The 57,671-nt window shown below is 44.6% G+C and carries 51 protein-coding genes, 1 tRNA gene and 2 pseudogenes (1 of these 54 running past the window's edge); 18 read left to right on the top strand and 36 right to left on the bottom strand.

All coding sequences use genetic code 11. The features are described from left to right. Nucleotides 1-1,539: the 5' portion of a ligand-binding sensor domain-containing protein gene (locus BLQ81_RS17340; RefSeq protein ID WP_092732752.1), read on the bottom strand. 1,458 nt of this gene lie to the left of the window's left edge; the window shows 1,539 of its 2,997 coding nt (coding positions 1-1,539); it begins with the start codon at nt 1,537-1,539; the stop codon falls past the left edge of the window. A 159-nt stretch (nt 1,540-1,698) separates the two neighbouring features. On the opposite strand from BLQ81_RS17340, the gene BLQ81_RS17335 reads away from it, so the two are divergent. From BLQ81_RS17335 to BLQ81_RS17310, 6 genes are read left to right on the top strand one after another with little or no spacing between them, the layout of a single operon-like run. Then, a complete protein-coding gene (locus tag BLQ81_RS17335) occupies nt 1,699-2,211 on the top strand; it encodes a hypothetical protein (protein ID WP_092732749.1) in 513 nt (170 codons plus the stop codon). 42 nt (nt 2,212-2,253) lie between these two features. Continuing rightward, complete coding sequence (locus BLQ81_RS17330; protein WP_092732746.1) at nt 2,254-2,847, top strand: S41 family peptidase; 594 nt, start codon at nt 2,254-2,256, stop codon at nt 2,845-2,847. Beyond that, nucleotides 2,841-3,098 (top strand): hypothetical protein, encoded by a 258-nt coding sequence (locus BLQ81_RS17325; protein ID WP_092732743.1) that lies wholly within the window; start codon nt 2,841-2,843, stop codon nt 3,096-3,098. The genes BLQ81_RS17330 and BLQ81_RS17325 overlap by 7 nt, the downstream gene beginning before the upstream one ends. A gap of 10 nt (nt 3,099-3,108) precedes the next feature. Continuing rightward, on the top strand, nt 3,109-3,942 hold the full coding sequence (locus BLQ81_RS17320) for a hypothetical protein (protein ID WP_092732740.1): 834 nt from the start codon (nt 3,109-3,111) through the stop codon (nt 3,940-3,942). Nucleotides 3,943-3,948: 6 nt separating this feature from the next. Then, a complete protein-coding gene (locus tag BLQ81_RS17315) occupies nt 3,949-4,995 on the top strand; it encodes a S41 family peptidase (RefSeq protein WP_092732737.1) in 1,047 nt (348 codons plus the stop codon). A gap of 15 nt (nt 4,996-5,010) precedes the next feature. Further along, nucleotides 5,011-5,808, top strand: coding sequence for a glucose 1-dehydrogenase (locus BLQ81_RS17310; protein WP_092732733.1), 798 nt, complete (start codon nt 5,011-5,013; stop codon nt 5,806-5,808). A gap of 203 nt (nt 5,809-6,011) precedes the next feature. On the opposite strand, the gene BLQ81_RS17305 is transcribed toward BLQ81_RS17310, so the two are convergent. The 5 genes from BLQ81_RS17305 to BLQ81_RS17285 all read right to left on the bottom strand — a co-directional run bounded on the left by BLQ81_RS17305 (nt 6,012) and on the right by BLQ81_RS17285 (nt 9,916). Beyond that, entirely contained in the window at nt 6,012-6,542 is a 531-nt protein-coding gene (locus BLQ81_RS17305) for a dihydrofolate reductase family protein (protein ID WP_092732730.1), read from the bottom strand. A 153-nt stretch (nt 6,543-6,695) separates the two neighbouring features. Then, a complete protein-coding gene (locus tag BLQ81_RS17300) occupies nt 6,696-7,130 on the bottom strand; it encodes a DUF4345 domain-containing protein (protein ID WP_092732727.1) in 435 nt (144 codons plus the stop codon). Between the two features lie 8 nt (nt 7,131-7,138). After that, nucleotides 7,139-7,831, bottom strand: coding sequence for a hypothetical protein (locus BLQ81_RS17295; protein ID WP_092732724.1), 693 nt, complete (start codon nt 7,829-7,831; stop codon nt 7,139-7,141). A gap of 22 nt (nt 7,832-7,853) precedes the next feature. Beyond that, the gene (locus BLQ81_RS17290; protein ID WP_092732721.1) at nt 7,854-8,465 is read right to left on the bottom strand and encodes a c-type cytochrome; all 612 of its coding nucleotides are present in this window, start codon (nt 8,463-8,465) and stop codon (nt 7,854-7,856) included. Between the two features lie 176 nt (nt 8,466-8,641). Next, the gene (locus tag BLQ81_RS17285) at nt 8,642-9,916 is read right to left on the bottom strand and encodes an alkaline phosphatase family protein (RefSeq protein WP_245693295.1); all 1,275 of its coding nucleotides are present in this window, start codon (nt 9,914-9,916) and stop codon (nt 8,642-8,644) included. Between the two features lie 192 nt (nt 9,917-10,108). Here BLQ81_RS17285 and BLQ81_RS17275 point away from each other — a divergent pair, with 192 nt between their 5' ends. Then, nucleotides 10,109-10,987, top strand: coding sequence for an SMP-30/gluconolactonase/LRE family protein (locus BLQ81_RS17275; RefSeq protein ID WP_092732715.1), 879 nt, complete (start codon nt 10,109-10,111; stop codon nt 10,985-10,987). A gap of 119 nt (nt 10,988-11,106) precedes the next feature. On the opposite strand, the pseudogene BLQ81_RS22800 reads toward BLQ81_RS17275, so the two are convergent. The 3 genes and pseudogenes from BLQ81_RS22800 to pheS all read right to left on the bottom strand — a co-directional run. Then, a pseudogene (locus BLQ81_RS22800) lies at nt 11,107-11,283 on the bottom strand (type II toxin-antitoxin system RelE/ParE family toxin); the annotation flags it as partial. A 136-nt stretch (nt 11,284-11,419) separates the two neighbouring features. Further along, complete coding sequence (locus BLQ81_RS17265; protein ID WP_092732712.1) at nt 11,420-11,638, bottom strand: hypothetical protein; 219 nt, start codon at nt 11,636-11,638, stop codon at nt 11,420-11,422. A 212-nt stretch (nt 11,639-11,850) separates the two neighbouring features. Then, a complete protein-coding gene (gene pheS, locus BLQ81_RS17260; RefSeq protein ID WP_092732709.1) occupies nt 11,851-12,879 on the bottom strand; it encodes a phenylalanine--tRNA ligase subunit alpha in 1,029 nt (342 codons plus the stop codon). Between the two features lie 177 nt (nt 12,880-13,056). Here pheS and BLQ81_RS17255 point away from each other — a divergent pair, with 177 nt between their 5' ends. Further along, entirely contained in the window at nt 13,057-13,617 is a 561-nt protein-coding gene (locus tag BLQ81_RS17255) for a fasciclin domain-containing protein (RefSeq protein ID WP_175454265.1), read from the top strand. Between the two features lie 69 nt (nt 13,618-13,686). On the opposite strand, the gene BLQ81_RS17250 is transcribed toward BLQ81_RS17255, so the two are convergent. From BLQ81_RS17250 to ytxJ, 3 genes are all read right to left on the bottom strand, one after another. After that, entirely contained in the window at nt 13,687-14,253 is a 567-nt protein-coding gene (locus BLQ81_RS17250) for a BF3164 family lipoprotein (RefSeq protein ID WP_092732706.1), read from the bottom strand. A gap of 420 nt (nt 14,254-14,673) precedes the next feature. Then, nucleotides 14,674-17,562 carry a TonB-dependent receptor gene (locus BLQ81_RS17245; protein WP_092732701.1) on the bottom strand — a complete coding sequence of 963 codons (2,889 nt, stop codon included), beginning with the start codon at nt 17,560-17,562 and terminating at the stop codon, nt 14,674-14,676. 127 nt (nt 17,563-17,689) lie between these two features. Further along, a complete protein-coding gene (gene ytxJ / locus BLQ81_RS17240; protein WP_092732698.1) occupies nt 17,690-18,025 on the bottom strand; it encodes a bacillithiol system redox-active protein YtxJ in 336 nt (111 codons plus the stop codon). Nucleotides 18,026-18,105: 80 nt separating this feature from the next. Here ytxJ and BLQ81_RS17235 point away from each other — a divergent pair, with 80 nt between their 5' ends. Further along, a complete protein-coding gene (locus tag BLQ81_RS17235; RefSeq protein WP_175454264.1) occupies nt 18,106-19,500 on the top strand; it encodes a DUF4403 family protein in 1,395 nt (464 codons plus the stop codon). Nucleotides 19,501-19,550: 50 nt separating this feature from the next. Here BLQ81_RS17235 and BLQ81_RS17230 read toward each other — a convergent pair whose 3' ends face one another. From BLQ81_RS17230 to BLQ81_RS17215, 4 genes are all read right to left on the bottom strand, one after another. Next, entirely contained in the window at nt 19,551-20,042 is a 492-nt protein-coding gene (locus BLQ81_RS17230; protein ID WP_092732692.1) for a HEAT repeat domain-containing protein, read from the bottom strand. Nucleotides 20,043-20,054: 12 nt separating this feature from the next. Next, nucleotides 20,055-21,314: a hypothetical protein gene (locus tag BLQ81_RS17225; protein ID WP_092732689.1), complete on the bottom strand. Its 1,260-nt coding sequence runs from the start codon at nt 21,312-21,314 to the stop codon at nt 20,055-20,057. Nucleotides 21,315-21,421: 107 nt separating this feature from the next. Further along, nucleotides 21,422-22,099, bottom strand: coding sequence for a 3'-5' exonuclease (locus BLQ81_RS17220; RefSeq protein ID WP_092732686.1), 678 nt, complete (start codon nt 22,097-22,099; stop codon nt 21,422-21,424). Continuing rightward, nucleotides 22,096-24,042: a DUF294 nucleotidyltransferase-like domain-containing protein gene (locus BLQ81_RS17215; RefSeq protein ID WP_092732683.1), complete on the bottom strand. Its 1,947-nt coding sequence runs from the start codon at nt 24,040-24,042 to the stop codon at nt 22,096-22,098. The genes BLQ81_RS17220 and BLQ81_RS17215 overlap by 4 nt, the downstream gene beginning before the upstream one ends. 93 nt (nt 24,043-24,135) lie before the next feature. Between BLQ81_RS17215 and BLQ81_RS22360 the strand changes: the two genes are divergently transcribed. Beyond that, the gene (locus BLQ81_RS22360; RefSeq protein WP_175454263.1) at nt 24,136-24,309 is read left to right on the top strand and encodes a hypothetical protein; all 174 of its coding nucleotides are present in this window, start codon (nt 24,136-24,138) and stop codon (nt 24,307-24,309) included. A 68-nt stretch (nt 24,310-24,377) separates the two neighbouring features. On the opposite strand, the gene acs is transcribed toward BLQ81_RS22360, so the two are convergent. The 5 genes from acs to BLQ81_RS17185 all read right to left on the bottom strand — a co-directional run bounded on the left by acs (nt 24,378) and on the right by BLQ81_RS17185 (nt 30,400). Continuing rightward, nucleotides 24,378-26,270 carry an acetate--CoA ligase gene (gene acs, locus BLQ81_RS17205; protein WP_092732677.1) on the bottom strand — a complete coding sequence of 631 codons (1,893 nt, stop codon included), beginning with the start codon at nt 26,268-26,270 and terminating at the stop codon, nt 24,378-24,380. A 29-nt stretch (nt 26,271-26,299) separates the two neighbouring features. After that, entirely contained in the window at nt 26,300-27,985 is a 1,686-nt protein-coding gene (locus BLQ81_RS17200; protein ID WP_092732674.1) for a sodium:solute symporter family protein, read from the bottom strand. 8 nt (nt 27,986-27,993) lie between these two features. After that, a complete protein-coding gene (locus BLQ81_RS17195; protein ID WP_092732671.1) occupies nt 27,994-28,257 on the bottom strand; it encodes a DUF4212 domain-containing protein in 264 nt (87 codons plus the stop codon). A 231-nt stretch (nt 28,258-28,488) separates the two neighbouring features. Then, the gene (locus BLQ81_RS17190) at nt 28,489-29,241 is read right to left on the bottom strand and encodes a ZIP family metal transporter (RefSeq protein ID WP_092732668.1); all 753 of its coding nucleotides are present in this window, start codon (nt 29,239-29,241) and stop codon (nt 28,489-28,491) included. A gap of 97 nt (nt 29,242-29,338) precedes the next feature. Beyond that, nucleotides 29,339-30,400: an FAD:protein FMN transferase gene (locus BLQ81_RS17185; protein WP_092732665.1), complete on the bottom strand. Its 1,062-nt coding sequence runs from the start codon at nt 30,398-30,400 to the stop codon at nt 29,339-29,341. A gap of 107 nt (nt 30,401-30,507) precedes the next feature. Between BLQ81_RS17185 and ruvB the strand changes: the two genes are divergently transcribed. Together ruvB and BLQ81_RS17175 are read left to right on the top strand one after the other, a co-directional pair. Further along, entirely contained in the window at nt 30,508-31,539 is a 1,032-nt protein-coding gene (gene ruvB, locus BLQ81_RS17180) for a Holliday junction branch migration DNA helicase RuvB (RefSeq protein WP_092732662.1), read from the top strand. 201 nt (nt 31,540-31,740) lie between these two features. Continuing rightward, on the top strand, nt 31,741-32,886 hold the full coding sequence (locus BLQ81_RS17175) for an ATP-binding protein (RefSeq protein WP_092732658.1): 1,146 nt from the start codon (nt 31,741-31,743) through the stop codon (nt 32,884-32,886). Between the two features lie 84 nt (nt 32,887-32,970). Here the strand turns inward: BLQ81_RS17175 and BLQ81_RS17170 are convergent. Together BLQ81_RS17170 and uvrA are read right to left on the bottom strand one after the other, a co-directional pair. Next, nucleotides 32,971-33,045 (bottom strand) — tRNA-Val (locus tag BLQ81_RS17170). Nucleotides 33,046-33,105: 60 nt separating this feature from the next. Further along, nucleotides 33,106-35,922 (bottom strand): excinuclease ABC subunit UvrA, encoded by a 2,817-nt coding sequence (uvrA, locus tag BLQ81_RS17165; RefSeq protein ID WP_092732654.1) that lies wholly within the window; start codon nt 35,920-35,922, stop codon nt 33,106-33,108. Nucleotides 35,923-36,143: 221 nt separating this feature from the next. Between uvrA and pnuC the strand changes: the two genes are divergently transcribed. Together pnuC and BLQ81_RS17155 are read left to right on the top strand one after the other, a co-directional pair. Further along, nucleotides 36,144-36,761 carry a nicotinamide riboside transporter PnuC gene (gene pnuC, locus BLQ81_RS17160; protein WP_092732651.1) on the top strand — a complete coding sequence of 206 codons (618 nt, stop codon included), beginning with the start codon at nt 36,144-36,146 and terminating at the stop codon, nt 36,759-36,761. Continuing rightward, nucleotides 36,748-37,269, top strand: a complete 522-nt coding sequence (locus tag BLQ81_RS17155; protein WP_092732648.1) for an AAA family ATPase — start codon at nt 36,748-36,750, stop codon at nt 37,267-37,269. Before pnuC ends, BLQ81_RS17155 begins: the two co-directional genes overlap by 14 nt. A 67-nt stretch (nt 37,270-37,336) precedes the next feature. Here BLQ81_RS17155 and BLQ81_RS17150 read toward each other — a convergent pair whose 3' ends face one another. From BLQ81_RS17150 to BLQ81_RS17125, 6 genes are all read right to left on the bottom strand, one after another. Further along, nucleotides 37,337-38,419 (bottom strand): serine hydrolase domain-containing protein, encoded by a 1,083-nt coding sequence (locus BLQ81_RS17150; protein WP_092732645.1) that lies wholly within the window; start codon nt 38,417-38,419, stop codon nt 37,337-37,339. Then, nucleotides 38,416-40,485, bottom strand: coding sequence for a S9 family peptidase (locus BLQ81_RS17145; RefSeq protein WP_092732767.1), 2,070 nt, complete (start codon nt 40,483-40,485; stop codon nt 38,416-38,418). Before BLQ81_RS17145 ends, BLQ81_RS17150 begins: the two co-directional genes overlap by 4 nt. 310 nt (nt 40,486-40,795) lie before the next feature. Beyond that, complete coding sequence (locus BLQ81_RS17140; protein WP_092732642.1) at nt 40,796-41,683, bottom strand: sugar phosphate isomerase/epimerase family protein; 888 nt, start codon at nt 41,681-41,683, stop codon at nt 40,796-40,798. A 165-nt stretch (nt 41,684-41,848) separates the two neighbouring features. After that, nucleotides 41,849-42,640, bottom strand: a complete 792-nt coding sequence (locus BLQ81_RS17135) for an SDR family NAD(P)-dependent oxidoreductase (protein WP_092732639.1) — start codon at nt 42,638-42,640, stop codon at nt 41,849-41,851. A gap of 1 nt (nt 42,641) precedes the next feature. Continuing rightward, on the bottom strand, nt 42,642-43,685 hold the full coding sequence (locus tag BLQ81_RS17130) for a zinc-binding dehydrogenase (RefSeq protein WP_092732635.1): 1,044 nt from the start codon (nt 43,683-43,685) through the stop codon (nt 42,642-42,644). A 3-nt stretch (nt 43,686-43,688) separates the two neighbouring features. After that, entirely contained in the window at nt 43,689-44,396 is a 708-nt protein-coding gene (locus BLQ81_RS17125) for an orotidine 5'-phosphate decarboxylase / HUMPS family protein (protein WP_092732632.1), read from the bottom strand. Nucleotides 44,397-44,762: 366 nt separating this feature from the next. Here BLQ81_RS17125 and BLQ81_RS17120 point away from each other — a divergent pair, with 366 nt between their 5' ends. Further along, nucleotides 44,763-45,788: a LacI family DNA-binding transcriptional regulator gene (locus tag BLQ81_RS17120; RefSeq protein WP_092732628.1), complete on the top strand. Its 1,026-nt coding sequence runs from the start codon at nt 44,763-44,765 to the stop codon at nt 45,786-45,788. Between the two features lie 30 nt (nt 45,789-45,818). On the opposite strand, the gene BLQ81_RS17115 is transcribed toward BLQ81_RS17120, so the two are convergent. From BLQ81_RS17115 to BLQ81_RS17100, 4 genes are all read right to left on the bottom strand, one after another. Next, a complete protein-coding gene (locus BLQ81_RS17115; RefSeq protein WP_092732625.1) occupies nt 45,819-47,774 on the bottom strand; it encodes an alpha-amylase family glycosyl hydrolase in 1,956 nt (651 codons plus the stop codon). Between the two features lie 75 nt (nt 47,775-47,849). After that, nucleotides 47,850-49,331, bottom strand: coding sequence for an MFS transporter (locus BLQ81_RS17110; RefSeq protein WP_092732622.1), 1,482 nt, complete (start codon nt 49,329-49,331; stop codon nt 47,850-47,852). Between the two features lie 316 nt (nt 49,332-49,647). Further along, the gene (locus tag BLQ81_RS17105; protein WP_092732619.1) at nt 49,648-50,718 is read right to left on the bottom strand and encodes a dipeptidase; all 1,071 of its coding nucleotides are present in this window, start codon (nt 50,716-50,718) and stop codon (nt 49,648-49,650) included. Between the two features lie 3 nt (nt 50,719-50,721). Beyond that, a complete protein-coding gene (locus BLQ81_RS17100; protein WP_092732616.1) occupies nt 50,722-51,432 on the bottom strand; it encodes an SAM-dependent methyltransferase in 711 nt (236 codons plus the stop codon). A 176-nt stretch (nt 51,433-51,608) separates the two neighbouring features. On the opposite strand from BLQ81_RS17100, the gene BLQ81_RS17095 reads away from it, so the two are divergent. Next, a complete protein-coding gene (locus tag BLQ81_RS17095; RefSeq protein ID WP_092732613.1) occupies nt 51,609-52,607 on the top strand; it encodes a hypothetical protein in 999 nt (332 codons plus the stop codon). Between the two features lie 3 nt (nt 52,608-52,610). Then, nucleotides 52,611-53,324 (top strand): hypothetical protein, encoded by a 714-nt coding sequence (locus BLQ81_RS17090; RefSeq protein ID WP_092732610.1) that lies wholly within the window; start codon nt 52,611-52,613, stop codon nt 53,322-53,324. A 475-nt stretch (nt 53,325-53,799) separates the two neighbouring features. Here the strand turns inward: BLQ81_RS17090 and BLQ81_RS17080 are convergent, their stop codons facing one another. The 3 genes and pseudogenes from BLQ81_RS17080 to BLQ81_RS17065 form a co-directional block, all read right to left on the bottom strand. Then, nucleotides 53,800-54,741, bottom strand: a complete 942-nt coding sequence (locus BLQ81_RS17080; RefSeq protein WP_139183661.1) for a T9SS type A sorting domain-containing protein — start codon at nt 54,739-54,741, stop codon at nt 53,800-53,802. Between the two features lie 21 nt (nt 54,742-54,762). Continuing rightward, nucleotides 54,763-55,728 (bottom strand): annotated as a pseudogene (locus BLQ81_RS22795) (S8 family serine peptidase). Between the two features lie 436 nt (nt 55,729-56,164). Then, nucleotides 56,165-56,641: a hypothetical protein gene (locus tag BLQ81_RS17065; protein WP_092732595.1), complete on the bottom strand. Its 477-nt coding sequence runs from the start codon at nt 56,639-56,641 to the stop codon at nt 56,165-56,167. Between the two features lie 619 nt (nt 56,642-57,260). Between BLQ81_RS17065 and BLQ81_RS17055 the strand changes: the two genes are divergently transcribed. Continuing rightward, nucleotides 57,261-57,449: a hypothetical protein gene (locus BLQ81_RS17055; protein WP_092732589.1), complete on the top strand. Its 189-nt coding sequence runs from the start codon at nt 57,261-57,263 to the stop codon at nt 57,447-57,449. The last annotated feature ends 222 nt before the right edge of the window (nt 57,450-57,671 follow it).

The following is a 57,671-nucleotide window of genomic DNA, read 5'->3' as shown; positions in this document are numbered from 1 at the left end:
GCCATCGTGTACGGTGGTCACCCACAACTTCTGGTCTTTACTTACGATCAGCTTGGGGATAATTCCGCCCAAATTTCTGATTCGTTGAAACCCTGTCAAATCCAGCCCTCCTCCGGAGTAACGAACGATCCCCCCTCGTTGGGTGCCAAACCAAAGGTGACCCTGAGCATCCTCGGTAATGGTACGGATGGTGGACCCATCAAAAGCATCAGGACGAATCCAGGTAGACTTTTTTGTTTTCAAATCGACTATCTGAAGATTTCCAAACTGGAGGCCTACCCAGATCAATCCTCTTTTTTCATCATAGTGTAAATCCCATACCTGTCGGAATTCGACAGATTTGGGTTGATTATGTTGAAGCCAACTTGAGTTTAGTTCACCTGTTTGAGGTTTGAAAAGCCGAAGACCTTTCCCCCAGCTTCCCACCCAAATGGTAGTATCCCCTTGGTAAATAATCTCTCGGATTGCCTGTAATTCATTATTGCCATCACCTGTGTCCAACTTCTGGAAATAGATGTCAGGTGTCTCAAAATGCAAAAAATACAAGCCCTGATCTGTCCCCAACCATATCCCTCCGGAAACATCCCACACCGCCTGAGTAATTTTGTCAAAGTTCAGATCAGACTGGACCAATTTATTAAACTTACCTGAGGATCGGTCAAAATCTGCCAAAGTCTGAATTCCATAGCGCCATACACGATCCCCCGGAAGTACGATCATCCCATATGCCTCTTGGTAGTTGTCATTTCCCGGGTCAATCTCCGATTTGTGATTTTTCCAGATTTTGGTTTTTGGGTTGTAAGACAAGAGAAACTCATCGGGAGCCCAATAGTTGACCCAGATCAAACCCTGTCCATCCACATAGGTATTGACCACATATCCAAAATCAGGACGGTTCAGGATTTCCAACTTTAAAGGGTTATAGGCAGAAGTGAAAATCTCCATTAGCTCAGGATCATAGACCGCAATCCCCTCAATGCAACTCACCCAATATCGCCCGTCAACATCCTCAAAAACAGAGTTAGGACGCCATCCGTCGGGAATCTTGATCAAAGAATTTTGATCACTGATCAGACCTGTTTTGGGATTTAACCAAAGGATTTTATGCCCTTTTAACACCACAAATACATTTCCCTTTCTATCCATCCAGAGAACTTCATCTAGGGTCGAGCCCCGATTTTTTTCAAAAGAAAAGGGCGTAAACTGCTCCGTTTCGGGAACATAGATCCCATATTCCTGGCCCACTCGGAGCCACATTTTGCCGGATTCATCCTCTTGAATTTCATAGACAGGAAGGCTGGGCTGAGTGACGCCGTCAATTTTGATCTGGTAAGTCATAAACTTACGACCATCGAATCGCTGCAGGCCATTCGGAGTCCCGATCCAAAGAAAACGGTTGTGATCCTGGTGAATGGTCAGTACCTGATTGGCAGAAAGCCCTTCTGCCAAGCCAAATCGATTGACAAAAAAGCGCTTGGTCTCCGCCACAAGCGACATTGCAACGAATAGTAGAAGTCCGAGGAAAAGTAGCTTTTTCATGTTTGACTACCTAAAAATAGGGGATTCGCTGACATCTTGACTCTTCCATTCCCTCTAAATCACATGAATATGTGGCTGACCATGAGGCAACCTGATCTCCTGCTTCTTCATCTAGGGGATAGAAAGCAAGAAAGTAATTTGCACTTAATCCAAAAGTCAATGAATAAATTATTTACCCTAATATTGGCATTAGAGACACTTTTGCCTTTTTCCCATGCACAAACATTGCAGCCCGAACACCTGAAGGGGGACATGGAAGTCTTCCGTGATGCCTTGGAGCGTTTCCATCCGGAAATGTACCGATATACAGATGCGGCGTCTTTTGAAGATATCTTTTCAGAAATAAAAAGCCAACTTCATCAACCGAGGAATCAGTTGGAGTTTTATAAAACCATGCTGCCTGCAGTGGCAGCCTTGAAGGATGGCCACCTCAAATGGATCATTCAAGGAGAAGATCAGCATTATGGAGTTTTTGAATCGGATCTGTTTCCGTTGAGGCTCTATTTCGAGGCCGAAAAAGTGAGCGTGTTGGGGCATTTTTCAAACGAATCAATCCCAGTACTTGCCGAGGTGGTCAGCATCAATGGTCGGTCAATCGCATCAATCCGAGCCTCGATCTGGAAAAACCTGACCTTCGGAGATGGGAATAGTGAGGGAGGTAAAAGATATTAGCTCAATCGGTTCTTTTCAGCCCAATTTGCCTTGGAGTATGGGGTGTCAAACCTCTATGAAGTAGCGCTTGTCCACCAAGGCAAAAGCCTGATCTGGACTGGAAAAGGTGTCGAAAAAAGCCAAATTGAGGCAAATTACCCCTCAGAAGACCAGCCATTTTCTTTTCGGATGACCAACGGGTGGACGGGAATTATGAAAATCAACCGTTTTTTTTCCTACAAGCATGAGCCGAATTTCAAGCAGTTTTTGAAAAACTCTTTTGAATCACTTAAGGATGCCAACATCAGCAACCTCATTCTCGATTTGCGTGGAAATGAAGGAGGGTTTGAAAAGCTGGGAATCGAACTTTACAGCTATCTCGCGCAGGACAAGTTTGAGTACTACGACTTTGTCAAGACCAGTAAAAATCAAAAAACACCCTATCCAACCCAAACCTCAAAAGTCTTCCGGCTATTGAATTCTTTTTCAAAAGAAAAAAACGGAAAAGTCCACTTCACTAAGGCTCCCGGTCTGAAAACTTACACCCCGCACAAAAATCGATTCGACGGAAATCTCATCGTCTTGCTGGATGGACAAAGTTTCTCCGTGACCACGGAGTTTGCTGCACGCGTGCAGGCAGACGGGCCCACTTGGTAGGGGAAGAGACTGCCGGAGGAGCTGAGGTAAACAGCAGCGGATTTTTCACCATTGTTACCTTGCCTCATTCCAAGATTGATCTGGGCATTCCCAGACTGGGATTCCATGTGGCAAATCTTAATCCAGCCATGCCTAAAGACCGGGGGATCATCCCGGAGCATTTGGTGAGTCCTACGGCAGAGGACATAGAATCAGGCAAGGATCCGATTTTTGAAAAAGCGCTTGAATTGGTCGTCAGACCTAATCACTAAATCCACAACTATGAACAAATTATTCAAAAGCCTACTGGCAGCGGGATGCTTGCTTGGAGGAACCATCCTTGGATTTTCACAAACTCAAAAAGAAAATCCGGGGGCAGAATTAACCGTCACTTACCTCAGAGGAACGCAAAAATTGCACGACCTGCAGGCCTCACCGATGATATATTTCACCGACTACAATGGATTGAATCTGGACTATAAACGGATGAAAGGACATAATCGCTGGGAGTTTGGTCTGGAAGCCAAAACCGGATCCATGCGTGCTCCAGCCTTGGGAGAGCGGGAATTTCAGTTTGAAGAGGGCGGAGGAGGCTTTCTTCTCATTCCTTCCCAATATTTTGGTGAGATCAGAGCCGGCTACCAACGTAGTCTGAGCCAAAGAGAAAACCTCGAGTCCTACTTGGGCATCAGTCTTAGGGACCAAGTTCATTATGCAGATGGCTTAGCAATGAATACCTGGGCGATGAACCAGTTGGGCTTGGCCATTCGCTATACACACTTGGTGAAACTTGGCACTAGACATCAGATAATAGGAGATGTCCAACTTCCTATTATTTCCATCATCGCCAGAATGCCCTACAGCAATGTGGTCTCACAACCTGAAAAATCACAATTCAAGACCTTTTTGAAGGAAAGCACGGTGACCACTGCCCATGAGCTGCAGCAACCCGAAATCCGGGTAGCCTATCGGTATCGCTTGGCCCATCGAAGCAGTCTTGAGCTAAATTATGCCTATGACTGGATGCATTATTCCAAACCCCAGCCCATCAAAAAGACCAATCATGAACTTGGACTTTCATGGGTGTATCATTTTCAATTTTCCCACATCAACTAATACGCAATGAACCGATTTATCAAAACTTCTTTTTTCACCAGCCTGCTTGTCTATGGACTCGGGCTAGTATCATGTAACGAACTGATGCTGGGAAAAGAACCCAGCCGAATCCCGATTTCGACCTTCGAATACCTATGGTCAACGTTTAATGACCACTATGGGCTTTTTGAAGTCAAGCAGTTGGATTGGGAAGAAATCCATGCGGAGTTTTCTGGACAAGTAAGCAATCAAATGAGCGATGATGAGCTCTTTGACGTATGTTCCGAAATGCTTTCCAGACTAAATGACGGACATGTGTGGCTTGTCAAGCCCAATCCGGGGTTTCGTCGCTTTGACAGTGGGCCGAGTTATCCCGAGGGTACTTTTGATCTGGATCTGATCCGGGAACATCTTTCAGAGGAAACTTTTTTTGGTCCCACAGAAAATCCCTTGGTACTCTTTGGAAGATTTAAAAATACCAATATTGGATACCTGTATCTGGATCATTTGGGAGAAGCTCCCGGTTTTTATGAGAAACATGTGAAAACTGCTTTGGCGGAATTGGCTAATACGGATGAATTGATCCTGGATGCCCGGGGAATCGAGGGAGGAGACGATCGATCCGCTCAGGTTGTTGCTAGCTTTTTTGCCAAAGAAACAAAGCTCTATATGAAAACCCGCTTCAAACAAAGTGCAAAACCCGCTGATTTTTCCAACTGGATTCTTTGGGAAGTAAATCCCAAATCAGGGGCCTATACCAAGCCGGTGGTTTTGCTAACGGATCGGGGGACAGGCAGTGCAGGGGAGACATTTACCCTGGCTATGCGGCAAAACGAAACCGTTGAAATCATCGGTAACTTTACGTATGGGGCATTTTCGGATAATCCAAAGTGGGAGCTTCCAAACGGCTGGATTGTCGCCATGAGCACGGGTGATTTCAGAGACCAAAATGGCAATAGCTATGAGGGAATCGGACTGGAGCCGGACGAATTGATAGCGAATACTCCCGGAGAAGTGTCAGAAGGCACAGACCGTGCATTGACCAGGGCTTTGAGTATCTTGTTGGGAAATTAAATTAGCTGACTTTTTATGGGAAGACTGGAAAATAAAATTGCCCTGATAACAGGCGCTGCCCGAGGAATAGGTGAAAGTATTGCCCGGGTTTTTCATCGGGAAGGGGCGAGGGTAATCCTCTCTGATATTCGGGATGAGCAAGGAAAAGTCCTCGCCAAAGAACTCGGAGAGATGGCCTGCTACACGCACTTGGATGTAAAAAATGAAGGAGAATGGCAGTTGGTTTATGAAAAGCTCCTACTGGAATTTGGAGGGCTGGATATTCTGGTAAATAACGCCGGAATCACAGGTTTTCTGGAAACTACAGGTCCCTTTGATGCTGAAAATCCCGATATGGAATCCTTCGATGAAGTGATGCGGGTCAATCTCAACGGAACTGTCTTGGGCTGCAAATATGCCATTCCGCTGATGAAACGAAAGGGAAAAGGAAGCATCATTAATATCTCCTCACGTAGCGGAATTGTGGGTATTCCCGGTGCAGCTGCCTATGCGGCAAGCAAGGCAGGTGTGAGAAACCACACCAAATCGGTAGCACTTCGTTGCGCTGAAAAGCGCTACAATATCCGCTGTAATTCCATTCATCCTGCCGCCATCATGACTCCGATGTGGGATGCCATGTTAGGAGAAGGAGAAATCCGGGAAAAAATCATCAAAGATGTTGAAGCAGGAATTCCTCTTGGTCACTTTGGTGATTCGGAAGATGTGGCATTCGCGGCTTTGTATTTGGCCTCGGATGAATCCAAGTATGTGACCGGAATAGAGCTCAATGTAGATGGAGGAATATTGGCGGGCTCGGAAGCGAGGCCGGAGTGATCTTATACTGATCCTAGATTATGCGTTTATTTGGCTAAAGCCCTGCAATGAACCGATCAAATATCCCATTGGATCTGATCAGGAAAGGCGGTTTTTGATCGGGGCTTTGGCCAAACTTTTTTACAGCCAGGAAAACAAATAACTCCCAGCTAAATGAATGAATTTTTATCCTTTTGGTTTTTCAACTTTAGATCAATCGATTTTCAACAAACGACCCGATAGTGTAACTGTACCAGTCCGGAAGTATAGTTTTTTGAACTGACCAACTCGAGCTTTTGCTCAGCAACTCTTCCCTGAAATAAACGGATGCCTTCTCCGAGCAACACCGGGATGTATGAAATAATCACCTCATCTAATAGTCCATCTTCTAAAAATCGATGGACAGTCTGAGCTCCTCCATCTACAAAAATATGCTTCCCGGTCCTAGTTTTTAGCCTGGAAACCAATTCCGAAAGGTTTCCCGAATAAAACTGAATCGTACCAATCGGGTCTAATTTTTCCCGGGTCAAGACATAGGTTTCTTTTCCCTGATGTGGAAATTCACTCACCTGCTCCATCACCCAATCATAGGTCCGCTTACCCATAATGACCGTGTCGATTTGATCATAAAACGCTCCATATCCATAATCTTCTCCTTCTTGGGCTACTGCATTGAGAAAATCTAAATTGTCTCCGGGTTTGGCAATGTAGCCGTCCGCACTGGCAGCGATGTAAAGAATCGTTTTTCTGTTCATATACTCTTTGATTTAGGGCCAATTTTCCATTTAGTTATACGCGAGATCAGGGAATATTTTGGCCTTGCCACCATGCCCTTTTTCTGATTAAACTAATGACAAAAAGCCGCCCGGAAATTTATTCCAGGCGGCTGATTGATTTTCACATAGCAATCAAAATTTATGCTGAAGCACAAACTTTTGCTTTCTCCTGCTTGAGTTGAGCTGAATCCATAGCCCCAATCCAATCAGAGCCATGATCGACTCGATCATCAGCCATTGATTACCAAAATCTCCAAGTGGGCCATCCGAAATCAAGGTGATTAAGCGAGAAAAAGCATAGGCACCCCAAAAAATACTCAAGAATCCTGCTCCTTTTTCGGGATGCTTGATCAGCAGATACAGGATGCTCAGGCAAATCGTCAGACCGACGCCTCCATAGACTCCACGAATCGAGCTCAGGGCGTCCGTATTGTTCAGGCTCACACCTACCAAATCCATGACTGATTGTGGGTCAAACAGGGCCATCACACTCACCGAAAGAAGTGAAAGGATGGAAAAGCCCAGGTATATTCGGGTTACAATCACCCATTTTGTTACATTCTTCATTGCCCTCTTCAGTTAAATGAACAATAATTTTGGTAGTACAGGATATGGTTTTCCAGATCCATTAGTTTTGGCTTGGGAAGCCCTGCCAAATGGGGACAATCTCCGAAGAGGAAAGTGAATGCCTTTTTATAGTTTCCTTTTTTCACCTTAAGCAAAGGCGCTCCATTTTTGGAGATAAAATAAGCTCTGTGCTTATCTCCTGTCCAGGTGATCAATTCTCCTTCAAGGGAGCTTGTTTTTCTTGCAAATGGATCATAATACGCCTCAAAAATGGTATCAAAATCCGGGTTGAGCAGTTGAAGCAAAAGCTCCTTTTCCCCATTGATGCTCGTATTTCGATAGATGATGAAGTCTTTGGGCTTGGCAGTGGGCTGATCCTTGGATAGTAATTTTTTTACCGAGGAGCCACGCTCGGAGAAATACTGAAGTCGCACGGCCCCGTTTATCGCCACGGCAAATTCCTGGATTTCCTCTGCTCTCAGGGTATGTTTGATCCCTTGAGTATCTTCCATTTTGACTTGATTGATACCACGACCGCTGTTGGTAGAGCGGATGGTACCTTCGACCACTTGTCCGGATTTGAGGAGAACATACCCTTTGTTGGAAAATGGAACTTCCACTATGGGTTGTTGCAATTGCTGGGCACATAAATTCCCGTTCATTGCCAGGAATAAGAGAAGTATTGCAAATGTATTTTTCATTGTTGGCTTAGTTTAGAAAGTACTATTGGGCCGAAGCACTGAGAGGTGGCATGGGTTCCGGTACCACATTGTCAATGGGACGGGTGCTTTTGAGGTACGCAAAAACCGCCTTGATCTCCTCATCCGTCATGTGACGAAACATCTCATAGGGCATAGGAGGGAGCATTTGACGGTTACTTTTAATTCCTTTTGATTTGCCGTCACGAAGTGCGGTGAAAAACTGCTCCTCGGTCCAATTGCCAATACCCGTAGCATCTGAAGTTATATTGGAGGCAAAAGAAACACCCCAAGGGCCAATCCACGCGGTAAGGCCTTGCGTAGCTGCCACGCCTTTCGACTCCAAATCTTTCCGATCCAAGTCAGGAATAGGCTGTTGGGAAGGATGACCGGAGAGGGCTCGATCCATATCCAATTCGGGCCCCATCGGCCCCATCTTTCTGGGTGTATGACAGTCGTGGCAACCGGCGATAGTGACCAAATGCTGTCCAAGCGCCGCCTTGGCAGCAAATTCAGAAAGAGTAGCCTCAGCGGATTCCGTCTCGGTAAGTTTGATGTTTTCGGCAGGGGATTGACATGCTGCTACCGTGCCTATCAATCCTGCCACGCTCAAGAAAAGTTTAAATTGATTTTTCATATGTTTATAATTTAATTTTATTGGTCAGATAGAATGCCCTGATCCCCGATAGCTATCGGGGCATCCCCCTGTAGGAGAACCTTTTCTCATGGGCATTTCATATAACTTGGGATTTGAATTTCCCAAGGGATGGAAAAAAACTTGTGCAGGTTGCACGAAAAAGGTTCAGCCCAGAATTATTTTTTACTGAGCTTCCACGCATTCAAAGAATTAAGCTCACCCTCAATCAAAATCTTAAAAAACTTCATTTTGGAAATCCAGTGTGGCAATTCATAGTATCCTGCCCCAGCCTGGACCTCGGCTAAAAGTATATACTCATCCAATCCTCCATGGGCAAAATTATTGGTTGGGCTCCAGTAGATGTTTACTTTTCCTGAGTTATCCACAGGCTTCCAGACCAACCTTTGGCTTTTCTTTTTCCCGATCAGGTCTGCATTTTCGATAGAAATTTTACCAATGAGAGATACTCCGTCCAATTCATTTTCCCTTTCCTCAGGGACCACTAAATTGAAAAACCGCAGAAAGGATGGCAAAATATCCACAATGGCCGCATTGCCGGAATGAAATCGTTCATTGAGACTTTTGGCGTTTGTCACCATCCAGATTTCGCGCTCGGAATTGGATTGTCCGCCATGATCTTTGCCCTCGGGTTCTTTTCGTCCATGATCAGTCGTCACCCAGATCAGCCAATCCTCTCCGAATTCCTTCTGACGATACTGCACCGCTTCCCACACTTTCCCAATCTGTGCATCTGCCAGTCGGATAGCTTCTTCGAGTTGTGGGCTCTTTCCGAATCGATGCCCCATATCATCTGTAAACTGCAAATACACCCAGCTTAAATCCGGGCCATCTGACCTCAAAAAAGCGGAGGCTTCATCGGATACTCTTTCATCAATATCCCGGATGTATAGGTGTTCCTCATCATGTGGATAAGTAAGCGTATCCAGCTCCAAACCATCGAAGGATTTATCCAATTTCAGAAAGCCGGTCTCCGGTAAATTTTCTCCCAGCAATTTGGCCCGGTTGTCTTGCCAAGTTGAAAAAATGGCTGTTTTGGCGTCCAGTCGGACCTCCTTCAAAAACCGAAAAATAGTCCAATAATGGTAATTTGGATCCTCAATTCCATTGCCCCAAACATTGTGCTTATTGGCCCAAGTGCCAGTCAGGAGAGAGTTGTAGCCCACTGCCGAAATGGTCGGTGTCTGAGAGTAACCGTCTTTTTTCCCTCCGGTAAAGGCTCTTGCATAACCGCCTATTTCAGCGATTTGATCGAGATTTGGAGTCTCGACACGCTCTAATTCCGAAGCCGGGATTCCATCCAGAATGATGAAAATCGTCTTTTTATCCTGGGAAAAGCCAAAAAAAGAAATACAACAAAGAAAGAGCGTCATTCCAATTGAAGTCCACCCCCCTTTGTTTTTTATGTTAATTTCCGGAAAGAAATGGAGCATGGGCTGGTATTTTTCAACCAAAATAAGCGGAAGAATGCAGACTAAATTTACCAACATCTCATTTTTTTTGGTAAAGGGATTGGATCAGGTAATAAATAAATCAATTTGTTATTTTATTTCAGAAATTATGTGGGAGATTACTTTTGCTGAGCAAGTAAGCAACCATGATATCAATCTTTAAACCATATTACCTTGGAAAACCCTGTCCTTAAAACGATCTCCTCCCAATGCTTTCTAGGTGAAGGCCCGCTTTGGATAGCTGATTTGGGTTGCTTTTTCTGGGTGGATATCGAAAAGGGGAATCTTCATCGATACCATTTAACTTCCGAAAAACCGGAAATCAGGCATTTCCCGCATTATTTGGCGGTGGTTCTGAAAGGTCAAAATGGAAAATTGATTTTGGGTTTGGATCGGAAACTGGTGTGGTACGATTGGGAGACTGAGGAAATCGAAAAGTTGTGTGAAGTGGAGACTAATCAGCCCTTACACCGCTTCAATGACGGAAAGGTTGATTTTAAAGGTCGGATTTGGATAGGGACACTAAGCACCAAATTCACAGATCGTGCAGGTTCCCTTTACCGGATTGATTCCAAACTCAAACCCGAAGCACAACTGAACAACCTGACCATCCCCAACGGGATGGCCTGGACTACCGATGGGCAGACCTTTTACTTTATTGATACACCTACGCGGAAGATTCAAGAATTTGCTTTTGATGCCGAGTCGGGGAGGATTAAGTTTCGACGGATTGCAGTGGAGATCCCGGAGGACTTGGGCTTTCCGGACGGGATGTGCATCGACAGAGAGGGAATGCTTTGGGTGGCGCATTATGGAGGTTCGGGTGTCTATCGCTGGAATCCCAAAAACGGGGAGCTTCTGGACAACCTCGAATTGCCGGTACCTCATGTGACTTCCTGTTGCTTTGGGGGTGAAAATCTCGATGTGATGCTGATCACCACCGCACAGGAAAATATGACTGAATCGGATTTGAAAAAATATCCACAGAGTGGGGATGTGTTTTTGGTGAAGATGGAAGTGGGGGGATTGGAGACGAATCGGGCTTGTTTTTGATAATTTCTCACAGATCTCCACGGATGAACACAGATTATTAACAATTACATATTCATCTGTGAAAATCTGTGCTATCTGTGAGAATAAAAAAAGACCAACCTTTCGAGTGATTTTTCAGGCTACAAGTCCTTTATCAACTTTTCTAGGTCCTCTACGGAAATCGATTCTCGATCTGATTTTGAATAAATTGTGATCAGGAAGACTTCTTGGTTGATCACCTTTACCATTGTGATCACTCTTGCTCCCCCTGATTTTCCTTTACCCGTAGAAGTAATTGCAACCCTAATTTTAAAAAGATTATTTCCTAGCGGTGTTCATTGGGAGGGGTTACTTTCCAAGGATTCAATAAGGTTAAATAAGTCAGATTTAAGAGAAGAGTGCTTCTTTGCTAATTGCTTGAAGTTTCTCTGAAAAGTATCTGATAAAAGTATTTTAAAGCTCATCCAAAAATGTTCTTGCCTCTTTTAGTTTAATTTTTCCCTCCAAGTGATCTTTCACTTCTTTCAATCCTGCTTCGATGCTTTGTAGGATTTCTTCTTTGGTAGGCTCTTCAAAATCCTCCTGAACTTTGATTTTGATAAAATCAAGACTTCTAATGAAGTTGAGGAAGGCTGAAGCCTTTTCACTATCGATTTCTAATGTAATTTTCATACAGTTAATTTAAATCATTTTTTATGGATTTCGCCTTTTTCTCAACAAACGATGAAATAGGCTTGTTTTTAAATGTTTCCCACGGATTCTCACACAAAAAGAACTCACATTTTTTCCCAAAGAACCTTATCAGTGAAAATCTGTGCCCTTATCCGTGGTGATCTGTGGGAAAACAAAAAAGCCAATCTCTCGATCAGCCTTTTTCAATTTCTCTATAACAACGGCCTGAATTGACTCAGGAAGCGCACATCATTTTCTGTAAACAAGCGTAGGTCTTTGATCTGATACTTTAGCATTGCAATCCGCTCAATACCCATTCCGAATGCAAATCCGGTATACTTTTTGGAGTCAATACCACAGTTTTCCAAGACGTTTGGATCGACCATTCCACTGCCTCCGATCTCTACCCAACCGCTTCCTTTGCAGACATTGCAGCCTTTTCCTCCGCAGATCAGGCAGGAAATATCGATCTCAGCACTGGGTTCGGTGAATGGGAAAAACGATGGTCTGAATCGCACTTTAGTTTCCTTTCCAAACATCTCCTTGGCAAAGTGGTAAAGCGTATTCTTCAAGTCCGCAAATCCTACATTTTCATCCACATAGAGTCCTTCCACCTGGTGGAAAATGCAATGAGCACGGGCAGAAATCGCCTCGTTTCGGTACACACGACCCGGAGATAGCGTCCGAATCGGAGGCTTTTGGTTTTCCATCACCCGCACCTGCACAGATGAAGTGTGCGTACGAAGTGCGATATCGGGATTTTTTTCAATGAAAAAAGTGTCCTGCATCTCACGTGCCGGGTGATTTTCAGGGAAATTCAATGCCGTAAAGTTGTGCCAGTCGTCCTCGATCTCAGGCCCTTCGGAAAGGTTGAACCCGATGCGCTCAAAGATCTCGATGATGCGCTGACGGGTAGCGGTAAGTGGATGGATTCCACCCAAAGGATAATTGGAAGGAGGCAAAGTCAAGTCGATATCGGCAGATTTTGACTTTTTGTTGCTTGAAGAAACTTTCTCAATCAGCTCCTGAAACTTCTCCTCAGCCAATTGCTTCACTGAATTGACTACCTGACCGTAGGTTCGCTTTTCCTCATTCGGGATCTGTCCCATCGCTGCAAAAAGCTCCCCAACGACACTTTTTTTGGAGATAAACTCCATTCGATACGCTTCAAGTTGGTCAGGGGTAGTCGCGTCGGCGGCGGCTATTGCGGCTTTGATCGCTTCGATTTTCTCTTGGTACATGGCTGCAAATTAATCCAGCCACAAAGCTATCAATTTTGAGCTTTTGGGAGCAAAAGTCAACATGTAACTCTTTGCTGCCTTATCATTTTTTCAAAAAAATCTGAATCTCACTCAATCCACCTGCGAAATCTCACACGTAAGTGCATCCATATCAGAAAAACCAAAACAATAAAACTTATGAACAAATTATTCAAAATGGCTTTCGCAGCCTTCGTATTCCTGACAGCAAATGCTGCGTTTGGCCAAATGGAAAAAACAGTAGAAGTGGGCGGCGCGCCGATGTACCCTTCTAAAAACATCGTGGAAAATGCAGTAAACTCCGCAGACCACACTACTTTGGTAGCAGCAGTGAAAGCTGCAGGTTTGGTAGAGACATTACAGACTGCAGGTCCTTTTACAGTTTTTGCCCCTGAGAACTCTGCCTTCGCAAAACTTCCAGCAGGAACAGTTGAGACACTTTTGAAAGAAGAGAACAAAGCACAATTACAGGCAGTATTGACTTACCACGTGGTAGCCGGTAAAATGGGTTCCAAAGAAATCGCAGCTGCGATCAAAGCTGGAAATGGCAAAGCAACATTGACCACTGTACAAGGTGGAACGTTGACGGCCTGGATGAAAGGCAAAGACCTTTACATCACGGATGCAAACGGTGGACAGTCTAAAGTTACAATTGCCGACGTTTGGCAGTCAAACGGTGTGATTCACTCCGTGGATAGCGTGGTACTTCCTAAGATGTAATTGAAAGAATTCTTTCAAAACATTTAAAAAACCTGCTTGAATTGATTCAAGGAGGTTTTTATTTTTTTCCTAATTTTTAAGCAGTTCTTTTGGAATATCGAACACTGCGATGCCAGGGTCTTCGTCTGTTGTGATTCCGTGGATTTTGCCTAAGGATTCGTCTACTGTAATACTTCTTACGGATCGATCTAGATCTAACTTGGCGACCATATCACCTTTAGTTGTGAGGACATAAACAGTCTTTGCGATGACATTTGTTTGCTGAATATGCATTTCATTATACCCCCCGTAAAGATCATAAATGTATGATTTTCCAAATGCAATGTCTCGGTGACCATAAGCTTCTTCAGGATTAAAAATTAACGCTGAATTTGCTCCTGATCCTGAAATCTCAAATTTTGGAAGCTCTAATCGTGGACCGTCAACAACCACAAATTCTTTGGTTTGATAGTCAAAAATTTCGAGCCTATCTCTGAAGATACTTGCCTTTACAAAGAGTTTCTTGTCTGGACTTGCTCTGAACCACCCTTTATTCAGTGTACCTAGTAAATAATTGTCCAAATCCGATCTCGAGGGAATTTTCTCCCATTTTCCATAACCTGCTTTTCTTTTTCCTTCGCTGTCTAATTCAATCAATTTGTTTTCATCTGTGGGTCAGAAAATACCTTGACGATCCGTACAACCTGAAGAATTGGCTTGACAACAAATGTGATCACCCTAGTAAAGGACCTGCCCCCTGAGCATTGGAGTCAGTGCTGTTGAACATGAAGGCTACCCCAAAACAAAATAGCCCTCAGATTAATAATTTTTTAATCTTTCTCATAAATATGAATTTTTAGCGGTTAATAATTACGTCAAGTTTAAAATCTATTTTCTTAACCACTCTTAAAAATACAGGACTGGTTTTTTTTTGCAAAAGGCGAAATAGTAGTATAAAGAAGGTTTTAATACTAATTCCGAATGGAATGTTGTCTTTTTGAAAACGCATAAAGCCTGCTGAAATATCTCAGCAGGCTTTAAGTATTATTTCTGACTTCTAAATTCTCACTTCACTCCTTACCAAGTTCGTCCCCCACCACCCGGTCTTCCCATTTGCCAAGGCTGCTGAGGCGCAGCCTCCGGCTGCTTGAAGTTGCCGAGGATATATGTGAAAGTCACCATGCCATAGCGCGTAAGGACATTGGTGAATACATCGGTCACTGCAACATCTGAGATGGTCCGTGTGATGCTGTTATTCTGATTGAGTAAGTCAAAGATCACTGCTTTTAGCTCTGCCTTATTGTTTTTTGCAAAGCGAATTCCGCCCTCAATATTCCACAGGAAGAAGTTCTGATTGAATCCTTCGGAAAGGCCTGTATAAAGCGAATGAGCAACATTGTTTCCCATAAAGTACTTACCATTTTGGGAGGAGAAGTACAGTCTGATGTTGGATTCCTGCTGGTAGAAATTATTGTTCAGATTTTGCTGAAGCGAAGAGTTTACGATGTTGTATGAACCTGTGGTGCTGATCGAGAAGTCCACGTTTTGGCTGATATTCGAGCTTAGCGTGATTCCCTGGCTAAGCGTAAGGTTGTCGTTCAAGTTACTTTCACCATTGATAATACCGGGAATCCGGTTGAAGCCTATTCGGGAATTGGTGTTGAATTGAGATTTGATCATTTTGATCGGAGCACCATAGGTCATGAAGACTGAAGCCCGGAAATTACCTTCCAAATTGACGGGGCTGGAGATTTGTCCACCCGGACGAAGGAGGATTTCACCATTGATCAGGGTGTCCCGGACTGCAAGGAAGGTACTGTTTCCGATGAAGTTTTTGGTGGAAGAATAATTTGCAAAGGTGAACAGTGTGCGGGATTTCTCCGGATTCACCTTGCTGATATTGATGAATATGTTGTGGTTGAAGCTTTGGCCCAGGGAAGGATTTCCTACCCGGAGGTTAAGCGGATTTTGGTTGTTGACCACGTTCTGAAGCTCTGCCACACTCGGTTCGTTGGTATCTGTGCGGTAGCGCATTCTCCAGCTAAAGCCTGTTTCCCGATTTCGGAAGTTGACATTTGCACTGGGCAAAATATTATTGAAGGATCTTTGAAAAACCCCCGGATTCGGAAAAAATGCCTCATTATCCAATCTGGCATTTTGGTAATCAAGGTTAAGGTTGACGTTCCAGCCCTGATTATTGTAAGCATAGCCTGACCGAAGTCGCTGCGTGATGAATTTGTTGTCAAACTCATTGGAAAGTGCCGTGTCCAGAGCGTAAAGATTTTCCTGATTGAGAACTCGTGTTTTCTGATCAGCCCGTGTTTTGTTGTTGGCAATTTGGTAGCCAAAAGTTCCGATGGATTTTTCGCCTAGCGGCTCAGTCCAAGTGGCGTTCATTCGGTAGTTAAAGCCATTGTTGAGCGAGTTGGTCTCTTGATCAGCAGTGTCGACCAAATTGCGACGGTAATCCTGACTAGCCGCCAAAAGAGTTGAAAACTGATCCCGCTTGTTCCATGCTGTGAAAATATCCGTCGATAGCGTCCTTCCTCCTTTATCGAATTTGTAGCGGTAAGTGATGTTGTTGGAAATGTTGAACGCCTTAGTCTCTGCATCGGCGATAGATCTCAATGCGGAAAGTGAGTCACCGGCATTTGTGGTAGTCAAAGCGTCTCGATCACCAAAGGTTCTGTTGGTTTGGAAAGAGATATTTGGGGTGATGATTATGGAGTTTTTCTCATTCAGATCTGCCTCAATTCTGGCATTTGCCCGGTGATTGTTATTGTCCACGGTATTAATCAGATTCTCCTGGTAAATCTGCCGAAGATTTTCATTGACAACAGTTTCGCGATTGGTAATCTGACGAAGTGAGTTGGTCGTGTTGTTGAAGAAATAACTACCCGAGAAATTGACTTTTTGACCCCACTTGTCCGAATAGTTCAAGCCTATTGCATTGGTAGAAACGATCCCACCAGAATTACCTACGAAGAAATTATTATTTCCTCCCCCACCAAAGCGACCACCGCCACCGGGGCCTCCACCACCGGGACCTCCACCACCGGGACCCCTTTGACCTCCGCCGCCACCGGTATTTGCCGTTATTCCGGCCAGGTCTTGACTGGAGAAATTTTGCTGGTTGATATTATTGAACAGTCCCAATACCGAAATTCGCTTATCCCCCTTGAAGAAGTTTAAACTACCCCCCGCTGCATATCGATCATCTGTTCCATATCCGCTATACCATCGGCCAAAAGAACCGTTTTTCCTATCTGATCGAAGGATAATGTTGATCGTTTTGGTGTAGTTGCCATCATCAAAACCAGTCAAACGGCTTTGATCTGAGCGCTGATCCAAGATTTCTACTCTGTCAATCGCATCGGCGGGGAGGTTTCTCAAAGCGATGCTTGGGTCATTGCCAAAAAACTCCCTTCCGTCCACGAGGAAGCGCTGTACTTGCTCTCCCTGAGCCTGCACTTGTCCGTTTTGAATCGTAATTCCGGGCATTTTCCGGATCAGATCTTCCGCCTGCGCATTGGTTTGGGTTTTGAAAGCATTCGCATTGAAAGATGTGGTGTCGCCGCGCTGCTCTCCGACCGGAATCTGACCTTCGATGAGCACTTCCCCAAGTACTTTGGTATCTTCCAGTAAAATCAAATCCCCCAAAGCGACCGCCTGCCTGATCTGGTGAATAATTGTAATGGTTTTATAGCCTATAAAGGTTATTTCCACCTTCACAGATGGAATATCCGGTCGGGCAATTTCGAATGCGCCGTTGGCCCCCGTGACAGTTCCTGTCAAAAGTGAATCAGTAACGGTCTTCACCAGTACGTTGGCTCCGATCATCGGAACATTGGCTACACCGTCGATTACTTTTCCGGTGAATTTTCGCTCCGGTCGGTCTTGCCCGTAAGCTGAATAAGCCAAAAAAAGGCTAAAAATCAGTGGAATTAATGCGTATAGTTTCTTCATAATCAGTTCAAAATTCAATTCCTTTGACTGAGTGAAAAAGGGAAAGGTTTAACCATGAATCACCCTAAAACGGGAGTGGCCCCATAGGGGGATAAGTGGTTTATTTCCCTTTTAAAATTTAAAAACTCTAAACCTGGGCCATGATTTCAGGATATGAAATCCCATAATGACTAGTATCGTATACCGATTGGCCATTTCTGATAATTATCACCTGCGGGGACTCATGAGGAATATTAAACTCCTCTTCAATTTGATTTGACAACGAACGATTGGCAATCAAATCCAAAAAGTATGGCACAACTTTAGCTTCATCGGCAGTTTTCCAATTGCGCATCAGGCGATCGAGCGAAATACTGCTCACGGAGCATCGGGTGCTGTGCTTGAAAATCAAAACAGGTTTTGTTACACTCAAGGCCTTGATCTCTTGGATTTGAGCCGCAGTGGTCAATTTATTCCAGTTCATAGTCGTGATTAATTACTTTTGGGGCAATTGTTGCAAGAGCGAAATAGTTCCTCTTTGAAACCGATTTAATAACAATGAAAATGCAGAATAGTGCCAAATCATTTTTTTTCACGAAGCTAATCTTGGGAGGCGTGTTGCTTTCGGGTGCTTGTAAAAGCTTGGATCCAAACTTGATCCCGGCTACAATACTTGTTCCGGCTGCATATTCAGAGGTGAATGTTCCGGTTCGTATACCCCTAGGCACCTTGGAAAACCTGCTCAACCAGCGCATTCCTCCAGTTCTTTTTCAGGAAAAGGCAATGGATCTCGGCAATGGAATAGTCGGAGATTTGAATTTTTCCAGAAATGGAATGACAAAAATTCAACCGATAGACAAAGATAAAATCCAAATCCAGCTTCCTATTCGTATCAGAGGCGAAGTTGGACTGAAGCCGGGGGGATTGCGGAATCTATTTCAATCAAAGGTCCCTTTGGACCAATCCTTTGCTCCTGTTTTCCTGATCAATCCCATAGTCAATGAAAACTGGTCAATGGGGATTTCTGAGTTTGAACTGCTGGACTTAGGGGGAAAAATGAGTTTTAATGTCTTGGGGATGGAACTTGATTTGAGCCAAATGATCCGAAATGAAATTCGGGATTATGCGGCAACTCATCTGACTTCCAAACCGGATCTTGTCCGATTAAAACCCTTGGTTGATCAGATTTGGAATGAAGTGGGGCAACCTATCTTTATGGACTTCCAGGGTAAAAAAATGGCCTTTTCCATTCAGCCTGATTCGGTGAAACTGTCCGAAAATTTTTCGCCAAATGAAGGATATCACCTCAACTTGGGAATGAAAGGAAAAGTGAATCTGCATCCGGCTGATGCCGCACCCAGCAGGCCCTCACCATTGCCTAAACTGACCGAGAATAAGAGTGCGAAAAATACACTCGAAATCCTGATTCCTCTTCGTTTGACCTACGCTGAAATTGATGAGCTCCTGCGGGAAAATTTTGGAAACCAGACCATTCGGGTCAATAAGACGACGGTATTTCGGCCTGACAATTTCAAGTCCCAAGCCTATGGAGAAAAGCTTGGAATCAAAATGGATTTTCACGCAGAGCAAAGCAATGGGAAGCAAATCAAGGGAATATTGTTCTTGGTAGGTTTGCCGGCCTTTGACAGTAAGGAGCAGGTTTTGATTTTTGATCAGGTTAATTTTCACCTGGCAAGTGACAATCCCAAAGCAAAGACCGCAGCAGCTTTGAAAAAGGGTAAAATCATCCGTCAGCTCAATCAAAAGCTTCGTTTTCCAATGGCCGAAGTATTGGCTGAAAGTTTAGGAGGGATTCAGGAGCGACTTGCTTTTGAGACGCCTATTGCCGATCTCAGAATCATCGAATTGAAAATTTTCCCCGGTGGATTCTATACGACTCCCTCCGGGCTGGAGATCCAGTTAAAAGCAACGGGAAAGTCGGACATCGAATGGAAATAAAAAAAGCTGCCCCTTTGATCGGACAGCTTTTCAAAAGTTCATGAGTTTGATTACTTCATTTTTTTCATCATCTCTCCCGCCACAGATTTGATGGTTTCATCCAGAAAATTTTTGGAGATTTTATCAATCTTGGATTTTAGGTTTGATTCCAGTTTACTCGCTTTTGCAGAGAGTAAGCCAAACTTGACCACTGAAGGATCTTTGTCCTCAAGAGAATGATTCAAAATAGCCTGTGCACCGGCTGAATTGCGTTTTTGTGCGCCATAGGCTGCGGCTACCCGAATGGGAGCAGAACCGACCGTTGCTGCATTTTCCAGAATCTTATCCGCTTCATCGCCCTGAATAAACCCAACCAAGTAAGCTGCCTTTATTGCCAGGTTTTCATCGCTGCTCGCCACCAATTCCTTCAAAAAAGGAAGTGCATCCTCTCCAAATTTCAAAGCGGCTGCAGGATAGTCCAATTCATCCTGCCGGAGAAAGGCCAGGAGTTCGTTTGTCGAAGAAGCTCCGTGGTTACTCCCTGTTGTTCGTCGTTGTGCCATGATATTTAAGAGTTAAAGTTGAGTACTGAGTGTAGAGTTACGCATCGTGGTGGACTCGCTGGAGATCAGATCAGGGGGAGGATTGGTGATGTTGAACGTCCCCAAGCCGGTCATCAGCCGGTCATTGTTACTCACGTGGCTTAAACCTAATACATGGCCAAACTCATGTGCCAAAGTCCAACGACTTGCTGATCGGACCACCACACATCCGGGTCTTCCCGCAGGATGGGCTGCACAGCCGTTATAGCCGGGTACAGTACTTCGCACATAATAGACTACCAGGTCATTTCCGCCCATAAAGTTTCGGTTTCCAAATAGCGAATTTTGCTCAGCAGTAGTCTGCCCCATGAAGCAGCCTCCCACATCTACGTCGGTAAGTGTTGGCAAACTCAGATTCTCGGTAGTCACCCAATCCACCCGAATACCGGCCACCGCAAAAACCTCCTGCATGGCAGCAAATTGTTGGTTTAAGGTAAAGCTGGTAGGGTTTTCGAGAATTTTCACATGGATTCTCACCCGCTCGCGCAAAACCCGTGTCCCGGCAGTGCTGGACCAATAGATACTTCCCCGCTGGAAATGGGAAATCCGGCCGGTGCCACCGAAGACTGCCAATTCATCGGAAGTCGGATAGCCTAACACACTTCGTTCCCAGCCCAAAGCCTTCCATTGCTCCCGGATAAGTCCATGCACCTCCCAAGCGCCTGTGCTAGGGGACCAGTAGATGCTTCCTCCCTGGAAATGATTGTATCTGCCTATACCATCCGGACAAGTCATCTCATTGGTCAGGGGATAGCCCAGAAAACTGCGCTCCCATCCCAAAGACGAATACTTCGCCCGAATAGCTCCATGTACCTCCCAGGCTCCCGTAGACGGGCTCCAATAGATACTTCCTCCCTGAAAATGATTGTACCTACCGATGCCATCAGGTGTGGCGGTCTCATCGGTGATCGGATAACCTAAAAAGCTTCGTTCCCAGCCCAGAGATTGCCAGCGAGCTCTGATCAACCCATGTACTTCATGGGCACCTGTGGAAGGATGATAATAAATCGATCCGTTTGCATAATGCTGAAAAGAACCTACACCATCCGGGCATTTTGTAATCGGAGTGGTATTCGGCCCCAGCCATCCTCCTGAGCCTCCAAGGGCCAGGTACTTCTGTGTGATAGGATGCTGATACTTGAGGAGATCTTGAATAGATCTAATTTGATGTTCGCTCAGTACCAGTTGTTCCTCTCTCAACACCAGATTTGGGTCAATTTTTAGTTTTGACATAGCGTTGGGGAAAAATGGTGGAATAAAAATTTACAATCGAATTTACCTATATTCCATTGATATCAAAGGAATTATGCAATTTTTTAATCGCTAAATTCTACTTTCAACTACCAGTTTTTTATCAAGTCCCTGTAGTTTATAATTCCTTTTCGCTCTGCCACTTTTAGTAGTTTCAGAAAAAGTTGGGCAGTTAAAAATGCATCACCTGCCGCAGTGTGGCGATCATCCGTGTCAATCCCATATCGTTCGCAAAGGGCATCCAAGCTATAAGTACCCATCTTGATTCTGTTTTGATCAGCTTGTGGACCATGCTCCAACCTGATCGCCAAGCTAAGGGTGTCAACTCCCGCATTGGGTAATTGATCCAGGCCAAAATCGCTCAGCTGTCTGTTGATCATTTCCAGATCAAATCCAAGATGATGCCCTACCAGGATTGAATTGCCTAAATACGCCAAAAGCTTCCGGACAAATTCTTCCTTGGAAATCTGATCAGGGATGTCAACCAATCCATGAATCTGGGCTGTTTTATCACCAGTGTTTTCAGAAAGTGGATACCATTCCACCGCAGTGGAGATTTGGATTTTCAATTCGGAAACTTTCACTGCCCCAAAGGATAGAATCGAATCACGGGAAGGGTCAAATCCTGTAGTCTCCGTATCCAATACAGTAAAATTCAACTGGTCAATGGATCGAATCCCCGGAATGGTCTGCTCATTTGCCGTTAAAAAATCACGGATAAATTCCAATCGTTCGTGTTTTGGCTTCCAAAATTCCCACCAGCTCATCGCCTGAAATAGTCTAGTTGAAACCGGATATTGACGATTTCCTGTAACTCGGATATCGGAGCGAAGGCATTTTTCAAAAGTTGCCGCTGAAGTTTTCCCAAGGATTTTGGATTGATGTATCGTCCATTGTTTTTGTTTTGCAAACCTTCCAATGCCCGCATTCGCATCAAAATTTCGTATGCTTTTCCGGCTTGGGAATAAAGTTCTGAATTGGAAGATTCCAGCTCCGCTAACTTTTCGAATCTCTGAAAAGTATTGTTGATTCCCACAATCTGATGACTCAGTACAAGCAAACGAGCCAGATCTGTCAAAGGCAACATTGCCCGAAGTTTAATGTCAAACTGATCTCTGTTTTCACCTGATTTTTCCACAACGAAATCCCTGAAAAAACCGAGGGGAGGTGGGTTTTTCATCGCATTTTGAGCTAAAAAATTTAAGAAAATCTGTTTCTTCCCGATTTCCTGATAGATATGATCGGAGAGTTCAGCAGCCAAAGCATTACTGCCTGCCACAAATCTAAAATCAAAGAAAATCGAAACCTTCATCAAAGCTTCCGGAGAGGGGTGAAGAATCCAATCCGAAAAATAATTCTTCCAAACCGAAAGGGGCTGAACCCACTCCGGATTGCTTGCCATGATTTTACCCGGACAGGGATCAAAGCCACATGCCAAAAGGACTTCAACCACGCCTTCACCCAACTTGAGGAAATATTCGGTAGCCTTGGACTGAAGTCCTTCGGCCACATCTTCATAGAGAATGGCGTTATCCAGATCGGTTCGAAGCAATTGTTCTTCCCGGCCCTCACTTCCCATGGATAAAAAGCAAAACCGGGTGGAGTTCATTTCAGGATACTGGGCTTTCAATTGGGTTTTTGAGATTTCCAAGGCCTGCCGGATGATCACATCGTTGATTTCGGTCATGACCGAGGCGACGAATTCCATGGAAACTTCATTTTCGAGGTAATAGCAAAGCATCTGTTCCGCACGATCACGAATTTTCCGCATTTCACCCACCTCCTGCGTGTTCATCAGTCCGTGAATGAGTACAGCAGGGCTGTTTCCCATCGAGAGAAACACATCATGGTCCGAAATGATCCCGCACACCGGGCTTTGGTCTGTGCCATCCTCAGTCAGCACCAAGTGGTGCAGACGATGACGGATCATTGTCAGGTAAAGGTTGGAAAAACCATCCTGCTTCTTTCGGGTAATCACCGGTCTGGTCATGACTTGTGAGACCGGATTTTGAGGTGAAATTTCCGAAGCTAAAACTCGGCTCCGCAAATCTTTGTCTGTCAAAATACCCAATGGAAAATCCTGGGAATCGCAAATTACAATACTGCTGACCTGAGCTTCTGCCATCATTTTTGCGGCATTTTGAATTGATGTTTCAGGAGGGCAATTCAATACCTTTTCGGAAAAGTTGACTGCTGACTGATCCGAAAAAATCAAAAGGGGATGATCTCCCGATGCTTTTTTTAACTCACTTCTTGCTTTTTGTCCCTGGGAAAGATCCTGCCTGACTACAACTTGCCCTGCCGCAAATCCTGCTGCAAAAAAGAGCGCGACGCGACTGTTTTCCTCCAGAATTTTTTCAAAAACAGCAACTGGAATGGCATAAATCAGACTGTTTTCGATGACTTTGGAAGTCAGGAGATAGGGCCTTTTACCCAATAAAGCCAAAACCCCAAATACATCCCCCTCGTCGCATACTTCCCGGATTTCCTCGCCCTTTTGAGAAGTCTCTACCAAATGGATGATCCCTTCCCTGAGAATGAAAAAATGAGGTCTTGCGGCCTCACCTTGCCGAAATAAAATCTCGCCTTGTTCTAGATAGTGTACTGCTACACTTTGAGCCACACGGGTCAGATCTCCATCTCCCAAAAAGGAAAAAGGAGGGAATCTCTTTAGAAACTCCGCGACTCGGTTGACAATGACGTTACTCATGATGAAGTACCTAATTTGAGAAATTACCTGCCAAAATGACAAAGTTAATTTTTGGCCCCGAACTTGAAGGAGCCTGTATTCAAGCCCTTGAAAATGAACCGAATTTTCAGAGTTTTTCGACCTTTTCGACGCCTAATGTGGGCATTGATAGTGGCCTTTATGGTAGGTGTCCACAATTTTTACAAACAGGAAATGGACTCACCAGACTCCATTGTGAATTCTATAGAAATCGACAAAGAGGAGGAAGATTCCGCTCCAAAAGATTAGAAAGAGAATTGTAAAACTCCTTTTTTATCTAGTCTAATATCTTGTGTCTCGAATCTTGTATCTATAAATTATTTCCTTCCTTCAATAATCTTCTCCACCACATCCGGATCCAGCAAAGTACTGGTGTCGCCCATGCTGTCCAGACTTCCTTCGGCCACTTTTCTCAAAATTCGACGCATGATCTTTCCTGATCGGGTTTTTGGAAGTCCCGGCACAATTTGAATTTTATCCGGCTTAGCAATGGGTCCAATAATCTTAGAAACCATTTCTTTAATCTCATTTATCAGATTTTCTTCCGTTCGGTTGGTCATATCACAGATGACATAGGCATAAATACCCTGACCTTTGACTTCATGTGGATAAGCTACTACGGCTGATTCGATGACTTTTGGATGCTCATTGATGGCATTTTCCACTTCGGCAGTTCCCATTCGGTGTCCTGAGACGTTGATTACATCATCTACTCGACCTAGGATTCGGTAGTAGCCGTCATGATCCCGCTTCACTCCATCTCCGGTGAAGTACATTCCCTTATAGGTAGAAAAGTACGTTTGCTTGCACCGATCGTGATCCCCATAGGTCGTCCGGATCATGGAGGGCCAGGGAAATTTGATGCAGAGATTTCCTTCTACAGAATTTCCTTTCAGTTCATTTCCTTCCGGGTCTACGATGCAAAGCTGGATTCCGGGCAGTGGCAAAGTGGCGTATGCCGGCTTGGTAGGAGTGATGCCAGCTAGAGGAGAAATCAAAATTCCTCCGGTTTCAGTCTGCCACCAGGTATCAACGATCGGGCATCTTCCTTTCCCAATATGTGTGTGGTACCAGTGCCAAGCTTCCTCGTTGATGGGTTCACCTACTGATCCGAGAACTTTGAGCGAACTCAGGTCATACCCTTGGATAGGATCAGTGCCGAAAGCCTGAAGTGCACGGATGGCGGTAGGAGCGGTATAAAACACATTCACCTTGTGTTTTTCAATTACCTCCCAAAATCTGCTGGGGTTCGGGTAGGTCGGAACACCCTCAAACATCAGGGTAGTGGCTCCAGCCAAGAGTGGCCCGTAGACTATGTAAGAATGTCCTGTAATCCAACCGATGTCTGCTGTACACCAGTACACATCTCCGGGCGAATACTGAAATACATTCGAAAATGAATATTGGGTATAAACCATGTAGCCTCCGGTGGTATGCACCACTCCTTTGGGTTTGCCTGTAGAGCCTGAGGTGTATAGAATAAAAAGCATGTCCTCACTGTCCATTTCTTCGGCCACATGCTTTTCCGATTGCCCTGCCATGACCTCATGCCACCAAAAATCACGGCCGTCTTTCATGGTGACTTCCTGACCGGTTCGTTGGTAGACGATCACGGTCTCCACGGATGATTTTTCCAGGGCTTCATCTACCACGGATTTCACGCCGATTTTCTTATTGCCCCGATAATTGCCATCCGAAGTTAAAATTGCCTTGGCCTCACAGTCAATCACCCGATCGGCGAGTGCATTACTCGAAAATCCGGCAAAAACCACGGAATGAATGGCTCCGATTCTGGCACAGGCAAGCATGGCAATCGCAGCCTCAGGCACCATCGGCATGTATATAATTACCCGATCGCCTTTTTTGATTCCTTTATCTTGCAAAACATTCGAAAATCGGCAAACTTCCACAAAGAGCTCACGATAGGTGATCGTTCTGGTGGGTTCGTTAGGTTCACTAGGTTCCCAAATTATGGCAGGACGATCTCCGATCGTGTAGAGATGCCGCTCAAAAATATTCTCCGTGATATTCAGCTTGGCATTGACAAACCACTTCACATCCGGTCCATCAAAATTCCATTTCAGGACATTGTCCCAACGTTTTCTCCAATGAAAGGAATCGGCAATTCTAGCCCAGAATTCTTCGGGCTGAGCTATGCTTTTTTGGTATTCGTAGAGGTATCCACTGAGGGTATGTAATCGATCACTCATTATATTTTAGGTTTTTGGGTGCTGAAATTCTAATGATTATGTGCTGATCCCGCCCCTTTCGGAATCCTGATTTCCTGAATCAAATCCTGAACATGCTGAGGTGGGGCAGGAGTGAATTTCGAAACGAAATAACACATCAGAAAATTGAGCAACATGCCGAGGGAACCGATGCCTTCCGGAGATATTCCAAACCACCAATGCTCCAGGGTATTGAGTTCTGGGCTGATGAATTTGAAGTAAGTAATATAACCAATAGTGAAAATCAAACCTGAAACCATTCCCACGATGGCCCCTTCCTTGTTTATTCGGGTAGAAAATATTCCCAAAATAATCACCGGAAAGAAGGATGCCGCCGCTAATCCAAAGGCAAAGGCTACTACTTCGGCCACAAATCCGGGAGGATTTACTCCGAAATATCCCGCAAATAACACCGCTCCGGCTGCGGCAATACGGGCAATTCGAAGTTCTTTTTTCTCCGAAATTCCGGGATTGAAAGTCTTGACCAAATCACGGGATACGGAAGTGGAGATGACCAAGAGTAAGCCTGCTGCTGTCGAAAGTGCTGCCGCCATCGCTCCTGCTGCGACCAATCCCACTACCCAATTGGGCAGGTTTGCGATCTCCGGACTTGCCAAGACCATAATGTCCTTATCAATGCTCAGTTCATTGGCCGATGGGTCGGCTAGGTATTGGACTTTGCCGTCTCCGTTTTTGTCATCGACAGAAATGAGATTGGTTTTTTGCCAGTTTTGAACCCACACGGGCAATTCGGAAATATTCTTTTCTGAAGTGGAATTGATCGCGTTGTAGATTCCAAATGCTGCTACCGCCGGAGCAGTAGTGTATAGGATCGCAATAAAAGCCAAGGCATACCCTGCTGAAAGCCGTGCATCTTTAACTCTCGGTACTGTGAAAAAGCGGACAATTACGTGCGGTAATCCGGCTGTCCCGACCATCAATGCCAGAGTGATCATCAGCATATCTGCCATCCCTTTTCTTCCGGCAGTGTATTCGGCAAAGCCCAAATCAGCAAGCACTCCATCCAGTTTTGCCAGAAGTGGAGTCCCGTCCGCCACGCTTCCACCCAAACCTAGCTGAGGGATAGGGTTTCCCGTCAGCTGCATGGAAATGAAAATCGCAGGAACCATATAAGCAAAAATCAGCACGCAAAACTGGGCTACTTGGGTATAAGTGATTCCTTTCATTCCCCCCAATACCGCATAGAAAAACACAATGCACATCCCGATCACCACGCCCCATTCGATGGGAATTTCCAGGTAACGGGAAAAGACAATCCCCACGCCGCGCATTTGTCCGGCGACATAGGTAAAGGAGATAAACAACGCGCAAATCACTGCCACCACCCGGGCTTTGTTGGAGTAATAGCGGTCGCCGACAAAGTCAGGTACGGTGAATTTTCCAAATTTCCTCAAATAAGGTGCAAGCAACAGCGCAAGCAAGACATAGCCGCCAGTCCAGCCCATCAGATAGACCGAACCATCATATCCGGAAAAGGAGATCAATCCTGCCATGGAAATGAAGGATGCTGCAGACATCCAGTCCGCCGCTGTCGCCATGCCGTTGGCCAATGGGGAAACGCCCCCTCCAGCGATGTAAAACTCATTGGTCGAGCCGGCACGCGACCAGATCGCAATACCGATGTAAACAGCAAAAGAAAGGCCGACGAGTATATAGGTCCAGGTAAGTATGTCCATGGTAAAAATTAATCTTCGTTGACGTCAAATTCCTTATCCAGCTTATTCATTCGTGCCACATATACAAAAATCAGGATAATGAAGGTGTAGATGGAGCCCTGCTGCGCAAACCAAAACCCAAGTGGATAGCCTCCAATTTTGAATTGGTTAAGTGGTTCAACCAATATTATTCCGAATCCAAATGAGACTAAAAACCAAACAGAGAGTAAGATCCAAAGTGTCCGGAGGTTTTTCTTCCAATAATCAGACATCCGGCCTGGGGAATTAGGCATATTTTTCTAGGGTTTAAAGTAAAAAACAAAGAAAAGAAGGTCGAAATGGCTATTTGGGAATAGAATTTTCCGCTTTCTCATTCAAAAATGAAATACCTGAATCTGCCGACAGAATCCAAATGCTTTTCTGTGAAAATCCAAAGTTTTTTGGAAACGTCTTACCTCAATTCGGGTTATTAGAACGCCATTAATCGAACAGAAAAATTTCCTGTTTCAGCAGGAAAATTAAAATCACATCAAATACTCCGATGCAATCGCCAATCCGGCTGCCAAAAATGTCACCAGCAACTTATTCATCTGAAACTTGTGATGGGGGCTGCTTTCGAAAAAGATGGTTGTTGAAATATGCAAAAATCCTCCGGTGACCAATCCATACAACAGTCCTATTCCTTCCTTGGAAAGCATACCCTGATTGATGAAAAAAGCACTGGAAAACATCCCCATAGGAGAAGCCAAAGCAAAGATGGTGAGTAAAATTATTGTCAATTTTTTACTCAAAGAAGCCGAAAGAACTGCCGCCAAGGCAAAAGCAGCAGGGCCTTTGTGCATGATGATCCCAAGCAAAACGGTATTGTCACTGTGGGAGTGACTTACCGCCAAAGATTCCTCAGCCATGGCTGTCCCATGCGAAAGTAAAGTTCCTTCCAGAAATGCATGGATAAACAGTCCCAACATTAGAGTCCAAACGCCCTTTGAAGTTTCACTTTGATGCTTGTGAATATGGCCGTGCTCTATCCCACTGGACCAAAACTCAAGGATCTGTTGAAAAAGGAAGCCAATCAAAATGTAAAGCCCCATCCGGGTACTGCTGAATCCACTGTCAAAAAGCTCCGGAATAATATGAAGGATAGTGATCGAGAAAAGGTAAGATCCTGCAAAAACCAATAACAGTTTGAAATATTTATCCCGAAAAGCCGGAAAAATAAACACCAATAACCCTGCGATCATGGCGGTGGAAAAAAGAAGCAGAAAATTTATTCCCATGAGTTGAGTTTCAGCTTTTCCCTATTTTGGGAAAAAGCGTTGCAGGTAATAACCAATGCAAAGGTAAGAAAATTCAATAGTGTTGCATTTGGCTTTTTTAATTTACAGGAAAGGATAAAAATCGGACTAATTCTGGACTGATATACTGTTTTAGTCCTCCCCCTTTTTCGTTGTAAATCAAAAGCATCTGCAAATCGTCACGGATAGAATCCATGCGAATTGCCTCTCTCCAGCCCATCACCATCAATGCATCGGCAAGCGCATCCGCAGTTTTTGCATCCCTACCAATGACTGTGGCGCTTAGCAATCCATTAGTTGCAGGATATCCCGTTCGGGGATCCAGCGTGAAGGACAACCTAATGGAATCTCTCGTGTAGAATTGCTCGAGACTTCCGGCAGTAGAAATCGCCTGATCTTGGAGTGCCACGATGCCCTCGGATTTCGTTTGGGTGCTGTCCACCAAATGGAAAAGCCCGATTTTCCAAAGCTCACCTTTTTCATTTACGCCCCTGGCCAGGTTTTCTCCACCGATTTGGATGAGAAAGTTTTTAATGCCTTTGGCTTCCAAAAACTCACCGATCAAATCAAGCGCAAAGCCTTTTGCCGATCCGGAAAAGTCCAGAAGTATGCCGGGGGGAGATTTTCGAATTAGTGAATCTGTGATGATGACCTTCTTTAGCCCAACCAAAGACAAAAAAATCCGAACATCGGTGCTATCCTGCAGCTTTACTCCTGAGGGGGAAAAAGACCAGATTTTTTCTAGGGGAGATCGAGTGGGGTCCAGTGCGGCAGCTGTCAAATCATACATTTTGTTTGACTCCTTCAATACTGAGACTAAGGTTTTTGATGGAGAAATTAAGGTGTCTTTTAGATTCAGGCGATTGACTTCAGAGGTAGGTTCGTAACCTGACACACTAAGGTTAAACACATTTAAAAGTGAATCAATGGAGGGTTGAAAATCCCGATTAGAAGGATCTAAATAGCTCACTTGGAAAGCTGTGCCCATGGTTTTTCCCGAAAAGGAAACTTTCCCTGTCACTGATTTGGCGGAAGTATCAATTACGGGTTTGCCTTCCCGTGTCCGCCAGGCATAGACTAATAATAGCATAGCAAAGAGGACCAAGGAATAAATGATGTTTTTCCGGGCGTTGGGATTCATTTCTGCTTATTTGAAGGCGAATTTAGGTCAATTTTTGTCAGGGTGAACAAAATGAGGAAGTTCTCCGCATAGGGTTTTGTTTATATTTGTCTGTATTCGAAAAAAACATGCGAGAAGACTACCTGAAAGGAGACGAAGATCAGCTTAGCCCAAAAGACCGGGAGTTTGAGCGGGCATTGCGACCCTTGAGCTTTGACGATTTTACCGGTCAGGCCAAGATCATAGAGAATCTCAAGGTCTTCGTCTATGCTGCAAAAATGCGGAAAGAACCCTTGGATCATGTGCTCTTGCATGGGCCTCCGGGTTTGGGAAAAACTACCCTGAGCAACATCATCGCGAATGAACTCCGGGCAGGCATCAAAATCACCTCAGGACCTGTGCTGGACAAACCCTCAGATTTGGCAGGTTTGCTCACCAATCTGGAGGAAGGGGATGTACTTTTTATTGATGAAATTCATCGACTGAATCCGATCGTTGAAGAATACCTCTATTCAGCAATGGAAGATTTTCGGATTGACATCATGCTGGATTCGGGTCCAAATGCGCGTTCGGTCCAGATTTCTTTGAGCCCGTTTACTCTAATCGGTGCGACGACACGCTCCGGTTTATTGACTTCCCCACTTCGCGCCCGATTTGGGATCAATTCCAGATTGGAATACTACGATGCAAAGCTTCTGACAGACATCGTGATTCGCTCGGCAGGAATCCTTCAAACGCCAATTGATGAAGTAGCCGCTTATGAGCTTGCCAGAAGAAGTCGGGGTACTCCCCGAATCTCAAATATGCTCCTACGCCGGACCCGGGATTTTGCTGAAGTAAAAGGTAATGGAACCATCACGCTCGAAATCGCCAAGATCGCCCTTAATGCACTTGATGTGGATGAAAACGGACTGGACGAAATGGATAACCGAATCCTGATGACCATCATCGAAAAATTCAAAGGCGGACCGGTTGGACTCAGTACGATTGCCACTGCTTGCGGGGAAGAAGCCGAAACGATCGAGGAGGTCTATGAGCCCTTTCTGATCCAGGAAGGCTATCTGAAAAGAACCTCAAGAGGCAGAATGGCTACCGAACTGGCCTATACCCATCTCAAAATAAAGCCTAGCGGAGCCACGGGAACGCTGTTTGATTTGTAGGGATTTGAGAAAAAGAAATTTCTGGAGAAGGAAATCTTCATTGCTTATCCGGCAATTGTCGGCATAACTCCCAATTTTTAAAATAGATTTTACCATGAAAATCGTAAATTACACTTTCGATTTTCATGGTAAAATGATTTGGGTTTTCCATTGGTTTTATTACTTTTACCATGAAATACGTAAATTACACTTTCGATTTTGATGGTAAAAGACAGGCAAATACTTCCTCTTTTTCAGGAATATCTCTCGATTTTCCCTGCTGTAGGTCTTTTGGGTCCCAGACAGGTAGGGAAGACTACGCTAGTCAAAAACCTGATTTTGGAAAAAGAAAGTCTGTACCTCGATCTGGAAAAAGCCTCTGATCGTGCAAAATTGGTCGATGCCGAACTTTTCCTGAAAGCTCATGCTGACAAAACGGTCATTCTTGACGAAATCCAATTGATGCCGGAGCTTTTTGCCGAACTCAGAAGTCTGATCGACGAGCAGCGGGAACCTGGACGATTTATTCTACTGGGATCTGCTTCTCCAGACCTGATCCGCAAAAGCGCAGATTCTTTGGCTGGACGAATCGGTTATCTCGAATTAACGCCATTTTACTTGGGGGAGATTGATTCCGATGAACTCCAAAAACTCTGGATTCGTGGTGGTTTTCCTTTGTCCTTCCTGGCTAAAAGTGATCGTGAATCTCAGCTTTGGAGACAAAACTTCATCAAAACTTATCTTGAAAGGGATCTTGCACAAATCGGACTTAGCACCGATCCCCGGCTGGTGGAGCGCTTTTGGATGATGCTTGCCAATGCGCAGGGAGGAATCTGGAATGCGGAAAGTTTTGCCAAAGCACTTGGCATCACCCGACCGACGGTCAATCGATACTTAGAGTTTTTAGAGGGATCCTTTATGGTTCGGGTCTTGGCCCCTTTCCACCAAAACATCAAAAAACGACTGGTCAAGTCGCCTAAGGTATTTATCCGTGACACGGGACTGCTGCATGCGCTGACGGGAGTGACCACAATGGACTCGCTGATCAATCAGCTGCTTGTGGGTCCGAGTTGGGAGGGATTTGTGATTCAGCAGATTATTGCCACACTTCGGGAGGAGTATGAGTACTACTTCTACCGAACCCATCAGGGAGCAGAGTGTGACCTGCTTTTAGTGAGAAATGGCGTGGTCAAAACCGCCATTGAAATCAAAAACACCCTTTCACCCAAACTCAGCAAAGGCATGCAGATCAGTATGGAGGATACCGAGGCAGAAAAAGGTGTGATTATCTGTCGGATTGAGGATGGCTATCCGCTTTCGGAAAAAGTGAGGGCGATGGGATTGAAGGAATTTTTGAGAGGGTTATAGGCCACGAAGGCGCGATGACGCTAAGTTTTAGAAAAAGCAAAGGCACAAAATCTTAGTGATTTTGTGCCTTTGTGGCTAAACCAGTGGGACCTAAGGGATTCGAACCCATGACCTCTGCTCTGTCAAAGCAGCGCTCTAAACCAACTGAGCTAAGATCCCGATTGTGCTTGCGAATATAGAAAAACCTGTCAGGTTTCCGAAACCTGACAGGTTTGAAAATCAAACAAAACTCTCCCTCAAATATTTCCCCGTAAAGTTCTCCTCCTCCTTTGCCAAATCCTCCGGAGTACCGGTAAAGGTCAGATGTCCCCCTTTGTGTCCTCCTTCAGGTCCTAAGTCAATCACCCAATCGGCGGATTTGATGACTTCGGTATTGTGCTCGATGATAATGACTGAGTGACCTTGATCGATTAGTGCATTAATGCTATGAAGCAGCTTGCTGATGTCGTGAAAGTGAAGGCCGGTCGTAGGTTCGTCGAAGATGAATAGGATGTGATCACCTGTCTTGGTGCCGCCTTTTCCGAGGAATGAGGCCAATTTCACCCGTTGAGCTTCTCCACCTGACAGTGTATTCGAGCTTTGACCCATTCCGATGTAGCCCAAACCTACTTCCTGAAGTGGCTGAAGCTTATTGATGATCTGAGTTTTGCCTTTGAAGAACTCCAAAGCCTCATCGATTGTCATTCCCAACACTTCTGAGATGTCTTTGTCCTTGAACTTCACTTCGAGGATTTCATTTTTGAATCGCTTTCCTTTACAGGATTCACAGGTCAGGTGGATGTCCGCCATAAACTGCATTTCCACGGTGATAGTACCTTCACCTTGACAGGCTTCGCATCGACCTCCGTCTACGTTGAATGAGAAAAATGCCGGTTTATAGCCTCTTTGCTTGGAAATAGCTTGTTCCGAAAATAGGTTTCGGATCGCATCATAGGCTTTCACATACGTCACCGGATTGGAGCGGGATGACTTGCCGATCGGGTTTTGATCCACAAATTCCACTTGGGTCACTTGCTTGTGGTCACCTTCGATTTTGTCATATTTCCCGCTCTCGTCGATGACAGTTCCCAGCATTTTCCCCAAAGCAGGATACAGTACCTTCTTGATCAGAGTGGACTTGCCCGAACCTGAAACTCCCGTGACGCAAGTGAGCGTGTTGAGCGGAAACTGGACGGTTAGATTCTTAAGATTATTTTCTCTGGCACCTTTTACAGTAATAGAGTCTTTCCATTTTCGATTACCGTTTTTGATGAAAATCTTCTCTTCCCCTCTCAGATATTTTGCTGTGTAGGTGGTTCCGGTAGTAATCAGATCTTCGATCTTCCCCTGAAAAAGTAATTCTCCACCTTTCACTCCGGCATCCGGTCCGATGTCAATAATTTGGTCTGATGCTTTCATCACTTTTTCCTCGTGCTCCACCACGATCACGGTGTTGCCGAGATCCCGAAGTTCTTTTAGTACTCCGATCAGTCGGTCCGTGTCTCGCGGGTGCAACCCGATGCTGGGTTCGTCCAAAATATACATGGAGCCTACAAGCGCCGAACCCAAGGAAGTAGCTAGTTTGATCCGCTGAAATTCTCCTCCGGAGAGGGAAGATGTCAGTCTATTGAGCGTCAGATAGCCCAATCCCACCTGATCCATAAATTCCAGTCGGCTGACGATTTCTTTTAGCAGTCGGTTGGCGATTTTGGCTTCGTGGGGAGGGAGTTCGATTTTTTGGAAAAAAGCAAGTGCATCCTCAATCGGCATGAGGACTATATCGGTGATAGATTTTCCCTGGACTTTGACATAGGAGGCGTCTTTTCTCAGTTTAGTACCCCGGCAATCCGGACACGTCGTTCGTCCACGGAATCGGGATAGCATTACGCGGTACTGAATTTTATAGGTTTTGGTTTCCAGATCTTCGAAGAAGGCATTCAAGCCTTGGAAGTACTTGTTACCAGTCCATATCAATTCCTGCTCTTTCTCCGTCAGTTCTCCATAAGATCGATGAATTGAAAAGTCGAATTCGATGCCTTTTTTCAGCAAGGGTTCCAACCACTGTCTGCTGGATTCCCCTCGCCAGGGAGCGATGGCTCCTTCATAGACTGAAAGCTCTTTGTCCGGAATGACCAAATCTCGGTCGATCCCCAATACATTCCCAAAACCTTCACATCTTTTGCAGGCGCCAAAGGGATTGTTGAATGAGAAAAAGTTGACAGACGGGAGCTCGAAGCTCATTCCGTCCAGTTCGAAACGGTCTGAGAATGACTTGGTCTCCACATCCGGCACGGTGATTTTGCAATCTCCATGGCCTTCGAAAAGGGCAGTTTGGATGGAGTCGGCTATTCGGAATTGGTTGTCCTCGTCATCCTTTTGGACAGTGGCACGGTCGATCAGGATTTCGTATTTGCCTTTCTTTACCTTTTTTTCTTCGAGTAGTTCTTCGACGAAAAAGACTTCCCCATCGATCAAGATTCTCGTGTAGCCTTTTTGTAAAAGAAGCTCCAATTCCTGCTCGATTTTCCTTCCCCGTTCAATTTGAAGCGGACATGAAATCATGACTTTGGCTCCCTCCTCAAAGGAAAGTACATAATCCACGATGTCCGTGACGGTGATGTGTTTGACCTCTTTGCCAGAGACTGGAGAGTAAGTTTTTCCAACCCTGGAGTAAAGCAACTTGAGGTAATCGTAAATCTCTGTGGTCGTGCCTACGGTGGATCTGGGATTTTTGGTGCTGACTTTTTGTTGGATCGCAATGGCAGGCGCGACACCTTTGATGTATTCCACATCGGGTTTTTCCATCCTGCCCAGGAATTGGCGGGCATAGGAACTCAGGCTCTCCACATACATCCGCTGGCCTTCTGCAAAAAGTGTATCAAATGCCAAGGAGGACTTGCCCGAACCCGAAAGTCCGGTGATGACAATAAATTTATTTCGGGGAAGGGCGACGCTAAGGCTTTTGAGATTATTGACCCGGGCGTTTTTGATGATGATGAATTCCTTCGGATCGAGGGAATCGAAGTCGATTTTAGCGGGTAAAGTGCTTAAAGTCATAGCTGGCAAAGTTAAGGATCAAACAGAGGAAGTATAAGAAAAGTTGGCACTTGTTAGTAATTGTCTGAAAGTAAAGTGCCAGCAGTACCAAGTACAATGTACCAAGAACCAAGTATGAGAGTCAGTAATGAGTGATACGCATCCAGAATTTTCCAATCCGCCACGGCGGACGAGTACTTTCAATTTTCCAATCTTCAAATAATTATCCTTTTCTTCGCAGCATGGATCTTCAATTTCTTCTGGACGGGTTTGCCGAAGGGCTTCGTAACATGACCTGGCTGGAGGGTATAGCAGTCTTCTTTGGGATTGCTTCTGTATTCTATTCCATAAGGGAGCGCATTTGGGTATATCCGACGGGACTTGTTTCCACGCTGATCTATGTCTGGATTTGCTTCGAGTACAAGTTGTATGCGGATATGGGTATCAATGCCTACTACTTTGCCATGTCGATTTATGGCTGGTATGTATGGACACATCCCAAAGAAAATCAGGTAGTTCTTCCTGTCACTTGGTTGGACAAAAGAGGCTGGCTGTACGCCGTAGTGATTTTTGCGGTTTCTTACCTTCTTTTATCACAGACACTTACCAATTTTACGGATAGCGATGTACCCTATTGGGATTCTTTTACCACTGCTTCGGCATTTGTTGGGATGTGGTTGATGGCCAAGAAGAAGGTGGAAAACTGGATTTTCTGGATCATCACCGACTTGGTCTCTGTTCCCCTGTATTTCTACAAAGGCTTAATCCTTACCTCTTTTCAATTCTTGTTTTTCACGGTTTTGGCTACTATTGGACTTTTCGCCTGGATCAAATCTGCAAAAATCTATGCAAAAGCCTAAGCGCATCCTTATTCTCGGACCGGAATCTACCGGGAAAAGTACCTTAGCGGCCGATTTGGCGAATCATTTTGACGAACCTTGGGTGCCGGAGTTTGCAAGGGAATACCTGGAAAAAATTGATCGGCCCTATTGCTATGAAGATTTGGCGGAAATCGGAAAAGGACAGATAAGATTGGAAGATCATCTGGCAGAAAAAGCCGAAAATTATCTCTTTTGCGATACCGATCTGCGAGTTATCCACATTTGGTCCCATCATCGATTTGAGAAAACGGACCAATGGGTAATGGATGAAATCGGAAGGAGAAGGTATGATTTGATTTTACTCACTGACACTGATTTGCCTTGGACTCCGGATCCCCTGCGGGAATACCCGGACTTGGAAATGCGACAATATTTTTTCAAAAAGTACCTTCAATTGGCGCAGGAAAGCGGTTTTCCATTTTTGATTGTCTCAGGAGATCAACATAAGCGACTTCAGACTGCTATTAATGAAGTGAATAAACTTTAGAATTACAGTTCGTTAATTTTTCAATTTTCCAATCTTCCAATTTTTCAATTTTTCAATTTTTAAATCCTCACCACTTCCTCAGCGAAAGAGTCGCCGCTTCAACCAATTTTATTTTGTCGGGATGGTAATTATTGTTCAGGACAATGATGGTTTTACCCTCTTCTATAAATCGGACAATGATCGTCTGATAGCCCGGATTGTCACCGGTGTGCATCACCATTTTTCCAAACGGACTTTTGGGTTCGACTTCCCAGCCAAAACCATAATAGCTTCGGGTTAAGTCATTGAGGATATAGGGGGAAAATGCTTTTTCCAACAGTTCCTTTTTGACCAATTTTTCGGAATAGAGTGCTTGATCCCATTTCACCAAATCCTCTGCGGTGCTACTGACGCGACCGGGACCTTTGCGGTTGCCCAGCCAAACCGTGTAATCTGAAGCATGGAATTTATTGGCGTTGATGTATTTGCCCAGGCTGTCTTTGAGATGGCCTGCGGCAAAGTTTTCCACATTTGCTTTTTCCTCCAAGCTGCGGATAGCTGTGTTTTTCATTCCCAAAGGTTTGAAAATCCATTCTTTGGTCAATTCTTCAAAGTCCCTCCCGCTTACCTTTTCAGCGATGCTTGCCAGCAAAACGTAACCCGTATTGCTGTATTCGTATTTCTCGCCAGGTTCAAAGAGCATCGGGGGAGAATACCGATTGAGGTATTCCAGGATGTCCGGGTTCCCTGCAACTTTACTTTTGTCCCAATGGGCATCCATGATGGCTTGGTAATCCGGCAAACCGCTGGTGTGAGTTAACAAGTGGCGAATGGTGATTCCCTTGTAGGGAATGTCAAGGTACTTTTGTACTAAATCGTCAAAATCAAGCATTTTCTTTTCCTGACACATCATCACGATCATGGCGGTGAATTGCTTGGAAATGGAAGCCATTTCAAAAACATCGGTAGTTTGTAGCGGAGTTTTATTTTCAAAAGACCTGAAACCGATAGCTTTTTCGAGCAGGATTTTCCCGTCTTCTGCTACCAATACAACTCCTGAAAAACCATTACTTTCTGCCTGAATAAGAGCGGATTCTAGAATTTTTTGCTGCGCAAAAAGTGGACTTATGCACAAGAAGAGCAGTACGAATAGTGTGGATAAGTTTTTCATTTTGCCAAAGAATGTTTGTTGATGAAATTAAATGTCGCAGCAAATGCATTGACCCAATTTCGGTGTAAAAGAAAAGAATGAACCTCATCCGGAAAGATCAACTGCTCCACATGAACACCTTGTTTCCTCAAAACCTCGGCTAATTCCACGCTTTCGGAGAAAAGGACATTGCGGTCATCATCACCGTGTATTAGGAGCACCGGATCTTTCCAGTTTTTGACAAAATTCATAGGAGAAGACTTGAAAGCCAGTGCTGCCATTTCCGGGAATTTCTCCGGTTTATACCACGAAGCAAATACCGGGATGTCATTGTTCCAATTGTGTACCCCGTGGATATCGACTCCCACATTGAATTTTTCCGGTGCCTGAGAAAGGGCATGTGCGGTTAAAAATCCCCCATAACTTCCTCCCCAGGGTGAAATTTTTGAGTGATCCACATCGGAGCGAGCTGCCAAATAATCCGCTGCTGCCATCACGTCCTGAACTTCACTTGCACCGCCAGCACCATAGTTTTTCTCCTCTCGAAAATCCATCCCATAGCCGATTCCACTACGGTAATTCAGAATGAAAGCAATGTAACCTTGTGAAGCAAAATACTGCTGTGCCGCATAGGTATGACTGTAATACATGCCATAGTTAAATCCTAATAGCATTTGTCTTCTGCTTCCGCCATGGAGAAAAATGACAGCAGGATACTTCTTCTTTGGATCATAATTCGCCGGAAGCAGAAGCTGCCCATAGCTTTCAAAACCGTCTTTTGCTCTTAACGTGATCGGTGTGGGTTTGCTCAGGGTTTTTGGAAAAGATTTTGGAAACAGTTCCTGAGCAAGCATTTTGCTTTGGCCATAGGTTTGGACCATTGGCCATCCGGGTTGGTTCCAGCTCGATTCCAGCCAAGCCAGACCATTTTCTACTCTTACAGGTGTCCAATTGATCGTTTGGGGATCGGAAAGGAGTTCAAGATCAAATGTGGATAAGTCCAGTCGGGAAACCTGCCTTCGGTCGATATTCCCGATATTGTGTGTGATCAGAAGCTCATTTTTTGTGAAAGAAGCTTGCACCCATTCGACCTGACCTTCGCCCGGAGTCAGATGTTTGAGTTCCTTTGTTATTGGATTGATACTATACAATTGCATCCAATTGTTTTTTTCCCAGGGGAAAACCAAAGAACCCCCAGGCGTCCACCAAAGTCGCTCGCTGATCGCCGGCAAATCGTCAACCATGACAGATCCCCGTCCCGGATCTGCTTTCCACACTTCCTCAGCTTTCATTGTAACAATATCCAAAACACGAATACTCCAAGGATTTGCCTCGGTGATCGACGTAAAAGGAAGCAAATTCAGAATATTCGGAATCCGGAGGTAGGCCAGTTTTTTCCCGTCAGGACTCCAAGCCGGATAAGCATCAAAGTCAAGACTGGCTTCTGGATAGGTCAATTCCTTTTTTTCGAAATTCCATAAACCAACGAAGGAATGATCCGTGCGGCCTGACATAAAAGCCAGGTAATTTCCCTCAGGTGAAAAGGAAAGCATGGAAGTGCTTCCTCTTGCAGTGAACAGTTGCTTGACTGAATCGGTGGTATCGCTTGCAGCTTTCAGGTAAACCGATCCTCCGATCAGGTAAGCGATATTTTCCCCATTCGGACTGAACACAGGGGAAGTCCCGGGTGCAAACCATTTGGATTTTCCACTTTCCAGATCAACTTTGAAAATTTTCTTATCCGTGTTTTCCTGTAATTGAGCAGGATTTGCAGGTTGTCCACTTGGATTTCGGCTATTTCCCCTGACGAAAAGTAAGGTTTTACTATCCGGAGAAAAAACCAATGGACCTAAGTCTACACCGATATCACCCTTATAATCGGTAAGCTTCTTTGCAGCGTAGTCAGGGGCTTTTGCATAAAAGACATTTCGCTCGCCCTGATCGTTGAAGACCCAGGCGATGGCTTTCCCGTCAGGAGAAGCAGTCATGGAAGTGGGAAAAGGAACGGATAGGAAATCGGAAATGCTTTGAGTATAGGCGAAAAATGTAAAAAGTAAGAGGTAAATGGTTAGGGATAACTTTTTCATTTGAAGAGGATTTGGATGAAGGTAATCAACCATCCAAAGGTTTCAAAGTGATGGAATTATTTCGACCTTTCTCCCACAGATTTCCATTTTCGATATCTACCAGGAAAAATCAGCCGATTTTGTTAATCCACAGGACCCCGTCGTCTAGATAGCATTGGGAAGGGATAGTTGTAAAGTTCGAATGTTGCAAAGTTTGAAAGTTCAATTGTCCACAGTCCACGGACCAAAGCCGTTTGGTTTTAAAATAATGAGTACAATTCCCACAGGTATTTTCTTTTGCAGTCGACTGTGGACTGTCGTCTGTTGACCGTTAAGCTTTCCAATACTGTGCGATCTTTTTCTTCAAAAATGCCACACTTCGCTCCAGTTGGTCCATGCCATCTACCCCGTCTTCTATGCTGATCCAATTATCGAATCCAACCCGCTTTAACTCCGTGAAGATGGCATCGTAATCGTTCATTCCCTGACCGATTTCCCCATGGCTGAGCCGCTTGGCATAGCCTTGTGCTCCGCCTTCCTCTTTTCGAAGGTCTTCTATGGTGCCATATTTCAAAAACCGGTCGCTCGCATGCATGGTGACCACTCGATCAGAAATGTCATAGAGCAAATCCAGGGGATCCTCTCCAGCGAGATAGGTGTTGCTTGGATCGTAATTCACCCCAAAGTTTGGATGCTGAATCGATTTGACGAGTTTGGTGAATACGGCGCGCTTTTGAGCAAATTCGGGGTATTCCCAGAAGTCGTCTTTGTAGTGATTTTCAATAATCAAGGTGATTCCGAGGGATTGGGCATAGGGTAGACAGGCTTCAATGCAGTCTTTGGCGAGTTTGATTCCCTCTTCGATGGAAAGCTCGGGGCGAAACTGGCCTGAAAGGACGCGGCAGTACTTTCCGCCGAGTTCATCGGTCATATCGATCCAGCGTTTTTGCTTTTGGATTTCTTTTTCGCGGAAGGCCTTGTCCCGATGCGTAAAATCAGGGGAGCAACACATCATCGGAATGACCATGCCTTCGCTTTCGACCATCCGGCGGAATTTGGGCCAGTTTTTTTCATTTTCCATTTCCAGGAAACCGGCATACCACTCCAGTCCATCGAGTTGAAGCGGTACTGCAAGCTTTACCCAGTCGGCGATTTTCATGTTTCCGTCCTTGCAGAGTTGCTGCATGAAAGCTTTGGGAAAGGCGGCTAATTTGGGCATTATTCTATATCATTTTATGGTTTAACACTTTCTTGCCACTAACCCAAATAAAAAGAGGTCTGAAGTGCAAAATGAGTTGCTGTGGTCGGTCGACTGTGGACCGTCGACAAATTATCCGCTACTCAAAACCTTTTTTGTCCTTCTGGCAAAGTCGCAGATAATCATCTATTTAAAGGTCTTGTTGTCTTTGGGGAGATTTCGCCCAATCATCGGATGCTGCTCCAGTGTGAGAACCTGTCCAGAGACTGGCCCGCTTTCGTCAGAAAGCCAAAATATGCAAGCTGCAGCTATCTCTTCCGGCCAAAGAATTCTCCCTGACGGAGCAATGATGGCAGGAAGATCTTCATACCAGGTTTCGGAAAGACCATGAAGTTTTTTGCGCTCCTTTTCCCGCTCGGTCAGCACCCAACCCGGATTAATCTGATTGACCCGAATTCCATACTCCCGCATCAGTGAATCGCCCAAATTCCCTGTCAGGGTCATGATTGCACCCTTTGAAACAGAATAAGCGAGCAAGTTTGGTTCTCCGCTCCAAGCGTTGATTGAGCCGATATTGAGGACGCTGCCACGGGTCTTGATGAGTTCAGGCAGTGCTTTTTGGATCAATAGAAATGGTGCAATGGTATTGATATCCAGTACTTTTTGGAAAAAAGCCCGGTCTGTATTGTGAATGTCCGAGGCGATGACCAAAGCAGCATTGTTGACCACTGCGTCGAGTTTTCCGAATGTATCCACTGCAAGCCTCACCAGGTTGTCGGGGCAAGTTTCAGTAGTGATGTCTTCGCAATGAAATACGGCATGTTCTGTTCCGATTTCCTGAAGGACTTCAGCTCCGAGATCTTCCTCCAAGCCATGGAGGACGACTTTTGCTCCCCCGGCTACGCAGCGTATGGCGATGGCTTTTCCGATTCCGGTCGTACTTCCGGTGACGATGATGACTTTGTCTTTGAGGCGCATCTTATACGGGTTTTAAAACTGACTTCACCACTTGCCCGGTGTGCATTTTTTCAAATGCTTCGTGCCATTCCGTGATCGGCCAAACGCCTCCGATGATGGGTTTCACATTCAGGGCTCCGCTTGCCAACAGGGCAATCACGCGCTCCCATATCGGCCAGTTGTGGCTGAAGCTGCCTTGCAGTCGGATGTTTTTCTGGACGATGGGATCTAGGGAAAAATTGCAGGGCTGAGGCCCCCAACCTACTTTAGTTATCTGTCCGTTTGGTCGGACGAGTTTCATTGCGATTTGCAGTGTTGCACTGTGTCCGGCTGCATCAATAATCAAGTCGGCACCCAAACCGTCGCGTTTTCTGGCCCAGGTCTCGGCCATTTCTTCTCCAATCAGGACGCTGCATCCGTAGGCATTCTTGGCGATTTCCAGTCTTCCCCGATCTCCTTCCAGTCCAAGTATAGCCACTTCTGCTCCGCAAAGTCGGGCCATCGCTGCGCACAGAATTCCAATCGTTCCCGGCCCAATGACAATCACCCGATCTCCCGGTTTGATGCTGGAATTTCCCACCACTGAATTATAAGCCACACAACAGGGTTCGGTCAGGCAGGCTTCTTCGAAAGAAAGATTTTCCGGAACGGTATGGAGGCATCGGGCAGGAACCCGTACGAATCTGGTCATCGCTCCGTTCACGCCATAGCCAAAGCCTTTTCTGGTTGGATCCAGATTGTAGAGACCTACTTTACTCATGGGATTTTGGGTGTCGATCACGGCCGCTGTCTCGGAGACGACTCGGGCACCCACTTTCCACCCAGAGACTCGAGAACCAAGAGCAGCGATTTTTCCGCCAAACTCATGACCCAAGACCACCGGATAATTCACTGGCCAACTGTGATCGGAAGTCCACTGATGGAGATCGCTTCCGCATACGCCCACATTTTCCACTTCTAGAAGGATGTCCTCTTCGCCGATTTCTGGAACTGGAATTTCTCGGATTTCTACGGAATGCTTTTGCTCGGAGTAGTTGACTACCGCAGGATTTTTAGTGCTGGACATAGGTTAGGATTTTGATGGGAAAACAGTTTTTTGTGCATGAATTGCCGCGCAGATCATTCGGAGGGATTCCTCGAGATTGCCATCTGCAGTTTTGAAGGAGTCCGCGTCGATGGTCAATGGAGCACCCAAAACTACGAGTGGGGCTCCATACTGAGGACACATGATTGCTTGCTCGAGTGAAAGCCCGCCTACCGCCTGGACAGGAATATTGACTGCAGCAACCACTTCTCGAAGCTGATCTAAAGGACTTGGCATCCGGTGTCCCGCTGCTGCAATTCCTCTGCGCTCATCATAGCCGATGTGATGGATCACGTAGTCGCAACCCAGATCTTCCAGAAATTTGGCACCTTCCACCATATCCGGACAGATCATATTATCTCCCATGACTTTTACCCCAAAGTCTTTTCCTGCTTTGACCACACATTTGATCGTCTCGGCATTTGCCCGAGCCATTACTACCACGTGGGTTGCTCCTGCTTTAGCCATCATTTCAGCTTCGAGGTAGCCTCCATCCATAGTTTTGAGGTCAGCCACGATAGGCACTCCTGGAAAAGCTTCCCGAAGTTTTCTTACTCCATGCAAGCCTTCGGCTAAAATCAGGGGCGTTCCGGCTTCCAGCCAATCTACTCCGGCACGAAGTGCCAGGGCGGCAGTTTCCAAGGCTTCGTCAATGTTGGTCAGATCAAGAGAGATCTGGACAATAGGTTTCATAAGAGATGGGTTTTGTTAATTGACTTGTAAAAGCGATATGCAATCAATATAAATGTTTTTAAAAATGCATCCGACACGATTTTGATGAGGTGATTCTAATATTTTTCAATGTGCATTTCCGGGACAGTGCCAGGTTATAAAAATGAACTCGACTATTGGCACTGGCAGGTAACTTGCTTTGACCGCGGAAATTAGACTCCTCCAGCAGATATTCACCGGCTACTGAGCGAGAAGTCGAGGTGAAGCTTAATATTATTTGGGTATCGTCAAAATTCCAAAGTATCATTTTCTCAAAATCCTTTTTACTAAAAGGATTGTTAACGGAGCTCAAATCAAATAACTTATCCAACCCAAACTAACCTGCACATGTCTGAAAAGCGAAAAATTACCTTAAAGGATATTGCCCACGCGCTGAATATTTCTCCTTCTACAGCTTCCAGAGCGCTCAATGGCTATCATTCCATCTCAGATGAAACTATCCGGCAGGTAAAAGACTATGCGGAAAAGCACAACTATGTACCCAATGCTCTTGCAGTGAATTTTCGAAAAAATCGGACTTCTTTAATCGGATTGGTGGTCCCACATATTGTGCATCATTTTTTCTCAACGACGATATCCGGTGTAATTGAAACAGCCAAAAAACACGGATATCATGTGTTGGTATCCCAATCGGGAGATGTGAAAAACGGAGAGGTTTTCGCCTGCAAAACTTTGCTTGGTATTGGAGTGGATGGATTGATTATTTCTGTTTCCAATGAAACTATTGAGGCAGACCATCTTCAGGATTTTTTGGATGAAGGGAAGCCCATTGTTCAGTTTGACAAAATCACCGATCAAATTATTTCACCAAAAGTAGTGGTGGATGACTTTAACGGAGCCTATCAAGCAGTAAAAAATCTAATTGAAAATGGCTATCGGAAAATCGCCCATCTCAGTGGTAGGATGGAAGTAAAAAATGCACAAGGAAGGTTTCAGGGCTATAAAAAAGCCATTGAAGACCATGGATTGGAATTTCGAGAGGAATGGGTAAAGGGCTGTTGGGATATTCTGGAGCAAGAAGGATTTGACTTTACCAAGGAATTGATGGAGAGTCCAAATCCACCGGATGCGATTTTTTGCATTACGGATTTAGTAGCCTTGGGGTCAATGAAATACCTGCAATCAGCAGGCTATGATTTGCCCAGTCAAGTAGGTTTGATGGGATTTAGCAATTGGATGCTTTCGGAATACATTACTCCAAATCTCAGTTCGGTTCACCAGCATGGCTTTGAAATGGGAGAAAAAGCCACTGAAATTCTGATCGACTTAATCAAAAAGCATGAATTCGGAGCGGATGAACTGATCGAACTGAAGACTGAATTGATCGTCAGACAGTCTTCTCAAAAGCGGTAACCTTGGAAAACCAAGGAGTTTTTTCCAATTTTATTTTGGTTCAAGAATCATAAATCCATAGGGTTCCAAGCTTAAATTCTCGTGGTCTTGGCCGATTTCGAATTCTTCTCCGTCCCAGTGATTTATCAGCTTTTGAGGACCCTCAGCTTGCTCTCGAAAGGCATACCAAGTCAGGTTTGCAACTTTATCACTGAAGTTGAAGAGGCAATAAACGCGCTCATTTCCGAGTTTTCGGATAAAGCCAGCAACATGGATATTCTGAGGACTCATCCAGGAAATATTGCTTGAGTCACTGAAAAGAGACTTTTGCTTTCGGATTTTCAGGAGCTTCTTTACTCCGGTAAAAACCCGATTTTCAATAGATCCTTCGACCTCCACTTTGCTGACTTTTTCCCAATCGATCACAGGTCGGTGCATCCAGCGGTTGTCGTAGCTTTTGCCGGGATCAGTTTGGAAGCTATAGTCATTCGTATAGCCGATTTCATCTCCGTAAAACAACATTGGCAATCCCCCCAGAAAAATGGAATGCGCTTGCATCATCAGGATTTTTTGGATGCTTTGGGCGATTGAATTTTCATTTCGCTCGATGATTGCTTTTTCCAGACCACAGAGCGAAGCCAATGTTCCACTGATACGGGCATCGCCTGTTTTGGGGTTGGAGGAGAAAAGTGCCCCCCGCGCCGGACTCATCCACTGCTCGCCTGAGTAGGAGTAATATTCCTTCATGAATTTCCGGTGCTGATAAGGATCCTTGCCGGCCTGGGCAATCATGTAATCATCATATCCCAAGCCGATGTCGTCATGACATCGGGTGTAAGTAATCCATGAAGTTCCGTACGGTTTTTGCAAAATCTCATGCTGCGCGTTCAGCATGATTTTCGTTTCGCCGGTAGCCAACATATCCCACTGAAGGGCCATTTGTGTAGCGTTGTAGGCGAAGTCACACTCTTGGGCAAGAAAATCATCCGTTCCGAAATATTTCATGATCTCTTTAGGAGCGACAATGGCCTCTCCAAGCAGGGCCATTCCCGGTGTAGTCACCTGCACGCATTGCTTGATGAGTCGGAGGAGCGTGTGTGCCTCGGAGAGATTTTGGGAGGCTGTTCCTGTTTTTTTCCAGATAAAGGCAGGAGCATCGATCCGAAGTAGGTCAACGCCCAGATTTCCGTAGAAAAGAATGTTCTCCAGCATTTCACGGAGGACGACCGGGTTCATATAGTTCAAATCCCACTGGTAGGAATGAAAAACGGTCATGACCCATTTACCCATTTCTTCATTCCAGGTGAAATTTCCGGGCGAGCTTTCTGGGAAAATATCAGGCATAGTCGCGTCAAATTCATTCGGAATCCAGCGATTGTCATAGGTGTAGAAAAAATCCTGATAGTATTTATCTCCTGCTTTGGCTTTTTGGGCCCACTCGTGATGGTGTGAGGTGTGGTTGAGGACGATATCCAGCATGAGGTACATGCCTTTTGCGTGCATTTTTTTCCGCAGGGAAATCAAATCCTCCAAAGTTCCAAAGCGTGCATCCACCTTTCTGAAATCAGACACCGCATACCCCCCGTCACTTTCTCCCTCAGGACTCTCGAATATAGGCATCAAATGAAGGAAATTTACGCCCAAATCTTCCAGATAGGGTAGTTTTTTAGGCATGGATTTCAGGTTTCCGGAGAAACGATCCACGTACAAGCTCATCCCCGCAAGCTGATTACTGAGAAACCAAATGTCTTTTTTGGCTTTTTCTTCGTCGCGCTTTTGGAGTCCTTTTTCCCGAACGAGATACCCTTTGATCAGGCTTTGGATCAATTCAAAAAACTGACTTTCGGCCTCCGGATGCGTAGCATATATTTCTGCGAATAGTCGGTGAATAGTCGGCAAGTGAAAGAAAAGTCTGGACACAAAAGCCTTGTCCTTTTTCTTTTCATCCAAGCCGGCAGCTATCAGGAGTTCCTTAGTTTTTTGGTGAAGTAGAGATTCGGTGGCCATTACCGTGACTTATAGTGGGTTGAAATTTTGATTAATGTCCTGCTGAAACCTGCCAGGTCTCAGTTGAAATATAGATTAATGCCCTGCGGATACAGGAGTGATGTCGGGATCGATTTGCTTATTTTCTTTGATCCGTAGCGTAGCCGCTGCTGCGATCAGAAGGAGGATTCCGGCGAAGGTGATGGCCTGTCCCGCATTGTTTTGAAGGAAAGTTTTGGAAATAAACCCAAAGGTCAGGGTCTGCAATATCATCGGAATCACGATCATCATGTTGATGATTCCCATATAGACTCCGTAGCGCTCTTTGGGAATTTCGTTGACTACCAGCAGGTAGGGAATCCCCATCATGCTGGCCCAAGCGATCCCAAATCCGGTCATCGGTGCAAAGAGCAGGTATTTATTTTCGATCATCGGGAAAATGATCAGCCCCACTCCAGCCATTATCAGGCAGAAGAAATGGACTTTTTTGGGTCCGAATTTCCTGGCCATTCCCACGAGAAAAAACGCCGACAGGAAAGTAATGATGTTGTACCAGCCATTGACCAGACCTGTCCAACCGACGGCTTCTTCATATTTCCCCGGATCACTCGCCGGCGTGGCATCCCACACCGAAAGGGCGATACTTTTTGCCGCATTTTGCCAATAACAGAAGAGTGCATACCATTGAAAGAGGTAGACCAATGCCAGCTTCCACATCACAGAGGGCATCTGAATGATGGACTCGATGATTTCCAGATTTTGTGCAAACAGCACTTTGGTAGTCGGGTTGTTTTCAGCCCAGTGAATCGTCTTTCGGATCAGCTTTCGGTCAAAAATAGAAGGGATTAAAAGAATGAAAAATGCCAAATAGGCGACTAAAGTGGTCAAAATCGAAAGGAAAAACTGGATCGCCGGATGAGGCATTCCTTTGTTCCGCTCTTTTAATAGCATTAGCTCCTCAGGTGAGGGAGGGTATTCGGGCGTCTTGGACATACTCCACAGCACCGAAGTGATGGAGCAGATCGTCCCCAGAAAAAAGGAGGCATAGACCCACATTGGAAGTGAACCGATGGTTCCCTTGAAGAAAATCTGGAAGACAAAGAGCGAAAGATTTGCAAGTGTAATCCCAAGTCCTGTAAAGAAGCTTTGAGTCAAAAATCCCTGTCCATACTGCTCCTCAGGAAGGGAATCGGCAATCAGTGCACGGTAGGGCTCCATCGCCGTATTGTTAGCTGCATCCAAGACCCATAGTAAGCCCGCTGCCATCCAAAGCGTACTGCTGAACGGATAAAAGAACAGACAGATGCTACAAATCAATGCACCGATAAAAAAATAGGGTTTTCTTCTTCCGTATTTATCACTCCAGGTACTGTCACTCAGTGCTCCGATGATGGGTTGGATCAGCAGTCCTGTCATCGGTCCGGCAAGGTTCAATAGCGGAATCTCGTCAGGGGCAGCGCCCAGCATGTCATAGATGGGATTGACTGCACTTTGCTGCAGGCCGAAACTATATTGAATCCCAAAAAAACCAACATTCATGTTGATGATCTGGGAAAAGGAGAGTTTGGGTTTTAGCATCTAAATATTCTGGGTTGGTTAAAAAGGCATTAAAACCACCTTTCAAGGCGATAAATTACAAAGTTTACGATCTGAAAAAAGGACTCATTTGGCCTCATAGCCACAGCCTTGCCAGAAAATGGTTTGGAAATCGATTGATACTGGGAATTTTTTTTTAAAAAAGTTTAAAATAAAAACCCCGAAAGTCAATTTTCGGGGGGGGGGGTACTGTTTTACAACTAGAGTTTAGTTCTGCAATCTTGCTTGGACTTCTTGAATTAGCCCATCGTATTTTTTAAGGATTCTTGCCCAATCTTGGAATATTTACAATCAAAAATTAACTCCAAGCTTTCTTCAAAAAGTTCAACCAGTTTCCATGCATCACTTTTTCGATATCTGAAGCATTGTAACCTCTTCTCTGAAGTAGCTCAGGGATTTTTTTCAAATCAGCGATCGTTTCCAGATCCGATGGACATTGTTCGGTGCCAAATGCTCCATCCAAGTCGGACCCGATTCCGATGTGATTGGCATTGCCTGCAATTTGACAGATGTGATCTAGATGATCCAAAACCGTGGGAAGGGTCACATTCCGCTCTTTTGGGGTACTTTTTCCCCTCACCCAACCCGGACTGAGCATCCAAGCGTCAAAAGCCGCACCAATAACAGCTCCGCGATCAATCAGGGCTTTGATCATCTCGTCTGAAAACTGTCGATTGTGATCCACCAAAGCCCGGCAATTGTTATGACTTGCCCACACCGGACCCTGGTAAATCTCCAAGGCATCCCAAAAAGCCAAATCGCAAAGATGCGTGGCGTCCAAGATAATCCCGAGTTCGTCCATTTTCTTCACCAAGTCTTTTCCCTGATTACTCAAAGGAGCCGAAGAATCTGTGCCAAAGGCATAGCGCCCCGGACCATAATGAGCAGGGCCCAAAGCGCGGAGACCGCTTTCGTAGGCTTTTTCCAGATAATTCAGATTCACGATCGAGTCAGCTCCTTCCAGTGAAAGAATAAATCCTACCGGCTTTTGGTTTTTGTCATCTCCTTGATTCCAATTGGCCAGATGTGCTTCCAGCTCAGTAATATTCCGGATTTGGTTCATTTCACCTTTCTCGACCATGGCCTGATACCAGGCCAGCTGGCCTTGAGTCTGAGCCCAGGCCTGCTCTGGAGAGTGCCAACCGGGAAGTGAATTGTCAGGAGCGACAAAGCGGGCGATCTGAGTGGCCACCACTAGGCCTATATTTCCTTTTCGCAACTCGGGAAGTGAAACAGTCGCATTGCCCCGGTCGGGTTTATCAGTCATGCCTTTTTCACGTGCATTGATTTCAGAAACTGGGCGTGTAAGATCCCGGTTCCACTCGAGGGCGTTCATACTCAGATCAAGATGCGCATCAATGGTAAACATGGCCTAGAAGCTTTGAAGGATAAAAACAGTGGGGACTTTATGCAGATCGATGGGGAATTGCTTCCACTCGGCTATGGTCTTGGTTTGGATAAATTCATCTGCTGCGGTGAGATTCTTTGCGATACAGAGTTTGGTGTGAGGAGCCAAGGTGGAAAGCAAATCTTCGAGGAGCTGATTATTCCGAAAAGGAGTTTCCATAAAAATCTGTGCACGTTTCTCTCGGATCGATTCGGCTTCCAGTTTTTTCAAGGCGACGGCTCTTTCCTTTTTATCAATGGGCAAATAGCCGTGAAAAGCAAAAGACTGCCCCGAAAAACCGGAACCCATCAGTGCCAAAAACATGGAACTTGGACCCGAGATCGGAACAACTTGAATGTCTTTTGAGTGAGCATAAGCCACCGCCAATGCTCCCGGATCGGCAATCCCTGGACATCCTGCCTCAGAGATCACACCGATGTCAGCTCCGTTCATTAGGGGCTGCATGAGCCGATTGATCGATTCTGGAGGAGTTCCTTTGTCCAAGGTTTCCATGTGAACTTCCTCCAGATTCACTCCTAACTTCAAGCTGGAAATATAGCGTCGGGCGGAGCGGGGATTTTCGACCAAAAAGATTTTGGTATGAGCGATGACATCTTGTACTTGTGGCGAAATCACCCAATGCGCTGTATTATCGGCGAGGACATTGGGAATTAAGAAAAGCTTTCCTTTGGGCATGGGGTAAAATTCGGAAGAAAATCGGCAACGGCCTGAATTTACTGGCAAAATCCCGTAATCAACTAGTAACTAGTTGGAAATCATGAATTGAAAATTTTTACTTGAAAAAATAGGCAGAGTATTGTGTAGTTCGTTTTTTTTTTTTCATTTGGATTAAACTTTTAAAACAAACTTTTATGAAAAAACAATTGAAAAATTTTGGAGGGATTTTCCTCCTCGGAGCCACACTTTCGGCCTGTATTCCAGACCAAAATGAAGACTTTCCTGAGCTATCGCGAGACAAAGGAGTGGAAGTAGTAGGCAAAACATTGAGTTTTGCTGATTTTGAATATTATGAAAATGCGATTCAAGATCCTAAAGAAATCCTGTCCTTGGATTTCCAATCCATTGCAAAGCTGACGAAGACGGAAAGTGCCTCTTTAAATGCAAGAATTCTGTCAGACGACGAAGGCAAAGCAATTGAAGAATATGAAGGTTCGCTAATTCTTGATATTCTAGATGAGGAGAAGACTGTTGTCATTGGTGAGAGACTGTTCTATCTTGACTTTGGCAAAAAACTGGTAGCTGTGACTGAGGATTTTTCTCTGAGACCTTCGTTGATTGAAGGTGACTACGACTCAGATTTAGTCTACCTTTTTTCTTTTGAAGACGAAGTAATAAGTTTATTGGAAGAAGGTTCAACAGGAACCATTCTTTCAAAAAAGAGAGCGGATTTAGAAAATAGAAGAATCGCAGCTTTCTATGTCGGAGACAACTGTGATGACGACAAATGCAGTTATAATCGAGACACGCCCGGAACTTCCGGTATGGATTATCGAATAGAAGCAAAGCATGTATATCAAACCGCCGGAATCTATTTCAAATTGTTTTCCCAAGCCAAACATATGAAGAAAAGTGCAGCACCTTTTTATAGTGGGGAACCAACTGATATCCGGATTTATTGGGACGTTTGGATGAAAAGCAAGAAAAATAGCTACGGAATCCGCTACGAAATCTCAGATGATGCTGTATGGGATGATGATCTGGAGAAACAATACTATTCAATGGGAAGAGGGCTGGAAAAATATAGATTAGATAGCCGATTTTATGTCGAAGTAGGAGGTGATCACGGTAATGGCGCTGGAGGGTTTTCCTACTGGGACTTTGATCTCTACAGAATTCACGAAGGATTTTAATTCATGTTCAAAATCATATTAACAGTCTTCTTGTTATTTTCAGCAGCCCTATCTGAAGTGGTCGCCCAGAAATCTCTAAATCTCTCATTTGGATTTCCAGAGATTAATTTGGACTATGAGGGGAATTTTGACGGGCTAAGAACCGTCTATCGAAATGGATGGTCAATTACGCTATCTGGCTATAAGATCAGGCAGAATGGAGTGATCTACGGGTTTGACGTTGGAGTCAATCGCTACGGGAATGGCTTCCAATATGATAGAATGCGCTTTGATATAAAAGAAATTCATCATTTTTCTGTTTTGCCATTTATTGGTTATAATCACAGTATTCGAGAGGCAAAATTTTCGATACGAGCTAACCTTGGCTTTGGATTGGGAATAGTACCGATAGAAAACAAGACATATCTAAATGATAAATCATTTCAAACTGGGTACACCAGTTACGGCGTACCACTGTATGACCTTACATTTTCAGGTTCCCAAGAAGTCAAAAGTCGGATTTTTCCCTTGCTAAAGCCAAGTCTTGAGCTTCACTATGCAGTCGGTGAAAGATCGACTTTGTTCCTGAAGGGGACTCTTGGGATTTCTTTGATGAATTCAGTGATTGTTAGGGATTTTCCAGAGGTGTTATTAGATGGTGAAAATTATTCAGTAACCCATTCGACAAGTCTAAGCTATTCTTCTTTGGAGATAGGATACTCTTATAGAATTAAATGAAAGTTATTCACAACTAACAAAAAGCTGTCAGAAATTCTGACGGCTTTTTTTGTACCTTTTTGTTTCGTATTCCCACCAAACTTATTAGGTCAATCAGGTTGCTCGTTTTCCTATTTCTTGTCTTCTCAGTCCAATCACCTGCCCAAAACCTCAAAGCCCTCGTAGGTGGCACATTGATAGACGGTTTTGGAGGTACACCGATTCGTAATTCGGTCATTATTGTCAAGTGCGAGGGGATAAAGGTCGTCCTGGAAGTGGAAAAGTTATCGTGAGTTGCCCAGGGTGCAACCCACGATAGCTTTATATTTAATGATTTTATGTATATCCGCTATCTTACCAGTGCCAAACCATATATTGGATTGAAGTCCATTTTTTACGTGCTGTGGACTGTTGACTGTCGTCAGTGGACGATTATCCGCGTCTTTGGTCCTTAAAATTAGGGTAATGGCAAGATTGCGGATAATCCTAATGATTTTTATTCGATGATGATTTGCTCTCTCGTGAGCTCTCCATCGACCACCACATGGATAAAGTAGATTCCTTTTTGAAGATTAGAAACTTCAAAAGTCATTTTCCCTGCTACCCTTGTCCCTATTGCAATTTCTCTGCCTTCCTTATCCAATAATACTGCTGACTCAATGACCGGGACTTCTTCTGTCATGGCATTTTTGTCGATTGCCATCATTTCTACACTAAACTGATCTTTGGCCGGATTGGGATAGATTACCATGGAAAATGAGCTGGTACAGCCAAAGGTTTTCTTACTTAAGAAAAAATTAGAATTGGCCCCCAGCCCGCATGCGTTGGATGCACGAACGGATATGGTCAGGGAGTTGGAATAGTTTTGAGGATAGGTAAAATCCAGGGTATTCGTCCCGACAAAATGAGGGATGCCGGATGGAACTGTCCAGCTGGCATTTCCCGGATTTCCGCCCACTGGGGTGACATTAAGCCAGTGATTTCCGGGACAGAGTTGGACGTTCATCCCCGTGAAGTAAGACATATTATTCACCCGCATATTGGTGATCTGAGGAGTTCCTACCCAGACAGTTCTTGATATGACTGAGTTTCCGCAACCACTGTTAATTGTTGCACTAACAGTAACAGCACCGCTAAAATTATTTTGTCTAACAGCCAATCCTGTACTTTGATTGATGGTCAACCCGCCGGGATTACTTGATGTCCAGCTGACAGTCGTGCCTGGAAGAGGGTTTTGAATTGAAAAAGTCCCAGAACCACATATCACTTCAGGACCGGTCACGATAGCCTGTAAGGCATTAAAGGCATTTACTCTCCCGTATCCCATTTGGTTGTTCCAAGTTAATGTTGGCTGTTCCCCTTGACCTAAGACATAACCATATCCTCCAACCTTGTCTGTAGTGGATTCAATTATATTACGAACTTGTTGGGCAGTCAATCCTGGATTTACAGAAAGTAATCAGGCTGCTATTCCTGCCACTTGAGGAGCGGCAAATGAAGTGCCATCTATTGTAGTATAATCTCCAGCTGCGCCCACATTTTGGTTGTATCCCAGTGCACCCAGTCTGTCTGTAGCACTAATACTGACTCCGGGTGCGACCACATCCAATCCATTACCATAATTTGAAAAATTGGCTCGACTTGCATTCCTATTAATAGCACCAACTGCAATCACTTGAGGTAAATTGGAAGGTTAACTTAAACCGGTATTTTCATTGCCACTAGCAAATATAACGAGGGTTCCACGCCCGTTTCTTCCAAAATTTGTAGCATTTATAATTGCATCGTCTATAATTTGATAGGAAACAGACGAAGACCAACTATTATTTATTATATCTGCCCCGTTTTGCCATGCGAAATTTATTCCAGCAGCGCGGTTTTGTCGAGAAGCTGGCATTGCTGCTAATGAATTGCTAATCGACATTAATTGAACATTTGGTGCGACCCCGGCAACCCCCAAGTTATTGTTTACAGTAGCACCAATAACTCCTGCTACAGGCACTCCATGATCACCTCTTACCACACTTGGGGCAGTACCAGTCTCAGTATCAAAACTTATCGGACTAATATTATTAAAGTCAGGATGATTAAATTCAAGGCCATTGTCTAAAACAGCAACAGTCACATTTGCGCAACCTGTTGTAATATCCCAGGCCTGACAAATCCTGATATCATTTCCAACGGTACCACCTGCCTGCCCTGTATTATTTAAGTGCCATTGTTGATTGAACAAAGCATCATTGGCACAATTAATATTCATATCTTCCATAAGGTCAGGCTGTGCTGAGACAAACAAACCTGACTCGTAAAAATAATTTGCCATTTCCAAAGCATTTCCTCGAGAATACTTATCACACGATAAAATATACCAAAGAGGCATGTATGCATCGTTTCCTATTATTTCGACTTTATTTTTAATAGCCATATCCTCAAGAATTCCCAAATCTCCTTCATTTTTAAGCTTAACATAAAAATATTGAGATAAATTAACCTCTTTACCGTTCACAAGAAAAGAGGGTGCAGCATAAATCAACTCAGAGAATTGTATCGTGTTTTTTTCAATTACATTATTTACCAATGCCCAGTTTAAATTTTTTCTCGACATCGAGCTTAGATTGCTGCTTTTGATTGTTTTGCTGATAATGATGGGCTTAGGCTCCGAAATCAGGACTTCATTAACCCCTAATCCCCTGACTATTGTTTCTTTATCATTTCCCTGAATCACTACATATTGTTTTTCTGAAAACAATTCTAAAGGATATTTTTTGTCATAGGCCCAATAGTAATATTCTTGGGCAAATACTTGATTCAGAATTGATAGAAAGAAAATGGTGAGAAAAATAATTGTTCTCATAGTAGTATTAATTTATAAACCTAACATCAAATTCTATCGGCCAGTTAGAGTACTTTTTCTCAAGTACAGTAAAGTAATAAACATTTGTAAATGCCAAGCAAACTTGCTCCAGCATATTTACTTTAAAAATTATCCTTTTTTTGCAGGAAAATACTTGCTGACTATCCCATATTGCACATTGGCGATGACGATACCGTCCGGCTAAAATAAAATACTTCTCAAAATCAATCTGTGGAACCATAGGATTACAAGCAAAATACTTCTCAAAATCTGATTGGGTTTTAATTACCAATTTTACGGTACCTTGATCAGGGTTGATGTTTTGAATAAAGCATGTGACATCTTCAAAAAATAAATCTTCAAATGACTCAATCGCAATTCCGTTTATATTTTCGCAGCTAATTGGATTTTCTGACTCTCCACAACTAAGAGTTAAAACACAGCACAGAAAAAGTGCTATATACGATAAGAATAACTTTTTCATAGTTAGGACATCATATTGGTAATCAGTTGTTTCAAAAAAATCAGGAACGTAGTTATAAGACGATCACAAAAGATAATTCGTTACAGCTTGGAAAAGAAAAAGGAGAGTTTTTTTGGAAAAAGAGAACCAAACCCAAGCGGTGATTGGAGCATCGTTCTTCTGGAGCAGACCCCCGCTCAGGAAAAGGCCAATTCCTAGTCAATAGTAATTCGGCCTGAGGCAGGTTTGACTTTTTCGGTATCGGAGTATTCCAAGTTTACGGCAAGGTTCCAATATGGAATCGGGATTGGCGAACCCTTGATTGTTCACTAATTCATCAATTTTCCATTGGAAGGAAATTTCTCCAATTCCAAACATCAACTCAAGGGGGATTTTTGGACGGTCCAGCCAGCTGGGATATCAGATCCTTTTGAAGTAAAAACCGAATGTTTACCATTACCAAAAAGCCGTCAGAAATTCTTTTAGCTTATTTTCTGGAAGTCTCAAGAAACTAAATTATTGGATTAGACCTGTCAGGTTTTGAAAACCTGACAGGTGTTTTTACACTTTCAGGCCTTCGAGTAAACACCTCGATTCCTATAAGTTTTGTACCTTTTTGGTTCGTTAAACCACCCAACCTATGAAATCCAGAAAATTTCTTACGATTCTATTCTTTGCCTTTTCTCTCCAATCACCTGCCCAAAATCTCAAAGCCCTCGTCGGTGGCACCCTGATCGACGGCTTTGGAGGTACGCCGATTCGCAATTCGGTCATAATTGTAGAAGGAGAGGGGATAAAGGTCGTCCTGCAAGTGAAAAAGTTATCGTGAGTTGCCACAGCTGCAACCCACGATAACTTTATTTTTAATGTTTCTCATTCGATGATGATTTGCTCTCTCGTGAACTCTCCATCGACCACCACATGAATAAAGTAGATTCCTTTTTGAAGATTAGAACCTTCAAAAGTCATTTTCCCTGCTACCCTTTTCCCTATTGCAATTTCTCTGCCTTCCTTATCCAATAATACTGCTGACTCAATGACCGGGACTTCT

The organism is Algoriphagus alkaliphilus (assembly GCF_900103735.1).
Classification (GTDB): Bacteria; Bacteroidota; Bacteroidia; order Cytophagales; family Cyclobacteriaceae; genus Algoriphagus; species Algoriphagus alkaliphilus.
The sequence above is the reverse complement of the archived record's forward strand: the minus strand, read 5'-3'. Positions and strand labels throughout refer to the sequence as shown.

Bases quoted from the DNA above. Each gene is read 5' to 3' on its own strand.
- BLQ81_RS17285 (WP_245693295.1), bottom strand. From the start codon at position 9,916: ATGCTCCATTTCTTTCCGGAAATTAACATAAAAAACAAAGGGGGGTGG.
- BLQ81_RS17145 (WP_092732767.1), bottom strand. From the start codon at position 40,485: ATGAAAAAGTTATCCCTAACCATTTACCTCTTACTTTTTACATTTTTC.
- acs (WP_092732677.1), bottom strand. From the start codon at position 26,270: ATGAGTGATCGATTACATACCCTCAGTGGATACCTCTACGAATACCAA.
- BLQ81_RS17065 (WP_092732595.1), bottom strand. From the start codon at position 56,641: ATGAAAAAGTTATTCTTATCGTATATAGCACTTTTTCTGTGCTGTGTT.
- BLQ81_RS17305 (WP_092732730.1), bottom strand. From the start codon at position 6,542: ATGAACAGAAAAACGATTCTTTACATCGCTGCCAGTGCGGACGGCTAC.
- BLQ81_RS17195 (WP_092732671.1), bottom strand. From the start codon at position 28,257: ATGCCTAATTCCCCAGGCCGGATGTCTGATTATTGGAAGAAAAACCTC.
- BLQ81_RS17125 (WP_092732632.1), bottom strand. From the start codon at position 44,396: ATGAAACCTATTGTCCAGATCTCTCTTGATCTGACCAACATTGACGAA.
- BLQ81_RS17245 (WP_092732701.1), bottom strand. From the start codon at position 17,562: ATGAAGAAACTATACGCATTAATTCCACTGATTTTTAGCCTTTTTTTG.
- BLQ81_RS17230 (WP_092732692.1), bottom strand. From the start codon at position 20,042: ATGGCACAACGACGAACAACAGGGAGTAACCACGGAGCTTCTTCGACA.
- BLQ81_RS17255 (WP_175454265.1), top strand. From the start codon at position 13,057: ATGAACAAATTATTCAAAATGGCTTTCGCAGCCTTCGTATTCCTGACA.
- BLQ81_RS17150 (WP_092732645.1), bottom strand. From the start codon at position 38,419: ATGAAAAACTTATCCACACTATTCGTACTGCTCTTCTTGTGCATAAGT.
- BLQ81_RS17055 (WP_092732589.1), top strand. From the start codon at position 57,261: ATGAAATCCAGAAAATTTCTTACGATTCTATTCTTTGCCTTTTCTCTC.
- pheS (WP_092732709.1), bottom strand. From the start codon at position 12,879: ATGTACCAAGAGAAAATCGAAGCGATCAAAGCCGCAATAGCCGCCGCC.
- BLQ81_RS17130 (WP_092732635.1), bottom strand. From the start codon at position 43,685: ATGTCCAGCACTAAAAATCCTGCGGTAGTCAACTACTCCGAGCAAAAG.
- BLQ81_RS17100 (WP_092732616.1), bottom strand. From the start codon at position 51,432: ATGCCCAAAGGAAAGCTTTTCTTAATTCCCAATGTCCTCGCCGATAAT.
- BLQ81_RS17095 (WP_092732613.1), top strand. From the start codon at position 51,609: ATGAAAAAACAATTGAAAAATTTTGGAGGGATTTTCCTCCTCGGAGCC.
- BLQ81_RS17320 (WP_092732740.1), top strand. From the start codon at position 3,109: ATGAACAAATTATTCAAAAGCCTACTGGCAGCGGGATGCTTGCTTGGA.
- pnuC (WP_092732651.1), top strand. From the start codon at position 36,144: ATGGATCTTCAATTTCTTCTGGACGGGTTTGCCGAAGGGCTTCGTAAC.
- BLQ81_RS17265 (WP_092732712.1), bottom strand. From the start codon at position 11,638: ATGAAAATTACATTAGAAATCGATAGTGAAAAGGCTTCAGCCTTCCTC.
- BLQ81_RS17135 (WP_092732639.1), bottom strand. From the start codon at position 42,640: ATGCGCCTCAAAGACAAAGTCATCATCGTCACCGGAAGTACGACCGGA.
- BLQ81_RS17175 (WP_092732658.1), top strand. From the start codon at position 31,741: ATGGTAAAAGACAGGCAAATACTTCCTCTTTTTCAGGAATATCTCTCG.
- BLQ81_RS17110 (WP_092732622.1), bottom strand. From the start codon at position 49,331: ATGCTAAAACCCAAACTCTCCTTTTCCCAGATCATCAACATGAATGTT.
- BLQ81_RS17120 (WP_092732628.1), top strand. From the start codon at position 44,763: ATGTCTGAAAAGCGAAAAATTACCTTAAAGGATATTGCCCACGCGCTG.
- BLQ81_RS22360 (WP_175454263.1), top strand. From the start codon at position 24,136: ATGAACCGAATTTTCAGAGTTTTTCGACCTTTTCGACGCCTAATGTGG.
- BLQ81_RS17300 (WP_092732727.1), bottom strand. From the start codon at position 7,130: ATGAAGAATGTAACAAAATGGGTGATTGTAACCCGAATATACCTGGGC.
- BLQ81_RS17090 (WP_092732610.1), top strand. From the start codon at position 52,611: ATGTTCAAAATCATATTAACAGTCTTCTTGTTATTTTCAGCAGCCCTA.
- BLQ81_RS17225 (WP_092732689.1), bottom strand. From the start codon at position 21,314: ATGTCAAAACTAAAAATTGACCCAAATCTGGTGTTGAGAGAGGAACAA.
- BLQ81_RS17220 (WP_092732686.1), bottom strand. From the start codon at position 22,099: ATGAGCTGGTGGGAATTTTGGAAGCCAAAACACGAACGATTGGAATTT.
- BLQ81_RS17105 (WP_092732619.1), bottom strand. From the start codon at position 50,718: ATGTTTACCATTGATGCGCATCTTGATCTGAGTATGAACGCCCTCGAG.
- uvrA (WP_092732654.1), bottom strand. From the start codon at position 35,922: ATGACTTTAAGCACTTTACCCGCTAAAATCGACTTCGATTCCCTCGAT.
- BLQ81_RS17335 (WP_092732749.1), top strand. From the start codon at position 1,699: ATGAATAAATTATTTACCCTAATATTGGCATTAGAGACACTTTTGCCT.
- BLQ81_RS17315 (WP_092732737.1), top strand. From the start codon at position 3,949: ATGAACCGATTTATCAAAACTTCTTTTTTCACCAGCCTGCTTGTCTAT.
- ytxJ (WP_092732698.1), bottom strand. From the start codon at position 18,025: ATGAACTGGAATAAATTGACCACTGCGGCTCAAATCCAAGAGATCAAG.
- ruvB (WP_092732662.1), top strand. From the start codon at position 30,508: ATGCGAGAAGACTACCTGAAAGGAGACGAAGATCAGCTTAGCCCAAAA.
- BLQ81_RS17200 (WP_092732674.1), bottom strand. From the start codon at position 27,985: ATGGACATACTTACCTGGACCTATATACTCGTCGGCCTTTCTTTTGCT.
- BLQ81_RS17215 (WP_092732683.1), bottom strand. From the start codon at position 24,042: ATGAGTAACGTCATTGTCAACCGAGTCGCGGAGTTTCTAAAGAGATTC.
- BLQ81_RS17235 (WP_175454264.1), top strand. From the start codon at position 18,106: ATGCAGAATAGTGCCAAATCATTTTTTTTCACGAAGCTAATCTTGGGA.
- BLQ81_RS17140 (WP_092732642.1), bottom strand. From the start codon at position 41,683: ATGCCCAAATTAGCCGCCTTTCCCAAAGCTTTCATGCAGCAACTCTGC.
- BLQ81_RS17295 (WP_092732724.1), bottom strand. From the start codon at position 7,831: ATGAAAAATACATTTGCAATACTTCTCTTATTCCTGGCAATGAACGGG.
- BLQ81_RS17310 (WP_092732733.1), top strand. From the start codon at position 5,011: ATGGGAAGACTGGAAAATAAAATTGCCCTGATAACAGGCGCTGCCCGA.
- BLQ81_RS17290 (WP_092732721.1), bottom strand. From the start codon at position 8,465: ATGAAAAATCAATTTAAACTTTTCTTGAGCGTGGCAGGATTGATAGGC.
- BLQ81_RS17115 (WP_092732625.1), bottom strand. From the start codon at position 47,774: ATGGCCACCGAATCTCTACTTCACCAAAAAACTAAGGAACTCCTGATA.
- BLQ81_RS17185 (WP_092732665.1), bottom strand. From the start codon at position 30,400: ATGAATCCCAACGCCCGGAAAAACATCATTTATTCCTTGGTCCTCTTT.
- BLQ81_RS17190 (WP_092732668.1), bottom strand. From the start codon at position 29,241: ATGGGAATAAATTTTCTGCTTCTTTTTTCCACCGCCATGATCGCAGGG.
- BLQ81_RS17155 (WP_092732648.1), top strand. From the start codon at position 36,748: ATGCAAAAGCCTAAGCGCATCCTTATTCTCGGACCGGAATCTACCGGG.